We start from the raw sequence: 55506 nt of genomic DNA on the forward strand, positions 1-55506 counted from the left end.
CCTGCGGCCCCGGTTCTTGGGGGGGGGGGGGGGGGCCCCGGCCCCCCCCCCCCCCCCGCCGGGGGGGGGGGGGGGGCCCCGGGGCCCCCGCGCCTCCCGTTCGTCGTGCGGTCGCGCCCCGGGTCGCGACCGGGTGCGCGATCAGGGCTCGACGTCGCCGGCCCGTTGGTAGAGCGCCGTGGCCAGGTCGCTCAGCACCGCGAGTGCGGCGCCGCCGTGTGCCGCGTCGACCTCGCGGAGGACCTCGGCGTAGCGGCGTCGGTGGTCCTGGACGACGGCCTCGCCGTCGGGCAGCAGCCGCAGCAGCGAGCCACGGCGGTCGTCGGGGTTCGGCGCTCGCTCGAGCAGGCCGGCGTTCGTCATCCGGTCGATCATGTTCGTGACCGCGCCCGAGGTCAGGCCGAGGTAGCCGGCGACCTCGGTCGGCGTGGAGTACCCCGTGTCGCTCACGAGCACCAGGGCGCGGAGGGCGTTCTCGTGCACCCCGGCGCGGGCGCTCAGGCGGCCGACGAGGCTCGCATTCGCGCGGACGACGGCCTCGAACGCCGCGATGAGGTCGGTCGGGTCACTGTCGGGTGCCGTGGGCACGGCGGTCCTCGCCTTCGGGTCGTGAGGGAGCGTCCCTCGCACTGGGGCCAGTATACGAGTGGTCAATTTGATGAATGAGTGACTATCTTGATTATCGAAGCAAACGAACCCGAACGCGTTGCTCCACCCCCATCCCTGATCACCACTCCGAAGAGGTTCCCGTGTCCGACAAGCTCCGCACCCCCGCACTGAAGCGGGTCCGATTCGCCCCCGTCGCACTCCTCGCGGGCATCTTCGCCGCCGTGCTGCTCTCCCTCTCGCTCACCGGCACCCTCTCCGGGTTCGCCGCGAGCATCACCAACAGCAGCAACACCGCCGCGAGCGGCACGCTGACGATGCAGGAGCAGAACGCCGGCGGCACCGTCACGTGCACGAGCACCGACGGCGGCTCGGTCTCGACGAACGCCGCGACCTGCTCGACCATCAACAAGTTCGGCGGCAGCACCACCATGACGCCGGGCAACACCGTCACCACCGCGATCTCGATCAAGAACACCGGGACCGCGAACGCCTCGACCTTCACGCTGACCCCCGGTGCCACCTGCACGCAGTCGGCCAACGGCTCGGTCAACGGCACCGCGACCGACCTCTGCGCGAAGATGAACCTCGTCATCACGTCCGGCTCGACCACGGTCTTCTCCGGCACGCTCGCCAGCTTCAAGGGCGCCGCCGCCTCGGCGTTCACGATGCCCGCAGCCCCCGCCGCCGGTGCGTCCGTGCCGTTCACCTTCGCCGTGACGCTCGACTCCTCGGCCGGCAACACCTACCAGGGCCTCGCCGCCTCCGTGCCGATGACCTGGACCTTCACCGCCTAGCCACCCCGACCGGCGACGCTCGACCGATCCCCCCCCTCCGGTCGAGCGTCGCCACCCACACCCCGCTCCACCCATCACCCCAGCCCCACCCCGCACCACCCATCACCCCCAACCCCGCACCACCCATCACCCCCACCCCGCACCGCCCCGCCTCCCCGCGGGCGCCCCCTCCCCACACACGCCGCACACGAACGGAGCCGACGATGAGCCAGACCGCCGCCATCCCGCTCAGCGGCACGCTGGAGCGCCCGCTGCTCGGGGGCCACACCGCCACCCGCTTCGAGACGGTGCTCGCCTGGTCTGTGGCCGTCGTCGCCGCCGTGCTCCTCACCGCCGCCCTGCTGTTCCTGTCCGCCGGCGGCCGCTGGTTCGTCGTCGAGACGCCCTCGATGGGCGAGGCCGCCCCGGTCGGCACCCTCGTCCTCGACCTGCCGGTGGACGTCGCCACCCTCGGCGTCGGCGACGTCGTCTCCTTCGAGACCGCCGCGAACCCGGGCGTCGTCTACACGCACCGCATCGTCGACGTCGACGGCGCGGGCCTGCACACCCGTGGCGACATCAACGGCGCGACCGACCCGTGGACCCTCACGCAGGAGAACGTCATCGGTTCGCCGGTGCTCCTCGTGCCGCACCTCGGCTGGCTGTTCCGCGCCGCGCCGCTGCTGCTCATCGGCACGCTGGTGATCTGGACGCTCACGAGCGTGTTCACCGACCGGGTGACGCGTACGTGCCTCCGCATCGCCGGGGGAGCGCTCACCGCGTCGTACGCGGCCTTCGTCCTCAAGCCGTTCGTCAACGTGACGACGATCACGAACACCGCCACCCACGCCGGCGTCGAGGCGACGATCGTGTCCTCCGGCGTGTTCCCGGTCCGGGTCGAGTCGCCCGGTGCCGCGAGCGTGCACCTCGTCGACGGACAGGTCGGGCACATGGTCATCCGCGAACTCACGGCGAACGGGCACTACCAGCTCACGTCGAACATCGACCTCGGACCGATCGGGTGGGGGCTGCTCGTCGCCGCGTGCCTCGTCCCCCTGGTGCTGTGCCTGGCCGTCGGCCGCGTCGAGGCGGTGCGTCCCTCGTGAACCTCCGACGTCTCCGCGACGGCCGGGTCGTCGCCCTCGTCCTGGTCCTCGCCGTGGCCGTGGTCGGCCTCGCCAACGTGTTCGCCCCGACCCGGTCCGCGTTCAGCGCCGTGGTGGCGAACAGCGGCAACAGCGCCGCGACCGCGCCCTACTTCACCTGCAGCGCCGCGGTCGGCGCCGACACCGCGAACGCCCTCTTCGCCTACCGTCTCGGCGAGGCCAGCGGTGCGACCACCGCCGCGGACTGGTCGGGCAAGGGCCTGAACGGCACCTACCAGGGCGCGATGACGGCCTCCACCCCGAGCCCGAACGCGTGCCCGCGCGACACCGGCAGCTCCTACGTGCTGAACGGCTCGACGAGCTTCGTGTCGACGCCGCGCTCGTACGCCAACCCGACCACCTTCAGCGAGGAGGTCTGGTTCCGCACGACCGTCGCCGGCGGCATGCTCGTCGGGTTCGGCAGCAACCAGTCCGCCACCTCCGGGCAGCACGACCGTCAGATCTACATCAACACCACCGGGCAGCTCGTCTTCGGCACCTACAACGGGACGACCCAGGTCGTGACCTCACCGAAGGCGTACACCGACGGCGCGTGGCACCACGTCGTGGCGACGATGTCCGCGAGCACCGGGATGCGGCTCTACGCGGACGGCGCCCTCGTCGCCTCGAACACCGCGTTCACCGCGCCCGAGAACTACACCGGCTACTTCCGGATCGGCTACGACACCGTGTCGGGGTGGCCCGGGCAGCCGTCGAACTTCGCCTTCACCGGGTCGATGCGGTACGCGGCGGTGTACAGCACCGTCCTGTCGGCGACGCAGGTCGCGAACCACGCGGCCGCCGGTCGCTGAGACGCCGACGGACCGGGAGGCGCGGTGGCAGCCGGCACCGCGCCTCCCGTCCGCCCTGCACCGCGTCGGTGCGGACGCGTCGCTACGCGATCGCGATCTCGTTGGGCGTGCCGGGCAGCACCTCGCTCGAGGCGACGGTCTCGCCGGTCGTGAGGTCGACCGCGTGGACCTTCCGCTCGGCCGGGTCGGTGACGTAGGCGACGTCGCCGACGACCTTCAGCGCCGGGTGGGCGTCCTGCCACTCCTCGGGTCCCTCCCACGGGTCGATCACCGGGAAGGAGTCGAGCAGGTCACCGGACGTCGTGTCGAAGGTGTGCAGCGCGCCGTCGTCCCCGAGCACGACGGCCTCGTCCCCGGGACCACGAGCGAGGTCCCGGAACGTGTAGCCGACGCCGTCCGGCACGTCGGCAACCCGGTAGGAACCGGATGCCGCGTCGATCAGGGCGATCTGGTGGAGGAGGTACCCCTCGCTGTCCGGGTCGTCGTTGTAGTCGCCCAGTGCGATCGAGGACGTGCCGGTCGTGAACAGGTTGCCGGTGCGGCCGTACTCCGTCGGAGCGTCGATCTTCGTGAACGTCCCGTCGTCGTACACGAGGGCCCCGTCCGTGCACCCGAACACGGCGACGTCACCCTGGACCGCGCCTTCCCCGTGCACGTCCGGGCACTCCTCGGAGCGGGTGGTCTCCTTCCCGTCCGCGCCCAGCGCACGGACCCCGCTGCGGGACTCCTCGTCGCCGATGGTGGTGAGCAGCGTGCCGTCCTCCAGCACGATCGCGACGCCGTGGTGCGCGGCCGCGGACTCGGTCGTCTCGGTGTCGGGCAGGTCGGCACCGTCGAGCTCGGTGTTGTCGAACGTCGTCACCTGGCCGGTGCCGTCGGCGAAGAGCGCCGTCCGGTCGCCGTGGACGACCGCGTGCCCGCCGGTGTCGGCGGGGAAGACCGCGTCGGTGAGGGCCGGATCGGCCGCGGTGTCGAGTACCCGGAAGCCGCTCGGCACCGTGACGAGCACGTGCCGCCCGTCACCCGCCGGGTTGACGCGTGTGAACCCGTCGACGGCGTCGTCGGTCAGGACGCGCAGGTCGTCGTCGAGCACGAGGACTCCGCCGTCGTACGTGAGCGTGATCCGGGTGCCGTCGGCGCGCGCGGTCGCGGTGCGCGCGGACTCCGAGGGGGTGGTGTCGGCCGCGCATCCGGTGAGGGCAAGGGTGGCCGCGGTGAGCAGGGCGGCAGGCAGGGCCGCGGTGCGCAGGGTCTTGGTCGTCGTCATGGTCGTTACTGTACTGATTCTCATTCTCAATTACGAACCGAGAGGCCGTCGACGATCGCCTCGGTGTTCGACCGCATCATCCCCAGGTAGGTGGACGCGGGGCCGTCGGTGGTCAGCGACTCGGTGGCGAGCGGCTGGATGTCGACGTGCACGTCCACCTCCTCCGCCAGGACCTCGGCCAACCGGGCGGGCTGCGAGGCGTCGGCGAAGACCGTCCGGACGCCCGTCTCCTCGATCGCGTCGGCGAGGTCCCGCAGGTCCGCCGCGCTCGGCGAGGCGAGGGTCGTCCCGCTCGGGATGACGGCCCCGACGACCCGGAACCCGTACCGGTCGGCGAGGTAGCCGAAGACGTGGTGGTTCGTCACGAGGGCCCGCTGCCCGGGGCCGAGCGCGCCGAAGGCCCGCTCCATCTCCCCGTCGAGCGCGTGCAGGGCGTCGAGGTAGTCCGCGGTGCCCGTCGCCCGGATGCCCACGTCGCGGAGGTCGTCGTCGAGCGACTCGACGACGTCGACCATCCGTGCGGGGTCGGTCCAGAGGTGCGGGTCCGGCCCGCTGTCGTCCTCGGTCGTCCACTCCAGGGCCTCGACCGCGTCGCCGGCCGTGAAGACCGGGACTCCGTCGTCGGCCGCGGCCCGGACGTGCCGGGACACGCCCTCCTCGAGGCCCAGCCCGTTCTCCACCACGAGGTCGGCGGTGCGGAGTCGCGCGGCCTCCTGCGCCGAGACCTCGAACGAGTGCGGGTCCGCTCCGGCGGGCATGAGCACCATCACCTCGGCCGCGTCGCCGACGACCTCCGAGACGACGTCGCCGAGGATGTTCGTGGTGACGGCGACGAGTGGCCGGTCCTGCCCGGGAGCAGCGGTGCACCCGCCCGCGCCGAACGCGACACCCACCACGGCGAGGAGCGTGACGACGACGGTCCGTGTGCGTGCCCGCGTCACAGTCCGACCTCCGCGAACGCGGCCGGGGCCACGCCGAGGTCGATGGTCCGGGCGACCCGTGCGCCGTCGGCGAAGTCGATCTCGTGCACGGTCCCCGTCCCGCGGTCGGCCAGGTAAGCGCGGTTCGCGTCGAGCTGCAGCAGGGGCGGAGCGTCGCCGGCGACGAGCGGGTCGGTCGCGACGATCGCTCCGGTGGCGAGCGTGTGCACCACCACCCGCCCGGTCTCGTCGACGCCGACCACGTGCTCGTCGGCGTCGTCGACCGCGGCGACGGCGCGGAGTGGGCGCTCGGTCGGCACCAGGCGCCACGAGTGTTCGCGGCTGTCGAGCAGCCAGAAGCCGGCGTCACCGGCCAGGCCCGCGACCGTCGGTCGTCCGGCGCGGGCGGCGAACGAGGTCGGCCGTTCGGCGCCGTCGGGCAACGGCACCGCCGTCGCGCCGTCGTCGTCCACGACCACCGCGCCGTCGGAACAGCCGACGACCGAGCCGGCCCGGGTGACGATGCCTCCGGCCGGGTCGGTGCACGCCGCCTCGGTGCCGGTCGGCGAGCCGTCGGCGTCGAGCACCCGGACGACGTCGTCGGTGGCGGCGACGAGGCGGTCTCCGTCGGGGAGCAGGACCCGTGCGTCGATCCGGGTCCGTTCCTCGACGGTCCCCTGACCGAGCGCGGCTCGGTCGAGGACGACCGCCTCGTTCCGCTCCCGCCAGGTGATCGTCGTGGTCGTCTCGGAGGAGTGCACCTCGACCGGACCGCCCCCCGCCATCGTGCCGACGACCCGCGGCTCCGCCGCGTAGTAGTGGGTGTGGTCGCCGTGGTCGACCGTCCAGGCACCGCCGTCCACGATCGTGGTGCGGCGGTCGGAGCTCGTCACCAGGAACCGGCCGTCAGTGGCGGAGTGCGTGGGCACGTCGACGTCGTCGAGCGCGGTCGTCTCGCTGCTGAGCAGGTCGTGCAGGACGGTCTCGCCCGTCCCCGAGACGACCAGGAGGCGCAGCTGCGGTTCCCGGGATTCGCTCGCCCCCTCGACGAAGCCGTGTGGCCGGGCGGTCGCGCTGGCGTCGCCGGGGGCCGTCCCCGACGAGCAGCCCACCGTCGCGACGGTGAGTCCGACGACGAGGCTCGTGGTGAGCAGAGTGCGCGTGGGAGTGCGCCGGGTGGAGTGGGTCATGCTGCCTCTCGAGGTGCTGGTACTGCTGTCGGTGGTTCTGCCCCGGGGGTCCGGTCGCGGACCAGGGTGCTGAGCGACGCGGCCGTGCGCGAGAGGCCGACCCCGGCGACGGCGACGGCGGCGATGCTCGCTCCCGCGGCGGTGCCGAGGTGCCACGAGACGAGCAGCCCGACGAGCACGGCCGCGATGCCGATCGCGGCGGCGAGCGCCATCGTCGAGCCGACGTGCCGGGTCCATGCGCGGGCGGCGGCTGCCGGGGCGAGGAGCAGTCCGACGACGAGCAGCGTGCCCACCGCCCGGTACGAGGCGACGACCGCGAGCGTGACGAGCCCGACCAGCACGATCTCGGCGGCCCGTGGGCGGAGGCCGAGGGTCGCGGCCTTCCGGACGTCGAACGCCGCTGCCGTGAACGGACGGTGGAAGAACACCGCGGTCCCGAGCGCCACCGCGACGGCGATCGCCAGGCCGGTGAGGTCCGCACGGGTGACGGCGAGGACGTCACCGAACAGGATCGCGGTGACGTCGGTCGCGAAGGACCTCGAGGAGGAGACGATGATCACCCCGAGGGCGAGCATGCCGACGAACAGCAGCCCGATCGACGTGTCGTACGAGAGCCGGGCCCGTCGGCGGAGTGCACCGACCCCGAGCACCATCACCGCGGCACTGACGGCGGCGCCCAGCACGATGGGGAACCCGGTCAGCGAGGCGATCGCGACGCCGGGGAGCATGCCGTGCGACAGCGCTTCACCGAGGAAGGCCATGCCGCGGACGAGGACCCACGTGCCGACGACCGCGCAGAGCACCGCCGCCAGTCCGCCGCCCACGAGGGCACGGACCATGAAGTCGACGGAGAGGGGATCGGTCAGCCAGGTCACGGTCCGAGACGCTACATGAAAATGACTATCGATACTGATAGTGTCCTCAGGTGCCCACGACGACCGACGCCACCCCCCTCCACGTCGCCGGACTCGTCGTCCGGCGCGGCGACCGGACCGTCCTCGACGGGGTCGATGCGACCTTCCCCGTCGGTTCGGTCACCGCGCTGACGGGGCCGAACGGCTCCGGCAAGTCGACGCTGCTCGACGCGCTCGCCGGGGTGGTGACGCCGGATGCCGGGGCGGTGACGCGCCGAACCTCCGTCGGAGTCGCCTACGTGACCCAGTCGGTCCCGCCGAGTGCGCTCCCGCTCACCGTCCGTGCCACGGTCCGCATGGGCCGGTGGTCCGGCCGTCCGTGGTGGCGGCCGCTCGTGCGTTCCGACCGCGACGTGGTCGACGAGCAGCTCGACCGGATGGGGATCGCGTCCCTGTCGGACCGGCCGCTCGACGAGCTGTCCGGTGGGCAGCGTCAGCGGACCCTCGTCGCGCTCGGACTCGCGCAGCGGGCGGGGGTGCTCCTCGTCGACGAGCCCACGGCCGGGGTGGACGCCGAGTCGGGTCGGCTCGTGGTCCGCGCGCTCGCCGACGAGGCGGCGTCCGGCGTCGTGGTCGTGCATGCCACGCACGACCCGACGGTCATCGCCGGAGCGGACCGGGTCGTCCGGCTCGGCTGACGGTGGCGGCGCCGTCCGTCAGGGGCAGGCGACGGCGACGGAACCGGTCGCGGTGGTCTCCGCCGGAGCCGACGCCACCGCCACCGCCGGAGCCGGAGCCGGAGCCGGAGCCGACGCCACCGCCGGGGTGCCACTCGACCGACGGGTCCCCAGGACGACGAGCACGATCGCTCCGACGACCGCCACCCCACCGGCCAGCCAGAAGTCGACGGCCAGCCCGAACGACGACACCGCGGCACCGCCGAGCACCGACCCGGCGGCGATGGCGAGCTGGATCGTCGTGACGAACAGCGCGAGCCCGGTCTCGGAGCCCGCGGGCGACGACGTGGACATCCAGGTCTGCATCCCGAGCGGCAGGGCGCCCCAGACGAGGCCCCACACGACGAGCAGGACGAACACCCCCACGACCGAGTGCGCGAGCAGCGGGAGCAGGACGACCGCGCCGGCGAGGACGAACTTCGCCGAGCCGATCGTGCCGAGGACGCTCCGACCGAGTGTGAACCCGGCGGCGAAGTTCCCGACGATGCCCGCGATCCCGAAGACCAGGAGTGCGACGGTCACGGTGTCGGCGTCGACCCCGACGAGGTCCTGCAGGTACGGGGCGATGTAGGTGTAGGCGGCGAACTGCGCGGTGAACAGGAAGGCCGCGGCGATCAGGCCGACCCGGGCGCGGGGGACGCCGAGGAGCGAGCCGAGCGTGCCGAACCGGACGCGCTGCTGCGCGGGGATCCGCGGCAGCATCGCCACCTGCAGCCCGAGCGCGACGAGCCCGAGCACCCCGCCGATCACGAACGCCAGCCGCCACGTGGCGAGGGCCGACACGAGTGCGCCGAGGGGCAGGCTGACGACGGTCGCGACCGAGACCCCGGCGGTGATCAGGGACGTCGCGCGGATCACGGACTCGGGGCGGACGAGCCGTCCGGCGATCCCGGCGCCGATCGCCCAGAACCCGCCGATGCCGACGCCGAGGAGCATCCGGGCCACGAGCAGCACCCAGAACGCCGGCGCCACCGCTGCGAGCGCGTCCGCGACGACGAGCAGCACCGTCAGGCCGACGAGGACGACCCGGCGGTCGAGCGCCGATGTCCACACCGTGACGACCGGTGCGGCGACCGCTCCGACGAGGCCGGTCGCGACGACCATGAGCCCCGCGGTGCCGATGCCGACGTCGAGGTCGGCGGCGATGGCGGGGAGCAGGCCGATCGGCAGGAACTCGGACAGGACGAGGACGAACGATCCGAGTGCGACCGACGTGACGCTGAGCCACCCGCGACGCGGTGCTGACGATGTCATGCGGGCGTCAAGCACGCGCCCGCGCGGTCCATTCCCGCGTGACGCGGCGGTTCAGGCGTCGAGCGCGCGGCGGGCGGCAGCCACCACCTCGGCGTCGGTGACGAAGTGCGCCGAACCGTCGTCCGCACCGCCCATCGGGACGCCCGCGTGGGCGCTGCCGGCGGCGGGTCGCTTCGCCGACAGGTGCACCGCAGCCGCCCCGGTCGCCACGAGCGCGGGCACGTCGGCGGGGGTCACGCCGGCACCGGCCATGACCTGCACGGGCCCGGCGGCGTCGACCATGCGTGCGATGGTCGCGGCCCCGGCCGCCGCGGTGGGCGCTGCACCCGAGGTCAGAACCCGGGTGAACCCGAGGTCGGCGAGGGTGGCCGCGGCGGCGACGGGGTCGGCCGCGTGGTCGATCGCCCGGTGCAGGGTGACCTCGGCCGTGGCGCTGACCGAGCGGGCGGCGTCCACGAAACGCCGGAGGGCGTCCTCGTCGAGCGTGCCGTCCGGACGCAGGGCACCGACCACGACGCCCGCCGCGCCGGAGCGCAGGACCGTGCGGACCTCGCGCACCATCAGTTCGACCTCGTCGGGGGTGTGTACGAAGCCGCCGGGACGGCAGCGGACGAGGGCGTGGGCGGGGATGCCGGTCTCGTGGGTCGTCTCCACGAGCGCCTGGGACGGCGTGAGACCACCGAGCTCGAGCCCGACGCAGAGCTCGACACGGTCGGCGCCGCCGTCCCGTGCGACGATCGCGCCGGCGGGTGCGGTGACGGCGATCTCGAGGGCGACGGGGGCGGCGGTGGTCACGCGATGGCTCCGAGCGGTTCGTTCGACGGCGGGATGATCCGGGCGCCGAGGTCCGGCGCCGACGGGAACACTCGATCGTAGGGGAACATCGGCCGGACGATCCTGTGGTGTCCGAGCCGCTCGAGGTCCTGGTCGACCCCGCCCGGCGTCAGCGCGAGCATCCAGTCGGCGGCCATGTCGAAGAGCTCCGGCTCGAGGTACCCGATCTTCACGATCACCACGTCGGCGTCCCGCGGGGCGAGGTCGAGGTCGGTGAAGTCGTGTTCGTGGTGGTACGGCTTGCGGAGCGTCGTCAGGATCGCGAACACACTGCCGACCTGCAGCACCACCTCGGTCTCGGCGTCGCGGTCGCCGTGCTTGACCGCGTGCACGCGCCCGGTCATCGTGATCGGCCCGGCGTGGACGTCGTCGACCTCGGCGCCGGCGGTCACGGTCACGGTGGCGCCGACGCCCGCCTCGACCGCGGTGGCGACGGCTGCCGGCCCGGGGACGCTCGCGTAGATCAGGACGGGGCCGTCCGGGTCGGCGAACGCCGGGTGCGCGAGCACCTGCGTCAGCCCCCACGTCATGTCGCCCGAGCCGCCCGCCGTCGGGTTGTCGCCGGAGTCTGACACGAAGAACGGCCTCGCGGCGCCCGGTGCGAGCGCGGCGGCGAGGCACTCGTCGAACGTGCCGGTCGGTGCGACGAACACGAAGTCCTCGCGGACGTCCCAGAAGGCCCGCGCGAGGCGCTCCGCACCGGCGGCGACGGAGGCCTCGTCCCACCCGGTGACGACGGTGACCGCTCGGTCGCGCGGCTGGTCCGCCCAGGCGTAGCCGACCCAGATCGCGGCGTCGAGCACGCCCTCGGTCCGCTCGACGACCGGCACCTCGGCGTACAGCGAGGCCGCCGGTTCGATGCGCGTCGAGGTCTGCTCGCCGGGCAGGAGGACCGGGATCGGCACCCAGGCCTTGACCGGACGCTGCTGCCCCACGGGCCTGGTGGTGAGCACGTCGACCAGGTTCGAGACGGCGCGCTCCTTCGTCTCGAGGGCGTCCTCGTGCGGGGCCATCCGGTAGCACGTGACGAGGTCCACCTGGTGGGCGAGCTCCGCCGTGACGTTGCCGTGCAGGTCCATCGACGCCGACACGATGACGTCCGGGCCGATCACCGCGCGGATGCGGCCGAGCAGGTCCGACTCGGCGTCGTCGAGGCCCTCGACCACCATCGCGCCGTGGATGTCGTACCAGAGCCCGTCGACGTGCTCGGCCGCGACGATCGCCGCCAACCGCGCGACGATCTCCGCCGCGAGCGACTCGTACGAGTCCCGGTCCACGATCCCGCCGGGCAGCGCGTGACCGATGAGCGCCCCGCGGAAGTCGGCCCGCGCCGACAGCGGCCCGAGGAAGTCGTAGCGCGCCACGACCTCGTCCCCGCGGTCCGGGTGGAACGCCGGCGCGTGGGTTCGGGTCGGCGTGAACGTCGAGGTCTCGATGGCGAGCCCGGCGATCGCGATGACCGGGCGACGGGTGGCGGGTGCGGTGGACACGGGGTCAGACACGGACGTTCCTGTTCCTGGTGGTGGACTGGGGGATGGGCGCGGACAGTTCCTCGAGCGACGCGGCGAGCCCGCGCTGCAGCGCGAACTGGCCCGCACCGACGAGGCCGGCGTCGGCGCCGAGCGAGACGGGCTCGATGGCGAGGTGCTGCGTCATGAGCGGGTGGCAGCTCTCGTACAGCTGGCTCCGCACGGCGGCGATGAACGGGTCGAGCGTGGAGAGGATCCCGCCGAGGTAGACCGCGTCCGGGTTGAAGAAGTTGACGTTCGCGGCGAGCACCTCGCCGAGGTACCGGCCCGCGAGCCGGACGGCGCGCGTCGCCTCGGGGTGGGCGTCCGAGGCGAGCCGGACGACGTCGGCGGTCGAGGAGACGTCGACCCCGGCGTCCGACAGGATCCGCACCAGCGCGGCTCCGGACGCGACGGTCTCGAGGCAGCCCGTGTTCCCGCACGAGCACGGGGTGTCGCCCGCGGCGTCGATCCGGACGTGCGTGATGTCGCCGGCCGATCCGGTCGCGCCGCGGTACAGCCGTCCGTCGATGACGATCCCGGCACCGATCGCCGAGCCGGCCTTGATCGTGATGGTCTGCCGCCGGGCGGGGTCCTGCACGGTCTGCTCGCCCGCGGCCATGCAGTTCGCGTCGTTGTCGACGACCGAGGGCAACCCGAAGCGCTCGGTGAGCCACGATCCCACCGGGAACCCGTTCCACCCGGGCATCCGGCTCGGCAGGTCGACCACGCCGGCTTCGACGTCGACCGGTCCGGGCAGGCTGAGCCCGACGCCCCGCAGCCCGGCGCGACCGCGCTCGTCCGCGAGCCGCTCGAGCAGGGCGGCCAGCCGCTGCAGCCCCGCGGTCGGACCGTCGGAGAGTGCGAACGGGACGTTCGCGACCGACTCGAGCGCGCCTCCCGGCAGCACGATGCCGATGCGGGCGTGCCCACCGCCGACGTCCGCGGCGACCGCGTACTCGTCCGCACCGCCGATGCGGAGCACCTTGCGGGGGCGGCCGCCCGTCGAGACGTCGGTGCCCTCCTCCGCGAGCAGACCGTGCGACACCAGCTGCGCGACCACGTGGGAGACGGTCGAGGGGGCGGCGCCGAGCAGTGCGGCGATCTCGGTCCGACTGGACGCCTGTCCGGACGCGACGAGCTCCAGGACGCGGGCACTGAGGTCCGGCACGACTTTCTCCAATCCGGCGGAAACGCGGTCGACGAGTGACCGCGAGACCGAGCCTAGGCGGCAGATCGACCGGTCCACCCTTTCGCCCGAACGGCAGAAACGAACTATTTACACGGAGATGTTTGTTTTTCCAACGGCTTTGGCCATTGACTGTCCCCGTGCCGCTCGGCACGCGTGCTCCACACCCCGAACCTCCCACGCACCAGGAGACACACATGACCAAGCCCCGTCGCTGGGCGCTCCTCACCGGAGCCGCGATCGCCGTGAGCGCGCTGCTCGCCGGCTGCTCCGGAGGCGGCAACGCCTCGTCGAGCAACACGACCGACGAGATCAACTACGCGCTGCCCGCCAACTTCACGCCGAACTGGATCCTCCCGATCGGCACCGCCGCGCACCTCAACACGAACAACGGGTCGATCGCGCAGTCGCTGTACGAGCCGCTCGTCGCCTACGACGGGTCCACCGGCAAGATCGCGTGGAACAAGGCCGGCTCCGTCGCGACCGACGCGACGTTCGCGAGCGACTCGAAGAGCGTCACCGTCACGCTCGGCGACCGGCACTGGTCGGACGGCAAGCCGATCACGAGCCGCGACGTCGAGTTCTGGTTCAACCTGATCAAGGCGAACAAGGACGAGTGGGGCTCCTACTCGAAGGGCAAGGCGCCGGACAACTGGACCTCCTTCAAAGCCGACGACGACACGCACTTCACGATCACGTTCGACAAGGCGTACAACCCGGACTGGATGCTCGCCAACCAGCTGAGCCACATCATCCCGCTGCCGCAGCACGCCTGGGACAAGACGAGCGCGAGCGGCTCGGTGGGCAACGCCGACGAGACCACCTCCGGCGCGAAGCAGGTCTGGAAGTACCTCAACACCGCCGCCGGCAAGATCTCCGACTACGCGAGCGACGACCTGTGGAAGACCATCTCCGGCCCCTACGGCGTGAAGACGTTCACCACCGCGGGCAAGGTCACCCTGACCGCGAACACGAAGTACGACGGCGGTGAGAAGCCCTCGATCGCGACCGTGAACCTGCTGCCGTTCACGACGACGGACGCCGAGGTGAACGCCGTCCGCTCGGGCGAGGTCGACTACGGCTACATCAACGCCACCGACATGGACCAGAAGTCGTCCTTCACGTCGAAGGGCTACGAGGTGCAGCCCTGGACCGGCTGGGCGATCACGTACATGCCGTACAACTTCAACAACCCCACGATGGGCGCCGTCTTCAAGCAGCTGTACGCCCGTCAGGCCGTCCAGATGTCGATCGACCAGACCTCGCTGTCCAAGGTCGTGTTCAACGGCACCGCCACCTCGACCTACGGGCCGATCCCCCAGGCGCAGGAGTCCGACTACGTGTCGAGCACGCAGAAGGACAACCCGTACCCGTTCAGCACGAAGAAGGCCAAGGCGCTCCTCGAGTCCCACGGCTGGTCGGAGCAGGGCGGCACGATGGTCTGCACCGACCCCGGGACGTCCGACAGCCAGTGCGGCGAGGGCGTCACGAAGGGCACGAAGTTCACCATGAACGTGCTCTCGCAGTCCGGGTCGACCGTCACCGACAACATGATGAGCGCCATCCAGTCGTCGCTCGCGAAGACCGGCATCGGCTTCACGATCAAGACCGCGCCGGTGTCGAGCGTCCTGTCGCAGACCCCGACCTGCACGAGCGACGAGGCCAGCTGCGACTGGGACCTCTCGTTCTTCGGTACCGCGGGCAGCTGGTACTTCCCGGCCTACCCGACCGGTGAGTCGCTCTTCCAGACCGGTGGTTCGGCGAACTTCGGGTCGTACTCCAACGCCGACGTGGACGAGCTCATCGACGCCACGACCACCTCGCCCGACCCGACCGCCGTGCAGGACTACAGCGCGGCGCTCGCGAAGGACCTGCCGGTGATCTGGCTGCCGGAGCCCGACTACCAGATCTCGGTCGTGAAGAAGGGTCTGACCGGGTTCGACCAGGACTCGCTCGCGAACTTCCACCCCGCCCAGTGGAAGTGGTCGAAGTGAGACCGTGACCCCGGACAGGAGGCGCGGCGCGCGTCCGACGCGCACCGCGCCTCCCGTCCGTCCCCCAGTCCGGAACCAGACGACGGAAGCCGCATGACCACAGCTCTCTACCTCACCAGGCGCGTCCTGCAGGCGCTCGCGGTGATCCTCATCGTCACGATCGTCGTGTTCTGCCTGCTGCACGCCCTGCCGGGCGGCCCGGCCCGCGGCGTCCTCGGCGTCTCAGCGACGCCCGCGCAGATCGCCGCGTTCAACCAGGCGCAGGGGCTCGACCAGCCGCTGCCCGTGCAGTACCTCCGGTTCCTCGGCCGCCTGCTCACCGGCGACCTCGGTACGTCGTACACGCTCAACGAGGCGGTGTCGCAGCTCATCGCCGAGCGGTTGCCCAAGACCCTCGTCCTCACCGGGATGTCCGCGGTGCTCGGCATCGTGCTCGCGATCCCGGTCGGCATGTGGCAGGCGGTCCGGCGCAACGGCGCGGTCGACTACGCGGCCACGGCCCTGGCGTTCGTGTTCTACTCGACGCCCGCGTTCTTCCTCGGGCTCGTCCTCATCATCGTCTTCAGCCAGCAGCTGCCGTGGCTGCCGTCCCAGGCGCCGAGCGGCAACACCCTCGCCGAGGTCTTCCAGGACCCGGCGGGGCTCGTGCTCCCCGTCGTCACCGGGGCCCTCGCGATGATCGCCGTGTTCAGCCGGTACATGCGGGCCTCGACGCTCGAGAACCTGCAGGAGGACTACGTCCGCACCGCCCGCGCCGGCGGTGCCTCGACTGCGGCGATCCTGCGCCGGCACGTGTTCCGGAACTCGCTCACCCCGGTGGTCGCGATGCTCGGCTACTACCTGCCGGTGCTGTTCGGCGGGGCGCTCGTCACCGAGCAGCTGTTCAACTACCCCGGCATGGGGCTGCTGTTCTGGAACGCCGCGCAGACGTCGGACTACCCGACGCTCCTCGGCTGCGTCCTCGTCATCTCGATCGCGACGGTGGTGGGCACCCTGCTCGCCGACGTCGCGCAGTCCCTCATCGACCCCCGAGTGAAGGCGAGCCGCGCATGAGCGCCGTCACGTCCCCCATCGACGATGCGTCCCCCATCGACGCTGCGTCCACCCACGACGTGAAGGCGAGCCGCGCATGAGCGCCGTCCAGCTGGCACCCGAAGCCCCGGGCGCCCCCGTCACCGTCGCCGCGACCGGGTGGCGCCTCGCCGTCCGCCGCTTCCGCCACAACACCCTCGCCGTCATCGGCCTCGTGGTCATCGTCGTCATCGTGCTGTTCTGCTTCGTCGGCCCGTTCCTGTACCCGACCGACCAGGTCCACACCCAGCTCGACCAGGTGAACCTCGCCCCGAGCGCCGGGCACCTGCTCGGCACCGACGCCGTCGGGCACGACGTCCTCGGCCGCCTGATGTTCGGCGGCAAGGTGTCGCTGATGGTCGGGATCGCCGCCGGGGTCCTCGCCACCGTGGTCGGCACGCTCTGGGGCTCGGTCGCCGGCTACGTCGGCGGCTGGGTCGACGCCGTGATGATGCGTGTCGTGGACGCCGGCATCGCGATCCCCGCCCTCTTCATCCTGCTCGTCATCTCGGCGATCACGACCCCGGGCGTCTGGGGGCTCATCGTGATCCTCGGACTCGTGTCCTGGCTCGTGCCGTCCCGCCTCATCCGGGCCGAGACGCTCACCCTGAAGAACCGTGACTACGTCCTCACCCTCCGGGCGATCGGCGGTTCGCACGCCCGCGCCATCGGCCGCCACCTGCTGCCGAACTCCGTGTCGACGATCGTCGTCGCCGCGACGTTCCAGGTCGCCGACGCGATCCTGCTCGTCGCCTACGTCTCGTACCTCGGGCTCGGCGTGCAGGCACCGGCGACGGACTGGGGTGGCATGCTGTCGGCGGGACTCACCGCCGCGTACTCGGGACGCTGGTGGCTCATCGTGCCGCCGGGTCTCGCCGTGATCCTGGTCGTTTGCGCGTTCAACGCCGTGGGCGACGGGCTCCGGGACGCCTTCGACGTGAGGGGCCGCTGATGTCCATCCTGACCACCACCGACCTCGGGGTCACCTTCCGCACGGAGTCCGGCACGGTCGACGCCGTCCGCGGGGTCTCGCTGCACGTCGAGCCCGGGGAGACCCTCGCGCTCGTCGGCGAGTCCGGTTCGGGCAAGTCCACCGTGGCGCTCGCCGCGATGGGGCTGCTGTCCGGCAACGCCACCGCCACCGGGAGCGCCGTCGTCGACGGTCACGAGATCGTCGGTGCCCCGGAGCCCTCCCTGCGGTCCCTGCGCGGGAACACCGTCTCGATGGTCTTCCAGGAGCCGGCGACCGCCCTCGACCCGCTCACCCGGGTCGGCGCGCAGATCGCCGAGGTCGTCCGGAACCACGGTGACGTCTCCGCCGCCGACGCCGCGGCCAGGGCCGTCGAGCTCCTCGGCCGTGTCGGCATCCCGTCGCCGGAGCAGCGGGCGCGCGCGTTCCCCTTCCAGCTGTCCGGCGGGCAGCGGCAGCGCGTGGTGATCGCGATGGCGATCGCCAACTCGCCGAAGCTCCTCATCGCGGACGAGCCGACGACGGCGCTCGACGTCACGGTGCAGGCGGAGATCCTCGAGCTGCTCCGTCGCCTGGCGGCGGACACCGGCACGGGCGTCCTGCTCGTCACCCACAACATGGGCGTCGTCGCGGACTTCGCGGACCGGGTCGCGGTGATGCTCCAGGGCGAGATCGTCGAGACCGGGAGCGTCGAGGACGTCCTGCTCCGGCCGCAGCACGACTACACGAAGGGGCTGCTCGCCGCGGTGCCGCGGCTCGCCGTCGCGGCGGTCGACGGGCCGGTCCCGACGGCCGCGGCGGCCACGCCCGACGCGGCGGACGGGAGGCACGGTGCGGCCCCGGTGGTCGACCTGCGGGACGTCTCGGTGACCTTCGGGCGCGGGGCGCGCGCCGTCCACGCGTTGCAGGGCATCGACATCGCGGTGCACGCCGGCGAGACCGTCGGCCTGGTCGGCGAGTCCGGCTCGGGCAAGTCCACGGCGGCCCGGGTCGCGCTCGGTCTCGTCGCGCCGACGTCCGGCAGCGTGCACCTGTTCGGCTCCGACCTGCGCACGGCCCGCGGCCGCGACCGCCGGGCGCTGCGGTCCGGCATCGGCGTCGTGCTGCAGGACCCGGTGGCGTCGCTCGACGCGCGGATGTCCGTCGCGGAGTGCATCGCCGAGCCGCTCGCGGTGCACCGGCGGGGCATGTCCGGGGCCGACCGGCGGAAGCGTATCGACGAGGTACTCGACGCCGTCCGGCTGCCCCGCACCCTGGCGTCGCGGGCACCCCGAGAGCTCTCCGGCGGCCAGCGGCAGCGCGTGTCGCTCGCCCGGGCGCTCGTGCTCTCGCCGCGGCTGCTCGTCGCCGACGAACCGACCAGCGCCCTCGACGTGAGCGTGCAGGAGACGGTGCTCGAGGTGCTGCGCGAGCTGCAGGCCGACCTCGGCTTCGCGTGCCTGTTCGTCTCGCACGACCTCGCCGTCGTGCAGCAGTTCGCCGAGCGGGTCGTCGTGATGCGCCAGGGGATCGTCGAGGAGCAGGGCCCGACCGGCGCCACGCTCGTGCACCCGACCACCGACTACACGCGGCGACTGCTCGCGGCGGTGCCCGTCCCCGATCCGGTGGTGCAGCGGCAACGGCGGGCCGAACGGCTCGCGACCCTCGGGGCGGTGACCGCGTGAACGAGGTCGTCGCCGGCGTCGACGTCGGCGGGACGAACACCAAGGTCGTCCTCGCGACCCCGGCGCTCGAGGTCATCGACCGCGTCGACCTGCCGACACCGGCACACGCTGGCGGCGCGGCGATCGTGACGGCCGCCCTCGGTGCCGTGACGGACCTGCTCGACCGGCACCGCGCCTCCGTGACGGGGGTCGGGGTGGGCGCCGCCGGCGTGGTCGACGCGACCACCGGCACCGTGCTCGTGACCGGCAACTCGTTCACCGGCTGGGCCGGGTACGGCGTGACCGACGCGGTGACCGCGGCCCTCGGCGTCCCCGCGACGCTCGACAACGACGTGAACGCGTTCCTCCTCGGCGAGGTCGCCGCCGGAGCCGTGGCCGGGGAGCCGGACGTCCTCGGCATGACGCTCGGCACCGGTGTCGGCGGCGCCCTCGTGCTCGGCGGCTCCCTGTTCGCCGGACCCCGCGGTGCAGCGGGGGAGATCGGCCACGTCCCCGGCTTCGGCGACGCGGTGTGCACGTGCGGACAGGTCGGCCACCTCGAGACGATCGCCGGTGCCCGCGGGATCGCCGACCGCTACGCCGAACGGACCGGACGACGCGTGACCGTGCGCGAGGTCGCCGACGCCGCTCGCACCGGGGACCCGGACGCCGCCGCGGTGTTCGAGACCGCCGGGTGGGGACTCGCGCGCGCCGCGCTGCTCACGGCGGGGATCCTCGACGTCACGACCATCGTCATCGGCGGCGGGATCGCTCGCTCCTGGGACCTGCTCGAGCCGGCCATCAGCCGGGCCATCGCGCTGGAACCCCCGGTCAGCGGTGCGCCGATCCGGCTGGCACTGTCGTCGCTCGGGTCCGACGCGGTGGCGCTCGGCGCCGCCGCACAGGTGCGGGACCTGGTGCTCGGGACCGCGCCCGCGCGCTGAGGCTGGGGCTGCCCCCGCACGACGAGGAGCCGGCCTGGACCACCTGATCGCGTGGCCCAGACCGGCTCCGGTCGTGGGTGCTGTCGGCGGCTGGACCGCCGACGGACGGGTCAGACCCGACGGGTCCCGACGCGCGGGAGCAGCAGCCCGAGCACGATCATCGCGACGGCGAGGATCAGGTGCAGCACGTTGTCGGCGCTGTTCAGCGGCACGAAGTTCGCCGGGTCGGCCATGCCGGCGGTGAACAGGCCGTAGACGAACAGGACGGCGTAGACGATGCCGCCGACGAGCAGGTACAGGCGCGCGTTGCGCGGCGAACGGGCAGTGACGAGCCCGACGATGCCGAAGAGCAGGTGGACGATGTTGTGCAGCACGGACACCTGGAAGGTGCCGAGCAGGAGTGCCATCGAGCCGTGGCCCGCGACCGACATCGAGCCCATGTCCATCGTGAGACCCGGGATGAAGCCGGCCACACCGACGATGAGGAAGACGATCCCGAAGACGAGTGCGCCCTTCTGGGTCCAGGTGGAGCCGTTGGCGGTGCGGTTCGTTGCTGCGTTGCTGGTCATGGTGCGACCTCTCTCTCATGGGGACCGACACGACGATGCGTCGGCGGGGGCCTTGTTCATGCCCACAGCTCTTTCGTAGCCCTCGCCCGGCTGGTTTGCAGCGTCTTGGGCAACACAGGCCGATTCGCGCTTCACCCAGTTCGGGGGGGGATCCGACGCCTTCGCACTCGGACCGTCGCCGAGGCCAGAGGGTCAGAAGTCTGGGATGTAGCGCAGCATGAACTTGTCGAACTGCGGGACCGTGAACTCGGCGAAGCCGAACTTGGGTGTGTACAGGAGTCCCTTGGCGATGAGTCGAGCTCGGAGCGGTGCGACCTGCTCGGAGGTCTTCCCGAGCTGTTCCGCGACGTCCGACGCCTTCTGGGGCTCCGGGCCCAGGGCAGCCATCGCTCGGAGGTAACGGAGTTCCTCCTTCGTGCTCCGCTGCACTCTCGTCTTGAAGAAGCTCTCGTCGAGTTCTGCCTCCACGAGGTACCGCGCGTCAGCGACCTCCGCCGCGGTGATGACGGGTCCCTCCGCGAGATCCCACACCCACCGTCCGAACTCCTGCAGGAAGTAGGGGTAGCCGTCCGTGTACTCGATGATCGCGTCGACTGCCGCGTCCTCGAACCGGACGCCCTCCTCGGCAGCCGGTGCGACGATGGCCTGTCTCGCGTCGGCGGGTCCGAGCTCGATCACCTGGATGTAGTGGAACAGTCGCTCGGCGTAGGACTTCGCGTCTCCCGCGACGCCAGGGAGTTGCGGGAGGCCCGCACAGGCAACGGTGATCGGGAGCCGTCGTTGGATGCAGCGGTGAACGGCACCGATCAAGGCCTCGAGTTCGTCCTTCGAGAGGAACTGGATCTCGTCGAGCAGGAAGACCACTCCGCGCCTGACATCGCGAGCGGTCTCTCCGAGCGACTCGAGCACATCAGCGAGGTCTTCGTCGAACTGTCCAGAGTCGGCTGCTCCGTCGATCTCCTCGACGTCGAGGCCCGCCGTGAGCGCCCCATCGGGCTGCACGGTCATCGAGAACGACCGGATCACGCCGGCGGCCCGCTTCGCAACGTCGTTCCAGCGCGCTTTCGGCGACAATTGGAACAGCGCCTTGCGCACGAGGTTCGCGAGCTGCGGCCCGAAATCCTTCGTCTTCGAGATCTCGGCGGGTACCGCCACCCAGTTGTGCTCGCGTGCGATCCGCTCGAACTCGCCGAGCAGGACGGTCTTGCCGACTCCTCGGAGGCCGATCGCCGCGACCGCTTTGTCGGTCTTGCCGCTGGCGAGGCGCTCGAGCACGCTCTCGAAGTCCTTCAGTTCGGCATCGCGTCCGGCGAGGACCGGTGGCGCGGAACCGGCGTTCGGCGTGTAGGGGTTGCGTACTCAATCCACGGGGTCCTCCTTATCGACCTTTCCAACCTTATCGACGCTCGTTAATCCCGATAAGGCTGTCAAGGACCGTGTCGACGTCGAGTGCTCAGGTGGTGGATGCCGGGCTGAGCCACCGCGAAGGGGGCGCCGGGCATCGTGGGGGCATGAGCCAGGACGACAAGCGCGACCCGAACACCCTCTACCCGGCGCCGCCGTACCCGGAGCAGGAGCAGTCGCTCCCCGGGGCCGCGTGGAAGATGGACCCGAAGCCCGACCACGGCGAGGAGAGCTACGTCGGACACGGGCGCCTGCCGGGCTACCGGGGGATCGTCACCGGCGCCGACTCGGGCATCGGCCGCGCCGCCGCGATCGCGCTCTCCCGCGAGGGCGCCGACCTCGTCCTCTCCTACCTGCCCGACGAGCAGGAGGACGCCGAACAGGTGCGCGACCTGCTCGAGGGCGAGGGGCGTCGTGCGGTCCTGTTCCCGGGGGACATCTCCGACGAGCAGTACTGCACCGACCTCGTGCAGCGGGCCGTCGACGAGTTCGGTGGTCTCGACACGCTGGTCATGGTCGCGGGCCGGATGGACAGCAACGACGACATCCTCACCCTCACGACCGAGCACTTCGACTCGACCTTCAAGACGAACATCTACTCGCTCTTCTGGCTGACCAAGGCCGCCGTGCCGCACCTCGAACCGGGCTCCACGATCGTCACGACCGGGTCCATCCAGGCGAGCACACCGTCGCCGGACAAGATCGACTACGCCGTGTCGAAGGGTGCGATCAAGCTCTTCACCGAGGCCGTCGCCCAGCAGCTCGCGCCGAAGGGCATCCGCGTGAACTCGGTCGCTCCGGGCCCGGTGTGGACGCCGCTCCAGCCCGGCTCCGACGACGCCCAGACCGTGGCACACTTCGGTGAGCAGTCGCCGTTCGGGCGTCCCGGGCAGCCAGCCGAACTCGCCGCGGCGTACGTGCACCTCGTCAGCCCCGAGTCGAGCTACCAGTCCGGATCGACGATCACCGTCGCCGGCGGCACCCCGGCGTTCTAGGAGGACACGATGAGCGGGACGACACACGTGGTCCTCGTCGCGTGGGACCACGCGACGACCCATCCGTCGGCACGGGCCGACGAACTCGTGCGGGAGCACCTGCCCCGGATCGACGGGGTCGAGTCGGTCCGGTCCGGCGAGAGCATCAGCACCGAGGGGCTCGAGGGCGGCTTCGACTGGATGCTCGTCGTGCGCTTCCGGGACCGCGCGGCGCTCGCCGGGTACCTGCCGCACGAGGAGCACCAGCCGGTCGCGGCGTACATCCAGGGCGCGAGCGACCGCGTCGTGGTCTTCGACGTCGAGGACTGACCGCGCTCCGGGCGTCGGAGTCCGCGTCGATGCCGACCGTCCTGGAGGACGGGCTGCTGAGCGGCTGGTGACCATCCGACGAACGGGAGGCACGGTTCGGCCCCGCACCGCGCCTCCCGGCCCGCAGGTCCCTCTCGAGCAGATCGACTCGCGTGAGCTGCCGCTTACCCCAGAGCTCATCGACGACCTCCTCACGGACGACGTTGCCGACGCACTTGGAGCACTCGGGGACGGACCGCTCACGATCAGCGGCCTCCCGAGCTCTGACACGGCCGACAAGACCTCGAGCGAGTAGATCACAACTCCGCATCCGTACCGGATGTGACGGAGCGCTCAACGATCAGCGTGCTCCCTACCGGGGCTTTTGGTGCCTTCCTGCATCCGATCCTGCCAACGCTCCACCCTCCACGCCACGCGGGCGCTCCCGCGCCGGCCGCTGATGAACAATCTCGGACGCGGTCGCACGCTCCCTCACATCGCCCAAGATCATCGCCCAAGATTCTTCGCCCTCGACCGGTCCTCCGGTTAGGCCCTCCGGCCTCCGCGCCGGCCGTTCTCTCCTCGCAGGAAGCACCAAAAAGCGGTCAGCAGTGAAGGAGAGAGCACATGACGACCCTGACCATCACCCACCCGGACGAAGCCGGAACGCACGTCGAGGGCGCCGCCAAGGGCGACGGCACCGCCGACGTCCTCAAGCGCGTCGGATGGCGCTGAGGGTGCAGCATCGCCGCCTGGTACGTCCCGAACAGCCGCGACCACCTCCCCAACGGGTACAAGATCAACCGCACCGTGCAGGCCCTCAAGACCGCCGGGCTCGAGGCCACCACCGAACTCAGCACCGAGCACCGCCCGACCGCCGAGGTCGAAGCCGGGAAGATCGCCCGCCAGGCCGACCGCGTCGACGCGGTCAACGCCAAGGCCGACCGGAAGGCCGCCGCCGACACCGCAGCGTGGGAGCGCGTCGAGACCGCCACGTCCCGCCTGCCCGAGGGCGGCGAGCCGATCCACGTCGGACACCGCTTCGAGGGCCGACATCGGAACGCGATCGCCAAGGCCGACACCGCCATGCGCCGATCGATCGAGGCCACCGCCGACGCCGAGCGCGCCCGCGCCCGCTCCGACGCCAAGCGCGCCCGCGCCGACGCCGCAGCCATGACCACCGACAGCCGCTACCGGCCCGGCGTCGACGGCAACCGCATCGAGAAGCTCGGCGCCGAGATTCGGAAGCTGGAACGCCGCATCATCGAGCCCTGCTACGACGCCGAGCGCGGCTACGTCCCCGCGACCGCCGAGCAGATCGACGCCACCCACGCCCGCCTGACGCCGTACATCGACGAGAAGCGCGACCAGCTCGACTGGGAAGGCTTGCGCGCCGCGCAGGTCGATTCCGGCACCGCCACCGGCTACAGCCGCGAGACGGTCAAGAAGGGCGACCGAGTGAAGGTCCGCGGCCACTGGTACACCGTCGTCCGCGTCAACGCCAAGACCGTCAGCGTCCCGACCCCCTACTCCTGGACCGACACCACCCCCTACGCCGAGCTGCAGGACCTCCACCAGCCCGAGTGACAGCAGGAGGCCCGGCCCGCACCCGGACCGGGCCTCCGACACCACCGGCGCCGGTGAGGGGGCGTGCCCCCTCGCGCTCCCCCGCTACTTGGCGATGTGCTCCGCGACTCCCGGAATCACCAGGATGCCGGCAACCGCAGCCAGGAACGCAGCGACGAGGTTGATGAACTGCATGATGAACGCGCGCCAGGGGCGGTCCTCTCGGCCGTACAGAGACCACGTCGCGACGCCGAAGACCAGAACCCCGGCGATGCCAACGAGGTATAGCGACAAGCTCGAGAACACCGCACTAATCTCTCCACCTGGTTCCGACGCCTTCAGGAGCGGTGGGTCCGTTGCCTGGACCCCCAACACGATCATTGTGCTGGCGAACGCAGCGGCGAACGGGGCGATGATTCGGAAGAACAGATGCACCCGAGTCGGTGCGGGCGTGGTCGACGCCTGTGGTGCGGGCTGGGACTGTGGCGTGGTCGACGCCTGTGGCGTCGGCTGGCCGTGCTGATTCGCGCTCATGGGTTCCTCTCGGAGCTCACGCCGAGAGAACGACCCCGCTCCCCCAGCGGGCGTCACGGCCTGATGAGGGCGGCCCGTGACGCGATCACGCGGCCGTACGCCCCCGCGTACGCCCCGGTGCCGCCCTGTCGGCCGGCCGCGCTCAGTGCAACCGAGGCAGGTCGACGCTACCCGACTCCACGCTGCAGGATGACCCCATGAGCCTCGACGTCTGCCCGGTCTGTGGGAACCGTGCCGCCGCGCACTCGTCGGACACGTTCACCCTCGACGACGGCCAGCGCGGGCACGTCTCCTGCACTGCCCGCGCGATGGGGCTCCCGTTCCCCGAGATCATCTACGACCGGTAGCCATGACCGAGCACCACGTCATCCAGCTCGGCGACGTCATCACCGATCGGTGGGGCAACGTCGGCATCGTGCTCGAGCTCAAGCACGGCATCGGCGATCGCACCCCCGTGGCGCTGACCAACCTGACGAAGTCCCTCGCCCGCTAGCTCGACGTCGACGACGTCCGCGAAGATGACGGCACCGACCCGGCCCTCGCGATCGCGAATGCCTCCCACCACCTGCAGGGCGCCATCACCGCGCTCGAGGTCGTCTGGGACCGCCTCAAGGCTGCACAGGCCGCACTCCGCGGACAAAGTGCGCACCCGAAGGGAGAGACGCCGTGACCGACGTCGGCCCCATCGACATGAGCAGCCTGTACTACCGGGCCGCCGAGGTCGCCGAGGTCGCCGAGGTCGCCGAGGTCGCCGAGGTCGCCGAACGCGCCCTCGTGCTCAACCCGTCCTACGGGTTCGCCCTCGCCGACCTGATCGACGACGAACGCGACCTCGACGCAGCCCTCGAGAACCCCGTCACCGCGCACATGCTCATCACCGGCACCGTCGAGGGCATCGTCCGAGCACTCGCACACACGCCGGAGCCGCTCACCGTCATCCGCAAGCTCGACCCAATGGACCCGCCCGGGGGAGAGGTCACCGCCGACGACATGGAAACCGCTTACGCCCGCATCGAAACCGCGCTCCTCAACCAACAGCAGCAGACCGACCACAGGCCCCTCCCCGGCGACACCGTCAGCTTTGACCCGTTCGCGGAAGACCCCGTTCACGCATCCAGTCAGATCCTCGCCCTCATTGCCGCCGGCAACGACATAGCCACCGCTCGACGCGGGTAGGGGCATCCCCGTACCCTCGAGACTCTCGACGGGTCACTCTCGCCGACTCGCTCGAGCCCGCCAACACCCACTCTCTCCGGGTGTCGGCACAGCCCCCGGCCACTCTCTCCGGCCGGGGGCTTCACTCATCCCACCGCGTGCACCGGCCGCGTGGCACGATGCCCTCATGAGCGCCGAGGATCCCGCCGCCGAGGCTGACGCCCGGCAGCAGCTCCGCGACGCCGCTACGCGCCGCGTACAGCGGATCGAACGGGTCCTCGTCGGTGCGTCCGCGTGGGCCGTCGCGATGATCCTCACCGTGACACACGTGCACGGATGGTGGGCCGCCGGCGCCACAGCAACTGGCGTCGACGCCGCCACCGCCGAGCTGACATTCCGGACCCTGCTCACCGCGGCCCTGCTCCTCGCCGCCGTGATGCTCCTGCCGCAGATCCTCACTTGGACCACCACTCTCAGCGGCCGTATGAGCGATCCGTCGGCTCCTCGAGGCCGAGGCCGAGGCCGAGTCCCGTCGTGACGGGCCCGAGCGGCGGCACGACGGCCCGTAGTCGGCACCGCCACGCGGATCGGCAACGCCGTCTAGCCACTAGACGACCCCGTCCAGCGTTCTGGACACCGGTACGTCGTGTCGCCGTACTCGCCTCCACGCACGCAAAGAGCGCCCCCGGCCGAAGCCCGGGGCGCTCTCCGTTCAGTGCATCAACTCGACCACGAGCCTGACCACACCGACAACGAGGTTGCCGATCTGGAGCCAGAGCCCGGGCCTACCTGACGGGTCCTTCTGTGGGCTTGCGCTCACTAGGTCCCCCTTCCGATCGATCCGAAAGTGCCGGTACCGAGCGAAAGTGCGTGCAGGGGGTCCAAGTCGTGCCCTGTGTACTCGTCGAGTACACAAACACACAAACTTGGCGTAGGGTCGAATTTGTTCAACTCGGGGTCCCTAAGAGCCACCCCAACCGCACAACTCGCGAGACGAGTTCAGAGCCCAGGCCGGTTGCACCCGACCTGGGTTTTTCTGTTCCGTCTCAGCCGGTGAAGTCCTGCGGCCCACCGGATGAGTTGAGTCTACGTCGCGACCCCGACGTGCCCGGAGTCATGTCAAGAAACGAGGGCGCGCTCGTTCGCTCACCGCGGACCACCGCGGACCACAGCGGTCCGTGCAGGCACATACGGACATGCAGCCGGCAGGGGCCGCTACCCGTCCGCAGAGCAAAGTCTCGGGCGTGTCGGACACCCGTCAGGAGGCGGGATCCTCTTGGAAGTCGAAGATGCCGTGACAGCCAAGCACAGAGCATTGCGAACGTCAGGCCGCTACCGTCGACCTGTGCTCCCCGCGATCGACGACGACAGGCGGCGTGCAACGTGAGGTCGCAGCACAGCGACAGTTCCGACGCCGGGACCGCACGCGCCCCGACGTCGTCAGGAATCGAGAGCGCGTGCTCGAGGTCGCAGCCTCGCTGTTCGCCCGTGACGGCCTCGAAGTCAGCATGAAGGCGATCGTGCGCGCGACCGGCCTCGGGAACTCGACTCTGTACCGGCACTACCCGAACCGGGTCGCCCTCGCCGCCGACGTCCTCCGCGGCCCAGTGACCGCATGGGCGTCCGCGGTCCGCGCAGCCGCGGACTCCGGAGACGACGTTTTCGCATCGACGGTTCGCATCAGCGCACGGCACCAGGCCACCAGCCTCGCGATCGCAGAGCTCGTTGCCAGCGCCACGCAGCTCAGTGCCGACGTCGACGCCGCCCTCACAGGCGGCCGCGAGGCAATCTCCAGCGCCCTCCGTACAGCGGTCGACGCCGGTCGAGTCCGGTCGGACGCTTCCGCGTCCGACGTCGACCTGCTCGCCACCGCGATCGCCGGCGTCCTCCGCCGTGGGGACACTGACCCCGCCCCGCAGGTGGACCGCCTGGTCGACCTGTTCCTCCAAGGCATCGAATCTGGGCGGGAGCCGAACTCGGGGATCGTTCGGTGATGAGTCGAGGGTCTAGCCGCTAGACGGTCCACGCGAGGCTACGGCGAATCATCGTCGGGACGAACGTCGCTGCGCCTATTGCGACCATGACCGCGGCCGGCAGCACGAGCCCAACGGGGGCGCCGGCCACGACGACGTCGTACGCGAAGTGCCCGAGGATCAGCGGAACGACCGACCCGTACCGAGCGAAAACGATCACGGCGCCGACACCGGCGAGGACGACGAAGGCCGCAGCGACGGGACCCTGGTACAGGTGATCCGTGAAGCGCGTGATCAGGCCGAAGATCCCAGCGAGGTAACACCACCGCGGCACTTCGTTGTGAGCAGTCCCGCGGCCGCGCAGCGTCCGGTAGATGGTCACGAGCGCGAATGTGACACCGATCGGCAGCGCGACGTCGATCGTCTCCTCCCAGAGTCCCGCCCACACCGAGGACGCCAGCCGGGCGCCCCACCCGAACGATCCGTAGACCTCCCCGACGGAACGCACCTCAGTGCCGGTCTCCCGCGTCACCCACGCGGCGATCGTCCCCACGCCGGTGAAGATGAGCGCGTAGACGACGGAGCCGCGAACGGTGCGCGCGATGCGGTGCGGGCCCGGCCAGGCCAACCGGGCGCCGAAGCCGGCACGCCAGACCGTCAGCGACGGGAGAACCAGGACGACCAGTGCGATCGACGCCGACGGAAGGTACTGCCCCAGGCCGCCCAGAGCGGCATCATTCGACACGATCGCCGCACCGCCTCGAGCGGCCTCGCTCACCCCGTGGGCCCAATGCCCGGCCGCGAGGAAGACCAGGAGGGGCAGGCCGAGGAAGAGCGTCATCGTCATCGGCACCATCCGCCAAGTGGCGAATCCCAGGGCGCCGCTCTCGACCTGTGCGCGGGCGGTCACTGGGAGCGCCCCTCCCGGCTTCGAGCACGTCCCAGGACTTCGGCGACCTCCGGGGTCATCAAGTAGTGCTCGCCGTCCCAGTCCCAGACGTAGTGCCACTCGTCGCCCGAGGGCATCTTGTAGAGCGGGAGGTCTGTGCGACGGATGGCCTTGCCGATGCCACCGAGCACGCCCGCGACCTTCGACGCCGTGCCCTGGGGGTGGCCGAACGCGTAGGCGAGCTCCTGCGGAGTCATCCGGTGCCCGGCGTTGATGATCAGCTTGTGGAGCAGAATCTGTCCCTGGCCCGACAGCGCCGCCCAGAGCCGAGCAGCGATCGCGTCGGCGTCATCGGTGAGGACCCACGACGGCACCAGGCCCGAGTCGAGGAGGGTAGGGCTGTCACGCTCGCCGGTGTTCACCAGGAACTCCCCGAAGCGGATGTAGAAGTCCTCGACGCGATGGTCAGGGACGTGGACGGTGATCGGAATCATGAGGTCTCCAAAATAGGTTGCAAGCTCGCTTGTGTCTCCTCGTCATCATGCACCAAGTCAACCTCCCTTGCAAGGTAGGTTGAAACATCCCATCACAAACGATCGTTTCTGGACACGTAAGCCAATCGGCATCGTGCTCGACACGACGTCGACGCGCGTCGGGTACGCGCGGTACCCGGTGCCGTCGACCGACGCGGACGTTGTCCGCTACAACAACGCCCTGCGCAAGATCGTCGCGTCGTACCCGCAGGACGGCACCGTCGTCATCGCTGACGCGTTCACTGGGTGGGACAAGGCGACGATGATCAGCCCCGATGGGCAGCGCCCGAACGACGCTGGGTAAGCGCACATCGCCGCCGCGATCATCTCGACGCTGGCCGCCACACCGTTCCGTGAGGGGCATAACGTCGTCTCGCCTGCACCGTCGGTCAGCTACGACTCGTTCAACCGCCCAACCAGACCACCGGACTCGGCAGGGATCTGCACGGCCGATCCTACTCAACGGTCGGTGGCATCAAGTACGGCCTCTTGGGTGGCCCTGCATACCGAGCCAGCGGCGGGGATGTGCGCGAGTGTACAGCAACCGTAGAGACGAGGAAGGCATCGGTCGACGTGAGCGTCACCATGACCGCGCCGTCGTCGAAGGGCGCGGGCCCACAAGTCGGTGACGCTCGTGAGATCATCGCAGCATGTTCGAAAACGGTGCGGTCATTGCTCTGATGGTGTTGCTGATCGTGCTCGTATGCCTCTGGGTCGCCGCAGTGCGATCGATCGTTCAGGACAACCGCCTGTCTGCGGAGGCCAAGGTGGGTTGGATCATCGCGGTTCTCGTCGCTCCGTTCCTCGGAGTGATCGCCTGGTACGCAACTCGCAGCTGGAATCGGTCTGCTTAGAACTGGTTGACATCTCGAGGTCTCACGGCGACTTGTTGGCGAGCATGACTCCTGCGAATCACGCACCAGGTTGAAGCTGAGAAGGTATTAAGCCCGCCTCGAAACTAAAGGTTCTGACCAGGGATTTTCTGTCTTGCCCCCAAAGGGGTGTCATTGGGTGATTTGCAGGTTCTCCATATGCTGCGGAGGCTGACAGCAACCCGTGCTGTCGCTTGGCCTAGGGGGTCTTGTGCACACCTTGCTGCACGTTCCGCGCTCGAGGAGGCGCAGCATCGCTGCCGCCACACTCGGCGCGCTTGCACTGATCGGTTCACTGCTGGTGGCAACACCAGCTCACGCGTTGAACGACACCGGTACCGGTGGTGTGTTCGTCCCGACCACGGGCCGGATCATGGACACGAAGAACAACATCGGCGGCTACTCGACGCCGATGCCCGCGAAGACGTGGCGCACCGTCCAGGTCACCGGACTTGCTGGCGTCCCTGACGACGGCACAGTCGGCGCAGTGTCGGTCGTTGCCACGGTGGCGGACATCTCCGCGACAGGGCAGCTGTTCGGACGTCCGGATGCGGACACGAAGTACACGCTGATGGGGATCTACGGCGGGGAGCAGCAGCAGAACACGTCGTTCTCGTCTGTCCTCGCCGTCGGCGCCGATGGCACCATCCAGGTGTACGCGGAGACCAGCGCCCGGCTGATCTTGGACGTGCAGGGGTACTACACCGCGAACACGGACGGAACCGCCCCGGGCGGTTTCGTGCCGTTGAACGGCAAGCGCGTCGCGGACACCCGCTCCGGGACCGGCCTGCCGCAGGCGCAGCTGACCACTGGCAAGAGTGCCGTGCTGCAGGTCACCGGCACTGCCGGTGTCCCGGCGGGTGCGTCTGCGGTGATCGTGAACCTGGTTGCGATGAACGCGACGTCGAACGTGGGGTTCTTGACCCCGTATCCGACGGGTGCGGCGCGGCCGGCGAACTCGTTCAATTACGCCGGCGGCACCACCACGACGATGCAGGCGCAGGTGCAGCTCTCCGCTGACGGCAAGATCACGATCTACAACGCCAACAGCACCATGGACCTCGCCATCGACATCCAGGGGTACTTCACCGCCACCGGAAGCTCCGGCGCGATGTTCACGCCAGGATCGGGCCGGATCTTCGACACTCGCGCGGCCGGGAGCACGATCCTCGCCGGCAATGAGACCCGCGCGATCGCCGTCGCGGGCCAGCAGGGCGTCCCGGTGATGGGCTCTGGCATCAACTCGGTTGTCCTGACCCTCACCGCGAAGGCTGCGAATGGATCCGGTTGGGGCCGCGTCTGGGCCAACGGCACCAGCGAGCCCGACACTGCATCGCTGCGCTACGACAACGGCACGATCCGCTCCAACACCATCACCGTCCCCGTCGGCGCGAACGGGAAGGTCAGCCTCCACAACCTCGGTACTGGAGCAACAGACTTCATCATTGACGTTCAAGGCTGGTACACGAACCCAGTCGCGCCGGTCGTGACCTGTCCCTACGCAGAAGGGTCGACCACGCCGGCGCTCCCCTCAGCCGCCTTTGACTGCAATGTAGTGCTGCCGCCCGCGAGTGGACTCGCGGATTCTGCCGAAATCTTCGCCGACGGTGTCTCGCAGTGGTCCGGACAGCTGTCTGACGCTGATTTCCAAACCATCGCGGCCCATCTGTCGACGCAGGGCGGTCCTCGCTCCGTGACGGCTACGACTCGTACCGCAGACGGCTCTCCCGTTTCCACGGACGAGTTTGACTTTACTGTTGGTGGAAACTGGGATCAGGAATCGCTTACGGAATTTCCAGGCAACGGTGCCAACGCATCGATCACGACGAACCTCGGCGGGCGTATCGTGAACGACGAATGGCCTCAAGGTACACAGTTCAAGTACACGCTCTCAACCAATGCTGACCCCGCGGTCGATTCCCTGGTGGCTACTGACTGGCTGCCAGGCGACTACACTGTCCCCACTGGAATCCTCACTGCCGGAACCACCTATTTCTGGCGAGTGAGTGTAACCGGAACCCCGTCTGGCAGTAGCTCGATCACCACCCGTGATCTTCCCGTTCAAGCTTTCACTGCGTCCAACGATGCGATTGCACCGGAATGCACTGCCCCGTTCATGGCGCAGGCCGCTGCGGAGGACTACCAGATCCAGGCATCCGATTGGGTGAAGTACTGCCCCGGAACGGCGGAGCAGGAGAACAGCGACGATCCGGTTACGGAAAGCGCTTCGAGCGGTACGGTGTCAGCTCCCGGCTCTGTGGGGACTTCAGATAGCACGACTGCTAGCACGACGATCCACAGCCAGACATGGAATCAGACGTCGGCGTTCAACCCTGTGTGGGCAATCACCCACTCGGGCAAAGTGTTCTACGACGGCAAGCGCGCGTGGGTTAAGAAATACCGTGGCAAAACGGGATACCACACGTGTGACACTGACGGATACGCAAATGTTGTTGAGGTCAATCTCTTGGCGTGCGGTACCGTCGAAAAGAGCAACGGTAGCGTCGTCATGTATATGACTCACAATGTCATTACACCCGGCCCCTGGGGTACGCATTTCACCTCCACGTACACAGTCCACCGCACATACAACAAGGGCGGGGTCAGCTTCGCCGGGTCGGGGACGGGACTGTGACAGACACTCTAGATGACGTGCAAGTGGCCACCCAGCGCCACGAGCAGCTTATCGATGTGCTACTCATTGTGGGTGTTGTGCTCGCAAGCGGGTTAACCGTCATTGGTGGAATCGTGCTTGCGGTGGTCGCCTGGAAACATTTCCACAGGACTGGTCGCATGCTTTTCCTGATCGCCGCTCTGGCGTTTGGTATCCCGCTCCTGCAGTTCTCTGTCGCCTCGGGCTTTAGTGGACTGATGACCATTTTCCACACCATTTCCTGAATCAGGATGACATGGAGGAGTGCTGGTGCGACTCGATAGTCGCACCAGCACTCTTCTGTGTGGTATGTCAGACCTACCCCATGGGTGTCTTGCCTCCCTACGGTTGCGAGACGTCTCATTAACACCGCCTGCGCCGGTGCTTGCTCGGCGGATCTCAGGGGGCCGCGAGTCTTGCAACCATGTGTTGTAAGTGTCGGGCAGAATTGCTGTCATGAAGGTTGGTTGCGAGACAGAGGCATCATCGTAAAGCTCATCGGCTATGCACGAGTGTCGACCCGGCAACAGGACACTGACCGGCAAGAACAGGACCTCCTCGCAGCGGGGGTGCGCCGCGATGACCTGTACAACGATCATGGCGTATCCGGAGCTCGCGCTTCGCGGCCGGCGTTCGACCGCGCGCTTGACGCGCTGCACGGCGGCGACGGCTTGGTCGTCGCGACACTGGATCGGCTCGGGAGATCCACAATCGACATGTTGGGCTTCGCCGCCCAGCTGCGGGACCGTCAGGCGGGGCTTCGTGTCTTGAACCTCGGAGGTGGGGACGTGGATACGTCGACGCCGATGGGGTCGATGGTGTTCTCGGTCATGGCTGCGCTGGCACAGATGGAGCTCGAGATCAAACGTGAGCGGGTCCGTGACTCGGTCACGAAACGTCGTGCCGCGGGTCAGGATCTCGGTGGCCGAGGCGCAGTGTTCACCGGTAGTCAGGTCAGGGCTGCGATCCGGCTCCTGGATGCCGGCGAGTCAGCGTCTCAGGTCGCCCGCGACCTCGGCATGTCGCGCGCGACCCTTTATCGGCGCATCCGCCTGTTGCGATCCGGTGATGCCCAGTGAAGAAGCGGCCTGCCCTCAAGGATCGACCCGAGGTCGCCAAGCACCTCCACAATCACATCGAAGTCAGCCGCCGGGAGCTCGATGCGTTCGTCGAGGAGGACGACGCCGTGCGGCTGCTGGTTCTGGCGGAGCTGCGGTCCCAAGCCGCCGACCAGGAAACAACATTGGTGCTCACGCTCGAAGCGGCGACCGTCGCGATCCTTGCAGTGATGCTCTCGCGAATCCCAACAGCGTCCGAATCCGCACTTCCCGATCTCGGAGCGGGTTGGGTCGGCGCTGCAGCCTTCGCCATTTCGTGTGCCGTGCTCGGTGTAATCGCGGTCTTGCTTGCAACGCCATCGGTGTGGCACGCAGTGATCGGCAACCGCAACCACGCGCGAGCAGCGGTCTGGCTCGGCGCCTATGAGCAGGTACTTGCGGAGTCTAGATCGACGGACACCGTGACAGAGCCACAACGATTGCGGTTCGCGTTCTGGCGCCGACGAGGACGTGCGGCGAGCCGTTAGGCGCCGGCGGGTGGGTCGGAGGCGATGCCAGACGGTGTTCCGTAGGGCGGGCGCTAAGTACGTCGCCCTGTTCTGCTTTGCTCACTTAGGGCGTGGCCGCCGCCATGTCAACTGTCGCGCAAGCGCAAGCGCACGCTTAGCGCGTTCACCCGTCGATGTCAGGGCGACGATGCTAGCCGCGACGAAAACGAGGGTGCGAGCGCAAGCGCATGCGGCGACCGTCCAAAAGAGGACCGAAACCGACGCGGGGGCTGCCTGCAAGAGCGAGGTCACGAACAGAAGCCACGGGGACACCGGATCTCCACTACGGGTACCGGCTCCCGCGCGCGCGGCACCAGCAGAAGATGGGTCGGCGTTTGCTGCAACGAGACTCGAGCGGGCGCAATCTATTCGGCTCGAAACCGCGGGGTTTCAGAACATGTGATCGTCGCCAGCTTTGACCGGGTCTCGCACCTCGTCAGCAGGCTTGGGCCGTGACGAGGGTACGTATCGTGACTGGGACGGATCTTTGACCATAAGGTCGCCGAAAGGCACCATGTCGTGCAGGGGTACGCACACATTGTACACCGGGCCAGATGTGTCTGTCGAGGTCTGCGGAGGTGTTCTCCGAGACGTCGGCGAACGCGCTGATCTGCTCGGGGGGATCCCATCGGGCAGCCCTTGAGGGCGTGGTTCCTCATCCTCACATCGATCGTTTCTGCCTGGTCGACCGACGTCGTTGACGACCCCCGTACTTCCGTGAGCTCCTGACTGTCAAAACTCATCGTCAGAACCTCCAGTCGTCAAAACCCTGCCATACCGTTTTTGAAGCCGAAGGGATAGAATTGACAGACTGACCGGGGGAGGACTCGATGGCAACGCAGACCAAGACCACGCAGCTCACCAAAGCCGAGCGCGCGCAGCGTCAGCAGATCGTCGACGAGACTCGCACATCGACTGCCCTCGAGGGCGGCCGCGCCTCGGACCTCACGCACGCCGCGCAGGACCGGTGGGTCCGCGGCGAGCTCACGTTCGACGAGATGGCCGCCGAGGTTCGGCGCGCGCACCCGTTGACCGTTGACCGCTGACGAGGCATGGCCTCCGACGACCGCTCCTGGGAAGCTGAGCGGCCCTGGGCGACTGGCGCCACCCACGAGGACCGGTGGGCCGGGTACCTCGACTCGGAGACCGGGATGCTTCAACCCGGTCGGCCGAGCCGATCCGTACACAAGGAGAGCTCCGCGACTTCGAGGACTCCCGGGCCACGATCCGCGCGATGGAGCTGCGCCTGCAGCCCATTCGCGGTGACTTCGGCATCGAGCACTTGCAGGCGATCCACCGCCACGTCTTCCAGGACGTCTACCCGTGGGCCGGCGAGATTCGTACCGTCGGGATCCAGAAGGAAGGGCAGGGGTTCCTACCGCCGGAGCACGCCGGCATCGTCGTCGACGGTGCCGCCCGCATGATGCGCGAGGACGGCATGCTCTCCCCAGGTATGGACAACGCCCGGTGGTCGAGCCTGCTCGCTGAACGGTTCAACGACGCGCACCCGTTCCGCGAGGGCAACGGTCGCGCCCAGCGGCTCTACTTCGACCAAGTCGCCGAAGCCGGCGGAAAGACGATCCACTGGTCCGTCCTGACTAAGGAGCAGAACAACGCCGTCTCGCACGCCGCCCGAGCCGGGGATCTCGAGCCGCTGCGCTCCGCGTTGAGCGTCATAGTCACCGACCGCATGGACCCGCTTACGCTGCAGCGCGCCAAGCAGGCCGCTGAGGCCATGCGGGGGGTCCGCTCCGTCCCGCCCGGCTACGCCGCCGGACGGTGCCGGCGCGGGGGAGCGGTCCTACTACGGACCCTCCGGCCGATCGACCGGGCAGAACGTCACCGGGCCCCGACGCGACGGGTACGAGCGCTGATGGCGATCGTCGGCTACGCCCGCGTCTCGACGCTCGACCAGTCATTAGATTCGCAGACCGACGAGCTCCGCGCCTCGGGGACAACCCGGATCTTCGAGGACAAGGCATCCGGGAAGCTCGACACCCGCCCCGGCCTGGCGGCGGCGCTCGACTACCTCCGCGACCACGAGGGCGACGTGCTCATGGTCACCCGCATCGACCGGCTCGGTCGGTCCGTGCAACACCTGGTCCGCGTCGTCGACGACCTCAAGGCACGCGGCATCGATTTCCGATCCCTGCACGAGGGCATCGACACCACCACCGCTGGCGGTGAGATGTTCTTCGTCATCTTCGCCGCCATTGGACAGTTCTCCGGACGCATCATCAGCGAACGCACCCACGAGGGCCTAGCGGCCGCTCGAGCGCGTGGCCGCTGCGGCGGCCGTCCCCGGGCGATGACGCCGAACAAGCTCGCCACTGCCCTCCGCATGCGCGCGGAGGGGCACACCTACGACGAGATCGCCGGCACCATCGGCGTCAGCGCGTCCACCGTCTCCCGCGCTCTCGCGGACGCGCTGCAAGGCGTCTCGTGACGGACTGGGCCAACCTGCTCTCAGGGGTGGTCGGCGGTCTCGTCGGCGCCGGCGGTGCCGTCGGAACAACGCTCATCACCACTCGGAGCGATCGTGCCGCTCGCAAGGCCGACCGTGACGAGGACCGGGCGGATCGTGCCGCCGAACGCGCACAGGAGCGCGCAGCGAGACGCCTCGACCAGGGCCGCACGGCTGCTCGCGACGCCCTAGCGATCACATCCAAGTTCTTCACCACCACCGGCGACAGAGCAGGCCCAAACAACGGGGACAGCTTCATCGGCTACGCCGGCTGGGGAGACATGCGCATCATCGACGACCTCGCCGAGCTCATCGACAGCGAGAAGATCCGCGGAGCGGTCCGCTCTACCGTGAACGCCATCGGCACCGCCGGATACGTGACGATGTTGATCCGCGAGTACGACGACCCCGAGCAGTGGGATCTCACCCGACGTCGAGAGCGTGACCTGCTGCTCCTGATGCGCCGAACCCTCGGCTCGTATCTTCGCGACGAGGAGGACCAGTACGCCACGCTCCTCGCTGAAGCAACGAAGGAAGAAGAAGCTGGCCAACGTGCCGCCGACCAGATTCAAGGCGGCTGACGCATGACTGCCCCGACCGACTACCGAGCCATCATCCGGCGACTACTCGCGATCTGGGACACAGAGACGAACCGCACGACGGTCGAGCTCCGGACGGACATCGACTTCCAGGTCACAGTCCTTGTGCGCGGCCTCACCGCGCATGCTGCTGACTGCGCCCGCGGCGTGCTGACGCTCTACGATGCGAGCCAACCGGTCGCGGCCGTCCCGGTGATCAGGTCGCTGATGGAGGACGCGGTCACAGCGGGATGGGTCCTCGTCGTGCCGGATGGCTGGAAGGCCGTCGTCAGCGAGGGAAGTCGTACACGAGCTGCCGTGCTCCGAGACGCGATGGCGGCGAACGCCTCGTGGGCTGATGCAGCGTCGGAGGCCCGTCGCCAGGAGTACGCCGAGCAAGTCAAGGCCCTGGGCGCAGCGCCGCCCAGCTACAAGGTGTTCGAGCAACGCCTCCGCGCGCTCGAGGGGACCGACGACATGTACATGGTTTATCGATACCTCAGCGGTCTTAGCCACGCGAGCTCAGAAACGGTCGACCTCTACACGGCCCCCGACCCCGGGTCGCCGCTACAGGTCAGGTACCGGCGACAAGCCTCACACAGCATGGCTGCGAACCTGTTGGTGTCTGCCGCAAGCTCACTCCTCCACGCTCTGATCGCGTGGGATATGACCCAGGTGGGCCGCCCACACCAGGCCGAGCTCGATGCGATCGCGAGCGAGCTCGGCGTGACCAACGAGTGGCGCGCGAAGGCGTCGAGCTAAGACGTTTCGGCGTTGGCACACCTGCTCTGGTCATCACCAGTTCACGTTGTGTCGACGCTGCCGCCAGCTCACCCCGCACGCCCGCGGCGGCGCGTCGAGCGTCATGGAGGGCGATGTCGCCATGCTCCGCACCGGCTCCGTCACCGCCAGCGACCTGCTCCACGTCACCGCAGCACTCCGCGAGCTCCGCCCCGCCATCGGCCCCGCCGACGAGCAGCCCTCCGGCCCCTTCGACGCCAGCCAACAGGCACACCGCAGCCTCCCTGCCTGGGGAGCCCCCCAGAGGCAACCGCCGCCGGCGGCCGCGACCCGTCACACACCGGCTATCTCTGCCTCCTCGCCGCAGCCGTGTCTGGCTGGACCCTCGCCGACGTCGCCCATGCCGCACGAGCCGCGCCCGGCATGGGGCACTACCGCACCCGCAACTCCCCCGCAGGCGGCCGCGAACCCCGCACGCAGGCGAACACCGCTGCCCGCCTGGCGCGCCAGTTCGCCAAGGCGCAAGACCGCGCCACCCGGTACCGATACGCTCCGCAGGAACGAGCACAGCGCGACCTGACGGAGCTACGCAGCATCATCGCCTCCACCGAAGCGATGCTCACCGCGTTCCGCGTCTCTCCCGGCCGCTGGGCGCACGCCGAGGCCGACCTGCACGACAGCACCGTCCTCGCCGCGATCGCCTGGCTCTCGCTCCGCTCCGGCCAGCGCGATGTCGCCGCACCGCTGCGCTCTGTCGCCGCCATCACCGGCACGAACGCCATCAGCGTTATCCGCACCACCGAGGCGGCGCAGCCGCTCCTGCGGTCCTCGGCCGCGCCGATCGTCGTGAACATCTCGAGCGCGCTCGGTTCGTTCGCCGCCAACCACGACCCGGAGAAGCCGGCGTCGCAGTACCAGGCGATCGTCTACGGCGCGAGCAAGGCGGCAGTGTTCATGCTGACCGTGCAGTACGCCCGTGCCGTGCCGGAGGTCCACTTCGTCGCGGTCGAGCCCGGGTACACCGCGACCGAGTTCGGGGGTGTGCCGAACCCGCACGGCCGACCGGTCGAGGTCAGCGCGGCGACGGTCGCCGCGGCCGCATCCGCGGGCCCCGACGGTCCGACGGGTGTCTTCCTGGAGGACGGTGCGCCGCTCGGATGGTGACCATCCGACGAACGGGAGGCGCGGTTCGGCCCCGCACCGCGCCTCCCGGCCCGCAGGTCCCTACGATGAGGACGTGGCTGACGCGACCGAACCGACCGTCCTGCTGACCGCCTTCGAACCGTTCGGCGGCGACGCCGTGAACCCCTCGTGGGACGCCGCGCAGCGGCTGGCGGCCACCTGGGACGGACCGGCGACCCTCGTCGTCGAGCGGCTGCCGGTGGTCTTCGCCGAGGAACGGTCGCGGCTCGCGGCGGTGCTCGCGAAGCACCGGCCCGACGTCGTGATCGCGACGGGGCTCGCTGCCGGCCGGGCCGCGGTGACACCGGAGCGCGTCGCGATCAACGTCATGGACGCCCGGATCCCGGACAACGCGGGCGCGCAGCCGGTGGACGAACCGATCGACCCGGTCGGAGCGCCGGCGGCGTTCAGCGGGCTGCCCATTAAGCGGATCGTCCGCGACGTCCGGGCGGCCGGGGTCCCCGCTGCGGTGTCCAACACCGCGGGGACGTTCACCTGCAACCAGGTCTTCTACGAGCTCATGTCGTTCGCCGACCGCGACGGGTTCCGCGCCGGTTTCGTGCACGTCCCGGCGACCCCGGACATCGCCGGTGGCGGCCCCTCGCTCGGGCTCGACGAGATCGTCACCGCGCTCGACGCCGTCGTCCGCGCATCGCTGGACCCGGCGCCGGACATCGTCGCCGAGGGCGGCGCGGAGTCCTGAGCCGCGCCGCCCTCGCCCGTCAGACGAACTGGCGGAAGTTCGTCGACGCGAGGTCGAGCAGCTCGTCGCCGCGACCGGACAGCACGGTGCGGATCGCGTAGAGCGTGAAGCCCTTCGCCTGCTCGAGGGTCACCGCCGGCGGCATCGACAGCTCCTGGCGGTCGGCCTTGACGGACACGAGCGCGGGGCCGTCGTGCGCGAGGGCCGCCGCGAGTGCGTCCTCGAGCTGGTCGGACTCGTCGACGCGGAAGCCCCGGATGCCGATCGCCTCGGCGACCTTCGCGAAGTCCGGGTTCTGCAGCTCGGTGCCGTAGGTGACGAACCCGGCCGCCTTCATCTCGAGCTCGACGAAGTTCAGCGACGAGTTGTCGAACACGACGATCTTCACGGGCAGCTTGTTCTGCACGATCGTGATGAGCTCGCCGAGCAGCATCGCGAGGCCGCCGTCGCCGGCCATCGCGACGACCTGCCGGTCCGGGAACGCGGCCTGCGCACCGATCGCCTGCGGGACGGCGTTCGCCATCGTGCCGTGCACGAACGAGCCGATCAGGCGGCGGCGGCCGTTCAGCGTGAGGTACCGCGACGCCCACACGACGGGGGAGCCGACGTCGGGGATGAACACGGCGTCGTCCGACGCGAGCCGGTCGAGCACCCGCGTGACGTACTGCGGGTGGAGCGGCTTGTGCTTGCCGGCGGGCACGGCCAGGTCGTCGAGCTTGGCGCGGGTCTTGGCGTAGTGCTTGCGGGCGTCCTCGAGGTGCTTGGCGGGTTTCGAGCCGTCGAGCATCGGGATGAGGGCGAGGGCGGTGTCCTTGACGGTGCCGACCAGGCCGATGTCGACCGGGTGCCGCTTGCCGAGCTGTTCGCCGCGGACGTCGACCTGCACGTGCTTCGCCTTCGCGGGGAAGAACTGCTGGTACGGGAAGTCGGTGCCGAGCATCAGGACGACGTCGGCGTCCTCCATCGCGCGGTAGCCGGAGGCGAAGCCGAGCAGTCCGGTCATGCCGACGTCGTAGGGGTTGTCCCACTCGATGTGCTCCTTGCCGCGCAGGGCGTGCACGATCGGCGCCTGCAGGCGTTCGGCGAGTGCGAGGACCTCGTCGTGGGCGCCCGCGACACCGGCGCCGGCGAGGATGGTGACCCGGTCGGCGCCGTTGAGCAGCTGCGCGGTGCGCTCGAGCTCGGCCTGCGCGGGGATGATCCGCGGCGTGGCGCGCTCGATGGTGGTGACCCGGGGTGCGACGGCCTCGGCGAGGAGCACGTCACCGGGGATGACGAGCACGGCGACACCGCGCTGCTCGACGGCGGCGCGCATCGCGATCTCGAGCAGGCGCGGCATCTGGGACGGGTCGGCGACGTACTCGACGTAGACCGAGCACTCGCGGAACAGCTCCTGTGGGTGGGTCTCCTGGAAGTAGCCGGACCCGATCTCCGCCGTGGGGATGTGCGCAGCGATCGCGAGGACGGGGACGCGGGAGCGGTTCGCGTCGTAGAGGCCGTTGATGAGGTGCAGGTTGCCGGGGCCGCAGCTGCCGGCGCAGACGGCGAGTTCCCCGGTGAGCTCGGCCTCGGCGGAGGCGGCGAACGCGGCCGCTTCCTCGTGGCGGACGTGCTCCCACCGGATCGTCCCGTCCTTCCGGAGCGCGTCCGTGAAGCCGTTGAGGGAGTCCCCGGGGAGACCGTAGACCCGCTGGACGTCGTTCTGACGGAGGGTGGCGACGATGTTCTCGGCAACGGTTGTCATGCCCTCGTGTCTAGTCCCGGCGGCTGATCCCTTGCCGTTCGCTGAGCGATCTCTGATCGTCCTGCACCGGACTCCGGGGCCGACGGGGCGCCGCACCTGCGACGATGGGCGGATGTCCGACCACGACCTCCGCCCCCGCCGACGAGTGTCCGACGCGTCCGGGATCCTCGACCGGAGCCGCTACCCGCTCGCGTCGGTGGCGATCGCCGTCGTCGCGGTCGTCCTGATCACGATCGTCGGGTTCACGCTCGGCACGGTCGACCTCGGGCTCTCGAAGGCGCTGAACGGCCTGCACACCGGGGCCCTCGGGGCGTTCGCGACCGCGGTCTACCACGTCATCAGCCCCGGCCCGGCGATCGGGATCACCGTCGTGGTGGTCGCGGTGATCTGGTGGCGGACCCGCGACCTGCGTCCGGCACTGGCGTTCGGCGGCACGATCGCGATCACGTGGGTGCCGTCCGCCGTCGTGAAGGAGATCGTGCACCGGGCCCGGCCGGACGTCGCCGTGCTGCCGCACCCGTTCCCCGTGCAGCCGGACCCGGGCTACCCGAGCGGGCACACGGTCTACATCACCGCGTTCGTGATCGCCCTCGTCTGGCTCCTCCGCGACACCCGGTGGCACCGCCTCGTGCTGGGCCTCGGGACCGTGGCGATCGTCGTCGTGTTCTTCGCGGTGTCGATCGACGCCGTGCACTACCCGACGGACGCGGCGGCGTCGATCCTCTGGGCGCTCGCCGTCGCTCCGGGCGTGCGGGTGGTGTGGGTCGACTGGCTGATGCCGAAGATCCCGTTCCTGCGGTCGCGGGGTCCTGCGGCGCAGCGCGAGGTCACGCGCTGAGCGACACCTCACGGGCCGACTGCCGCGTGAACTGTCGCTGAGCGCGAAACCCCGCGCCGGGCCCGCGCCGAGCCCGCGCGCGCCGAGCCCCGCGCGCGCCCGACCCCGCGCGCGACCCTAGGCGCCGACGCCGCGCCGACCGCGCGCCGCCACGAGCGCCACCACGGCGACCACCGCGGCCGCGAGCATCACGACCGCGAGCGGCGCCGCCGTCCCCTCGCCGCCGATGCTCACGAGCGGCGACACGAGCGCGGCGAGCCCGAACTGCAGGGCACCGAGCACGGCCGAGGCGCTCCCGGCAGCCTGCGGCACCGCCCCGAGCGCGAGTGCGGTCGCGTTGCCGAGCACGAGCCCGAGCGACCCCACGGCGGTGAAGAGCGGTACGGCGAGCCAGAACACCGGTGCCGCCGTGACGACCAGCAGGGCGAACCCGACGGTCGAGGCCAGCACGAGTGCGATCCCGAGCGTGAGCACCCCGGTGACCGACCGGGTCGCCGTGAGCTTCGCGGACAGGATGCTGACGCCCATCAGCGCGAGGGCGTTGCAGCCGAAGGCGATCCCGTAGCCCACCGTGCCGAGCCCGAGCATGTCCTGGTACAGGAACGGCGACGCCGAGATGTACGCCATCATCACCGCGAACGCGAAGCCGAACACCGCGGTGTACCCGACGAACGTCCGGGAGCGGAGCGCCCGGACCGGCGAACCCGTCGCGCCGGAGGCCCGTCGTTCGGCGCGCAGGGCGTCACGGCGCGACCGCAGGTGGGTCTCGCGGACCACGGCGAGCACCGCCACGAGCATGAGCACCGACAGCCCGAGCACGATGCCGAGCAGTCCGCGCCAGCCGATCGGCCCGGTCAGCAGTCCGCCGAGCAGCGGTGCGACGACCGGGGCGACCCCGCCGACGATCATGATGAGGGAGAACGCCCGCGCCGCCGGCTTGCCCGTCGCGAGGTCGGAGATCACCGCGCGCCCGATCACCATGCCGGCCGCGCCGCCGAGGCCCTGCAGCAGCCGGGCGACGACGAGCACGCCGACGGTCGGCGCGAGGACGGCCGCGGCGCTCGCGGCGACGCACAGCGCGGCGCCGGCGAGGAGCGGCGGCACGCGGCCGAACCGGTCGGACAGCGGCCCGAAGACGAGCTGTCCTGCGGTCACACCGACGAGGAACGCGGTCAACGTGAGCTGCACGGTCGTCGCCGATGCCTGCAGGTCGGTGGTCATCTGCGGGAAGGCCGGCAGGTAGAGGTCGGTCGCGAAGGGAGCAACCGCGCTCAGCAGGCCGAGCACGAGCAGCAGGCCGGTGGTGATGCCCTGCTGTCGGGTCGTGGGCGTCGCGGCGTGCGCGCGGATGGAGCCGGTGTCCGTCGTCATGATTATGAAATCATAACTCATTGTCGACGTCGGTAGGGTGACGCCATGGGATCCGCGCCGTCCGACGACCTCCTCGCCGAGCTCGCCGACGTCGTGCTCCGCATCTCGCGCGAGATCGACCCGAACGGCGCCCGGTCGCTCGACATCGTGCCGCTGACCGGCACCGAGGCGCTCGTGATGCGGTGGATCGACCGGAACCCCGGCTCGACCCCGAGTGCGGTGGCCGAGGCGACGGCCCTCAAGCGCAGCAACCTCAGCGTGGCGGTCGGGTCGCTCGTCGCGAAGGGGATGGTCGAGCGTCGGCCCGACCCGGACGACGCCCGGACCGTGCAGCTGTACTCGACCGAGCTCGCCGCGGGCAGCATCGAACGGCTGCACGCGCACTGGGCCGGCATGCTCCGGCAGGCGCTCGGGGGCGACGACGAGGGTGTGGCGACGACGTTCGCCACGCTCACGCGCATCGACGGCCACCTGCGCGACGCGACGCGCTGACCGCGACGCGACCGGCTGTCGGACGGGAGGCGCGGGTCGGCCCCGCCCCGCGCCTCCCGTCCGTCAGGCGGTGCGGTCCGGCACCTCGTCCGCGATCGGCAGCAGTCGCCGGGCGCCGTGCCCCTCGGCACCGAGCTGGTCGCCCGGGTTCATCACGAGGCAGGCGTTCAGCGACACGCAGCCGCAGCCGATGCACTGCGTCATCTCCTCCTGCAGCCGCTCCAGCTCGAGCTGCCGGGCGCGGAGTCGTGCGCGCCACCGCTCGTTCAACCGGTTCCAGTCGCGCAGTGACGGCATCCGGTCGGACGGCAGCGTCTCGAACTGCTCGGCGACCTCGCTGAGCGGGATCCCGAGCCGTTTCGCGACCTGGATGATCGCGATGCGCCGCTCGACGTGCCGGGGGTAGAGGCGGGTGCCGCCGGCCGTGCGCTCCGGGTGGATGAGGCCCTTGCGCTCGTAGAAGTGCAGGGCCGACGCCGCGACCCCGGTCCTCGCGACGACCTCGCCGATCGTGAGGAGGTCGGTCGGGCTCGGGCGCGGGATCTCCACCATGGTCGAGATCCTAGGTCGGCACCGGAGCCCCCATCGACATAGCGGTTGACATGCAATCTGATGTGCAATATGTTGAACACCACGAGCCGCGAGGGGCGGCTCCCGACCCGGAAAGGTCCACCATGACCACGATCCTGCAGCCCCGCACCGCCCGCACCACGACCGCCCGAGCGGCCCGTCCCGACGCCGCGAGCACGACGCTCGCCCTCGACGGCGTCCTCGGTCGGCTCGAGCGCACCGCCGCCCGCCTCCCGTACGCACTGGCGGTGCCGGTGATCCTCGTGCACGCGGCACTCAGCACGCTCGCCTACCGCTGAGCGGAGCCGTCAGGGGGTGAGGACGCGCCCGCGCAGGCGCTCCCGGCTGAGCCCCGGCAGCGCGATGCCCGTGTCCTGTTCCAGCACGTGCGTCCCCGGCGGCACGATCCGGTCGATCGCGTCGAGGACATCGTCGTCGAGCACCACCTCGGCCGCCTGCGCGTAGGCGTCGACGTGCGAGATCGTGCGCGGCCCGACGACCACCGACGACACGTCCGGATGGGTCAGCGCGAACCCCACCGCGAGCTCGAGCAGCGTCAGACCGGACTCGTCGGCGAGGCGCCCGAGCCGATCGGCGACCTCGAGCTTCCGACGGTTCGCCGGGGCGCCGACGTCGTACGCGTGCGGTTGCTCGAGCGCGCGTGGCGACCGGGGCTGCGCGGTGCCGTCCCGGTACGCGCCGGCGAGCCAGCCGCCGGCGAGGGGTGCTGCCGCGAGCACACCGAGGCCGAACCGACGGGCCACCGGGAAGGCCGTGCGCTCCGCGGTGCGCGTGGTGATCGAGTACGGGGCGTGGGTCGCGCTCGCGCTCTTCCCGCCGGACCGGAGCCACTGTGCCTCGACGAGCTCCTCGGCGGGGAAGCCCGGGATCCCGAAGGCGCGGATCTTGCCCTGGGTGACGAGGTCCGCGAGCGCGTCGAGCGTCTCGTCGAGCGAGGTCGCCGGGTCCGGGTGCGCGGGCTGATACAGGTCGATGACGTCGGTGCCGAGGCGCTCGAGGCTGCGCTCGACCGCACGGAACATCCAGCGCCGGCCGTTGCCGTGGTGCGACGGGTCGTGGTCGACCGGGTCGCCGAACCGGACCGCCAGGAACACGTCGTCCCGTCGGTCCCCGAGCGCCGCGCCGAGGACGGTCTCGGCGAGCCCCGCGCCGTCCGCGTCGGACACGTCCACCGCGGTGACCCCGCGCCCGAGCGCCTCGTGGACGAGCCGGACGGCGTCGTCGACGTCACGCTCGGCGACGGACGACACGGCACGCGTCCCGAGGGTCAGCGCGCTGACCGGGGCTCCGGTCCGCCCCATGCGTCGCTGTTCCATGGCCGCCACGATAGGAGGACGCACCCCGCGACGGGCCCGGGTGACGAACCGTTACCGCTGGTACCCTGGGTCCGCTCCACCAACACGCAGTGTGTATCTACCGGCCGTCGGCTCCCCGGCGGACAACGGCGGCACCCGATGGGTCCGCCCCCGAAGCTCCCGGGCCGGGCCGAGAAGGCACACCTCCATGCTCCAGACCAGCTCCACCCCGTCCGCCCCCGCGACCACCGACGACCGGTCCCTCGTCGCACACGCCGGACGCTGGTACTTCCCCGTAGCGTTCGTCGCCCGGCTCCCGTTCGCGATGATGGTCGTCGGCGTGCTGACGCTCGTCGTCTCCGCCCGTGACTCGGTCGCCCTCGGCGGCGTGAACTCCGCCTCGGTCGGCATCGGCGCCGCGGTCTTCGGCCCGCTCGTCGGTGCCGCCGCGGACCGCTTCGGGCAGCGGAACGTGCTCGTCCCCGTCGGGCTCGTGAACGCCGTGCTGCTCGGGGTGTTCCCGTTCCTGGTGGACGGCACGGCGCCGGACGTCGCGGTGCTCGCGCTCGCGTTCTGCATCGGCGCCTCGGCACCGCAGGTCGCCCCGATGTCCCGGACCCGGCTCGTCGCGATCATCGGGCAGCGGATGGCGCCCGCACGTCGGAGCAAGGTCCTGAGCGGCACGATGGCCTACGAGTCCGCCGCCGACGAGACGGTGTTCATCATCGGGCCGTTCCTCGTCGGGATCCTCGCGAGCGCGATCGCCCCGTGGGTCGCCGTCGCCGGTGCCTCAGCGCTGACGTTCGTGTTCGTCACGGCGTTCGCGCTGCACCCGACCGGCAAGCTCGTGCTCGGCCGCCACGAGGAGCTCGAGCAGGCCCCGGCGCGCCAGCTCCTCCGCCCCCGACTCGTCGTCGTCGTGGTGGGGATCCTCGGTGTCGGCCTGTTCTTCGGCGCGACCCTCACCTCGCTCACCGCGTTCATGGAGACGCACGGCGAGCCGTCGCAGGCTGGGCTGCTCTACGGCCTGATGGGCATCGGCTCCGCGGGGCTCGCGCTCGGCTCGGCGGCGTTCCCGCGCGGCTTCGCCCTCGGGTGGCGCTGGCTCGTGTTCGGCGTCGTGCTGCTCGGCGGCGCGGTCTGGTTCTCGCAGGCCGGTTCCGTCGTCGCCGTGGGCGTCGTGCTCGCGGTGATGGGCATCGGCATCGGCCCGACCCTGGTCGCGCAGTACAGCCTCGGCTCCGACCGGTCGCCCGTCGGCCGCTCGGCGACCACCATGACGATCCTCGGCTCCGCGGTCATCGTGGGCCAGTCGGTCGCGTCGGCGATCACGGGCGACGTCGCCGAACAGCACGGAGCCGGTGCCGCGATGCTGTTCCCTGCCGCGTCCGCGGCGATCGTCGTGCTCGCCGCGGTGGCGAACCTCGTGCTGTCGCGTCGCGCACACGCGTGACCGCCTGACGGTCCGGAGGGACGGTGCGGGCCCGCACCGCGCCTCCAGGCCGTCAGCTCGTCACGACTCGGTGTCGTCGACGAGCAGGTCCTCGTGGCGGTAGTCGTCCGCCCGCAGGCCGGCCCGCGCGATCATGTGCGTCGACACCGGCACGAGGAACAGCTGGAACACCATGATCGGCAGGACGACCCACAGCGCGGTCCACGTCCACACGGCGACCACGACCGCGGCGAGGGTGAACGCGAGCCCGAGCACCTGCGGCTTCGCCATGGCGTGCAGCCGGACGAGCGGGTCGGGGAACCGGACGATCCCGACCCCGGCGCCGAGCGAGAGCACCGACCCGACGAGGAGCAGGGCGAGCGCGATCCACGCGCGCACCCCGGCGCCGTCGATGAAGCCCTGGATGATGTCGATCACTGGGGACGCTCCTGGTCGTCGGCGTGCTCGGGCGTGGTCACGGTCAGGCCCTCGTCGGACGGGTCCGAGGACGGTGTGACCGCACGCGCGACGGCGATCGTGGCGAAGACGCTCGTCGCCGCGATGACGACGAGGACGGGGACGGCGGTCAGGTCCCGCCGGACCACCATCGCGGCGCCGATCACGACGAGGGCGGTCGTCAGCACCATGTCGGAGCCGATCATCCGGTCGAGGATCGTCGGACCCCGCACGATGCGGAGGACCGCGAGCACGAGGGTGGCACCGAGGAGCGCGAGCACCAGGGCGATCCCGATCCCCATGACGACGACTGCGGCGCTCATCGCGTGACCTCCGGCAGGGGTTCGGACAGTTCGGAGAGGTCCTGCTTCGACCCGAGGGCGCGGATGACGAGCGTCTCGATGCCGAGCGCCTCGCGGCGGGCCGCCTCGACCTGCTCGACGCGCTCGGTGTCCAGCACGTGCAGCAGCAGCCGCCGTCGGCGCAGGTCGACGTCGGCGACGTAGGAGCCGGGCACGAGCGAGATCGCGAGCGTCGCCAGGGTGAAGGTCATCTCGGACGTCGTGTGGAGCTGCACGAGCGTGATCGAGCTCCGGCGGACCCCGCGCGGGCGCAGCGCGACCCAGGCGACCCGGAACGAGGCGAGCACGACGAGGCCGGACCAGACGACGAGGAACCACGCCGCGTGCGGGATCGAGAACCGGGCGGACAGCGGCACCGGGGGCAGCGGGAGCAACTGCGTGACGAGGAGCGCGACGACGATCCCGCACAGCAGGGTGAGCGGCGTCCACGAGCCCCAGAGGAGCGCCCACAGCACGGTGAGCCCGGCGACGAGGGGGACGTCGTAGCGCCACGCGACGGCGATGCGCCGCGCGTTCGTGATGCGCCGGGTGCTGTTCGCGGTCACCGGTCACCCCCGAGCACGGCCTGCACGTAGCGGTCCGGGGACTCGAGCGACTCCGCCGCGCGGGTCGCGTAGCCGTACAGCGGACCGGCGACGACGGTGAGGGCGACGGAGCCGAGCACGGCCACGGTCGTGACCCCGACGAGCATGCGCGGCAACCGGACGTGGGTGGGCGCCTCGCCGACGCCGGCCTGCGTGGCCGTCGGTGCGGTCTCCGGACGGGAGGCGCGGCTCGCGTGCGGTGCGTCGGTGACCGTCACCGAGCCTCCCGGGTGGAAGGCCTTGCCCGTCTCCTCGGAGACGGTCAGGGGTGCCGGTTCCGGCGACCGCAGGTGGGCGTGCGGCTCCGCGACGCTCGCGTGCGGGGCCGCTGCCTCGGCCGCGGGCTTCGGCCGCCAGAAGGCGGCGTCCCAGACGCGCATGAGCGCGTACAGGGTCAGGAGGCTCGTCACGACACCGGCGGCGATGGTCGCGTACGCCAGCGGTGAGCCGTCGATCGCCGCGGCGCGGAAGAGTCCGAGCTTGCCGATGAAGCCGGAGAACGGCGGGATGCCACCGAGGTTGAACGCCGGCACGAGGTAGAGCGCGGCGAGCAGCGGCGCGGCCTTGAGCAGTCCGCCGAGCGATCTCGTCGAGGTCGTGCCGCCCACGCGCTCCATCAGGCCGGAGACCAGGAAGAGCGTCGTCTGCACCACGATGTGGTGGACCGTGTAGAAGACCGCGGCGGCCGTCCCCGCGACCGAGCCGAGGCCGACGCCCATGACCATGAACCCGATGTGGCTGATGAGCGTGAAGGACAGCAGTCGTTTCACGTCCGTCTGCGACACCGCACCGAGCACGCCGACCACCATCGTGAGGATCGCCACGATGAGCAGCACCGTGTTCAGCTGCGGTCTCGGGAAGATGATCGTCTCGAGCCGGATGATCGCGTAGATGCCGACCTTGGTCAGCAGGCCCGCGAACACCGCCGTCACCGGGGCCGGGGCGGTCGGGTAGGAGTCCGGCAGCCAGAACGCCAGCGGGAACACGGCCGCCTTGATGCCGAACCCGATGAGCAGCATCGTGTGGAGGAGCAGCTGCACGTGCTCCGGCAGCCCCGCCACCCGCTCGCTGATCTGGGCGATGTTGACGGTGCCCGTGGCGCCGTACACGAGCCCGATCGCCGCGAGGAAGATCGCCGACGCGATGAGGCTCGTCACGATGTACGTGGTGCCTGCTCGCACGCGCTGCTCGCTGCCGCCGAGGGTGATGAGCACGTAGCTCGCCACGAGCAGCATCTCGAACGCCACGTAGAGGTTGAAGAGGTCCCCGGCGATGAAGGAGTCGAGGACCCCGGCCGCGAGCACGAGGTAGGTCGGGTAGAAGATCGTGACCGGTGCCTCGCCGTCGTCGGCCGCGAGCCCCTGGCCGATCGAGAAGAGCAGGACGATCAGGAGCACGCTCGCGCTCACCGTGAGGAGCAGGGCGCTCAGCCGGTCGACGACGAGCGAGATGCCGTACGGCGCGTCCCAGCCGCCGACCTGCACCACGAACGTGCCGTGCTGGTCGACGAGCACCATGAGCGTCGCGGCGACGGCCAGGGCGACGACGAGCACCACGACGGTGATCGCGCGCTGGAGCTTCTGGTGGTTGAGGAGTCCGAGCGCGACCGCGGCACCGAGCAGCGGGACGAGGACGAGGAGCGGGACGAGCCAGGTCATCGGGTCGCCTCCTGTTCTGCGTCGGTGGTGGTCTCGGGGTCTTCGTCTGCCGGTTCGTCGCGTTCCCGGCCGATCGCGACGTCGGCCTCGTCGACCTCGACCTCGTCGGCGCGGGAGAGCTTCCACGAGCGGTGGATGAGCGCCAGCAGGAAGGCGCTCACCGCGAACGTGATGACGATGGCGGTCAGGGCGAACGCCTGGGGGAGCGGGTCGGTGATGCCCTCGGACGACTTGCCGATCGGCGGGTTCCCGGCGGCGCCGGACATCACGAGCAGCAGCAGGTTCAGGGCGTTGCCGAGCAGGAGGAACCCGAGCAGCATCCGGGTCAGCGAGCGCTCGAGGAGCAGGTACACCCCGCAGGAGAACAGCACCGCCATCGCGATGACGAGCACGAGGGTGACGGTCATGTGGCGCTCCCTTCCGGGGTGGGGGCTTCGGTGGCGTCCCGCACGGGCGTCGCGGACTCCTCGAGGCGCTGCCGGTCGACCTCGGCGCCGAGGCTGCGGAGGACGTCGAGCACGAGGCCGACGACGACGAGGTAGACGCCGATGTCGAAGAACGTCGCGGTGACGAACTCGACGTGGCCGAGCACGGGGACGGTGGCCTCGAAGAACTCGGAGTACAGGGCCTCCTTGCCGAAGAACATCGGTACGAGGGCGGTGATCGCGGCGGTCGCGACGCCGAGGCCGAGCAGGCGACCCGCGCGCACCGGGGCCGCGGCGCCGAGCTCGGCCGGGCCGCCGGCCAGGTACCGCGCCGCGAGGGCGATGCCCGCGACGAGCCCGCCGGCGAACCCGCCACCCGCCGCGTTGTGTCCGGCGAAGAGCAGGTAGACCGACAGCACGATCAGGCCGTGGAACAGCAGCCGCACCACGACGTCGAGCAGGGCCGAACGGCCGGTCGGGATGGCAGCGCTCGTCGGCAGCCAGGCGCGGGGTTCGCCGTCCGTGCGCTCCTCGCGGCCCGGGGCGAGCCGGGCCGGCAGGTCGCGGAGGCGGGGGAGGGTGTCCTCGCGGGAGTTCACGAAGATGAGGCTCGCGACACCCGTCGCGGCGGCGACCACGACCGTCAGCTCGCCGAGGGTGTCCCAGCCGCGCAGGTCGACCAGGGCGACGTTCACCACGTTCAGACCGTGCCCGAACGAGCTCGTCAGCGCCGGCAGGTCCGGCCAGAGCGGTCGGGCGGTGCGGGCCGACGCCGAGACGACCACGACGACCGCCAGCGTCAGGCCGGCCAGCCCGGCGAACAGCGCCCGCGCGATCCGGAACCGCGACGGGTTCGCCGTGTTGATCCGCGGGGGCAGCCGACGCAGGACGAGCACGAAGGCGATGAGGGTCACGGTCTCGACCACGAGCTGGGTCAGGGCGAGGTCGACGGCGCCGTGCAGGACGAACAGCACGGACATGCCGTAGCCGGTCACGCCGACGAGCACGGCGGCGGCGAAGCGGGTCTTGGCGGTCAGGACGGCGATCGCGGCGATCGACATGACGATCACGACCGGGATCTGGCCCCACGAGTCGGCGAACCGGACGTGGAACGCCCACGGGCCGCCGACCACCAGGTTGACGAGCGCCCCGGCGACGAACACCGACAGGATGACGGTCAGGTAGTAGGGGAGCGAACCGCGCTGGAGGCCGGCGGTGAGGCCGGTCGCCACGCGGTCGAGGCCGCGCATGAGGTGGCGGTAGGTGCCCGACGCGCTCGGCGACCCGGCGAGGCGGTGCTGCAGCGCCTCGACCGGTCGGCGCAGGGCGAACAGTGCGATGCCGCCGAGGAGCGTCACGCCGGACAGGCCGAGGGCCGGCTCGAGTCCGTGCCAGAGGGCGAGGTGCGGGACCTCGCCGTCGAGGGCCGCGGCGTGTGCGGCGGGCTCGATGCCGAGCGCGACGAGGGGCGTCGCCACCCCGAGCGCGAGGCCCGTGACGGCGAGCACCGACGGCACGACGCCGAGGCCGTGCAGCCCGTGCGGTTCGGTGTCGGGGACTCCAGGCTTCCGCCCGAAGGCGCCCCACAGGAACCGCAGCGAGTACGCCACGGTGAGCACCGAGCCGATCGTGACGCCGACGAGCGCGATCCACGCCCAGGCGGCGTCGGGGCCGTGCAGCGAGTCGATGAAGCCGGTGAGCACGGCCTCCTTCGCGACGAACCCGATCGTCGGCGGGATGCCGGCCATCGACAGCAGGGCGAGGACGGCGACGACGGTGGTCCAGGGCATCCGCCGGCCGAGCCCGCTCAGCTTCGCGAGGTCGCGGGTGCCCGTGACGTGGTCCACCGCGCCGACGACGAGGAACAGGGTGGACTTGAACGCGGCGTGCGCGACCAGCAGCGCCACGCCGCCGAGGGCGACCTCGGGAGCACCCCACCCGGCGGCGAGCACGAGGAACCCCAGCTGGGCGACCGTGCCGTAGGCGAGCAGGAGCTTGATGTCGGTCTGGCGGAGCGCCCGGTACCCGCCGATGAGCATCCCGAGCACGCCGAGCACCGTGATCGTCTCGCGCCAGCCGCCGAGCAGCGCGAAGGCGGGGGCGAGCCGGGCGACGAGGTAGATGCCGGCCTTGACCATCGCCGCGGCGTGCAGGTACGCGCTCACCGGGGTCGGTGCCGCCATCGCCGCCGGGAGCCAGAAGTGGAACGGCACGATGGCGGACTTCGTCAGCGCACCGAGCAGGACGAGCACGACGGACACCGAGACGATCGTCCCCGACGGCGGGTCGGCGACGATCCCGGAGAGCGACGTCGTGCCGGCGGTGACCGACAGCACCACCAGACCGGCGAGCATCGCCAGGCCCCCGGCGGTGGTGACGACGAGCGCCTGCATCGCCGCCGCGCGACTGGCGCGCTTCACCGAGTCGTGCCCGATCAGCAGGTAGGAGAAGACCGTCGTCGCCTCCCACAGGACGAACAGCACGATGACGTCGTCGGCGACCACGAGCCCGTACATCGACCCGGCGAAGGCGGTGAGGACCCCGGCGAACCGGCCGAGCCCCGGTTCGTCCGGGCTGAAGTACGAGGCGCAGTACACGAGGACGAGCGCTCCGACCACGCTCACCACGAGGGCGAGGACCCACGACAGGGCGTCCATCCGCAGGGCGATCGCGAGGTCGAGCTGCGGCACCCACCGGAACCGCTCGGTGACCCCGCCGTCGAGCGCCGGACCGGTCTGCGCCACGGTGAGGACCGCGGCCGCTGCCGGTGCGAGGGCCGCGACGTGGAACACACGGCGGCCGAGGACGGGGGTCAGGGCGGGGACGATCAGGGCGACGATCGCGAACGCGACGAGGACGATGACCATCGGGCACCTCCTCGGGGTCGGGCTGCAGTCCGGCTCACTGGGCCCTCACAGCCTACGGAGAGGGGGATGTGGAGTTCCTGAGTGGGCGGACAGGGAGGCCGATCGAGGATCAGGCTTCCAGCACCACTCTGCCCGTCTGCCCGCCGCCCTGTCCGGTCCGGTCTCCTCGGATCAGCGGCCGTATGCCCGCGCGGGCATCTGGGTCGCGAGCTTGCCGCCGGACACGTCCAGCAGCGTGCCCGTGACGTACCCGGCGGCGTCGCTCGCCACGAACACGAGCAGGTCGGCCACGTCGTCGGCGGTCTCCCACCGGCGCAGCGAGAGCGTGTCGAGGAGCCGGTCCTGCGCCGCGGTCGGCATCGTCTCGAAGCCGTTCATCGCCGTCGGCACCATGCCGGGCGCGTAGGCGTTCACGGTGATGCCCCACGGCCCGAGCTCCGACGCGAGCACCCGGGTGAACGCCACGACGGCCGACTTCGACGCCGCGTAGGCAGCGCTGCCGACGCTCGGCACGATCGCCGCGAAGGACGCCGCGTTGATGATCCGTCCGCGGCCGGCTCGCTGCATCACGGGCGCGACGGCCTGGCTCACCAGGAAGGTCCCGCCCACGTTCACGTCCATGCAGCGCCGCCAGTCGTCCCACCCGAGGTCCGCCACGGCGCCCTCGACGTTGATGCCGGCGTTGTTGACGAGGACGTCGATCGTCCCGTGGCGTCGGACGACCTCGTCCACCGCGCGGCGGACCGAGTCGGGGTCGGCGACGTTGCACACGATCCGGTCGACCGGCGGCGCACCGGCGGACCGGTCGGCCGCGGACACCCCGGCCCCGGCCGCGGACACCCCGGCCCCGGCACCCGCCCCGGCCGATGTCCCGGCGCCGGTCCCGCTCGCCTCCGGCCCGTCGAAGGCCAGGTCGAACGCGACGACCCGGCACCCCTCGGCGTGGAACCGGGCGGCGAGCACGGCACCGAT

General features: G+C 70.6%; 57 protein-coding genes and 1 pseudogene (1 of these 58 running past the window's edge). 33 read left to right on the top strand and 25 right to left on the bottom strand.

The window, feature by feature from the left end; genetic code table 11:
* Positions 1-141: 141 nt before the first annotated feature.
* The gene (locus tag ACIQUC_RS15575) at positions 142-588 is read right to left on the bottom strand and encodes a MarR family winged helix-turn-helix transcriptional regulator (protein WP_022906105.1); all 447 of its coding nucleotides are present in this window, start codon (positions 586-588) and stop codon (positions 142-144) included.
* A 161-nt stretch (positions 589-749) separates the two neighbouring features.
* On the opposite strand from ACIQUC_RS15575, the gene ACIQUC_RS15580 reads away from it, so the two are divergent.
* The 3 genes from ACIQUC_RS15580 to ACIQUC_RS15590 all read left to right on the top strand — a co-directional run bounded on the left by ACIQUC_RS15580 (position 750) and on the right by ACIQUC_RS15590 (position 3339).
* Positions 750-1403: a hypothetical protein gene (locus ACIQUC_RS15580; RefSeq protein ID WP_022906106.1), complete on the top strand. Its 654-nt coding sequence runs from the start codon at positions 750-752 to the stop codon at positions 1401-1403.
* Positions 1404-1606: 203 nt separating this feature from the next.
* Positions 1607-2488, top strand: coding sequence for a S26 family signal peptidase (locus ACIQUC_RS15585; protein ID WP_402268711.1), 882 nt, complete (start codon positions 1607-1609; stop codon positions 2486-2488).
* Positions 2485-3339 (top strand): LamG domain-containing protein, encoded by an 855-nt coding sequence (locus ACIQUC_RS15590; protein ID WP_402268714.1) that lies wholly within the window; start codon positions 2485-2487, stop codon positions 3337-3339. Before ACIQUC_RS15585 ends, ACIQUC_RS15590 begins: the two co-directional genes overlap by 4 nt.
* Before the next feature lie 82 nt (positions 3340-3421).
* On the opposite strand, the gene ACIQUC_RS15595 is transcribed toward ACIQUC_RS15590, so the two are convergent.
* From ACIQUC_RS15595 to aztB, 4 genes are read right to left on the bottom strand one after another with little or no spacing between them, the layout of a single operon-like run.
* On the bottom strand, positions 3422-4606 hold the full coding sequence (locus ACIQUC_RS15595) for a hypothetical protein (RefSeq protein ID WP_402268717.1): 1185 nt from the start codon (positions 4604-4606) through the stop codon (positions 3422-3424).
* A 26-nt stretch (positions 4607-4632) separates the two neighbouring features.
* Positions 4633-5547, bottom strand: a complete 915-nt coding sequence (locus ACIQUC_RS15600) for a metal ABC transporter solute-binding protein, Zn/Mn family (protein ID WP_402268720.1) — start codon at positions 5545-5547, stop codon at positions 4633-4635.
* A complete protein-coding gene (locus ACIQUC_RS15605) occupies positions 5544-6716 on the bottom strand; it encodes an ABC transporter (protein WP_402268723.1) in 1173 nt (390 codons plus the stop codon). Before ACIQUC_RS15605 ends, ACIQUC_RS15600 begins: the two co-directional genes overlap by 4 nt.
* A complete protein-coding gene (gene aztB, locus ACIQUC_RS15610) occupies positions 6713-7591 on the bottom strand; it encodes a zinc ABC transporter permease AztB (protein ID WP_402268726.1) in 879 nt (292 codons plus the stop codon). The genes ACIQUC_RS15605 and aztB overlap by 4 nt, the downstream gene beginning before the upstream one ends.
* A gap of 50 nt (positions 7592-7641) precedes the next feature.
* On the opposite strand from aztB, the gene aztA reads away from it, so the two are divergent.
* Complete coding sequence (gene aztA / locus ACIQUC_RS15615; RefSeq protein WP_402268729.1) at positions 7642-8268, top strand: zinc ABC transporter ATP-binding protein AztA; 627 nt, start codon at positions 7642-7644, stop codon at positions 8266-8268.
* Positions 8269-8286: 18 nt separating this feature from the next.
* On the opposite strand, the gene ACIQUC_RS15620 is transcribed toward aztA, so the two are convergent.
* Genes ACIQUC_RS15620 through ACIQUC_RS15635 form a run of 4 tightly spaced genes read right to left on the bottom strand, consistent with a single transcriptional unit; the run spans position 8287 to position 13074 of the window.
* Positions 8287-9561 carry an MFS transporter gene (locus ACIQUC_RS15620; RefSeq protein ID WP_402268732.1) on the bottom strand — a complete coding sequence of 425 codons (1275 nt, stop codon included), beginning with the start codon at positions 9559-9561 and terminating at the stop codon, positions 8287-8289.
* A gap of 51 nt (positions 9562-9612) precedes the next feature.
* Positions 9613-10356, bottom strand: coding sequence for a copper homeostasis protein CutC (locus ACIQUC_RS15625; protein ID WP_402268735.1), 744 nt, complete (start codon positions 10354-10356; stop codon positions 9613-9615).
* The gene (locus ACIQUC_RS15630; RefSeq protein ID WP_402268738.1) at positions 10353-11897 is read right to left on the bottom strand and encodes a M81 family metallopeptidase; all 1545 of its coding nucleotides are present in this window, start codon (positions 11895-11897) and stop codon (positions 10353-10355) included. The genes ACIQUC_RS15625 and ACIQUC_RS15630 overlap by 4 nt, the downstream gene beginning before the upstream one ends.
* Positions 11890-13074, bottom strand: a complete 1185-nt coding sequence (locus ACIQUC_RS15635; RefSeq protein ID WP_402268741.1) for an ROK family protein — start codon at positions 13072-13074, stop codon at positions 11890-11892. The genes ACIQUC_RS15630 and ACIQUC_RS15635 overlap by 8 nt, the downstream gene beginning before the upstream one ends.
* Positions 13075-13289: 215 nt before the next feature.
* Between ACIQUC_RS15635 and ACIQUC_RS15640 the strand changes: the two genes are divergently transcribed.
* The 5 genes from ACIQUC_RS15640 to ACIQUC_RS15660 all read left to right on the top strand — a co-directional run bounded on the left by ACIQUC_RS15640 (position 13290) and on the right by ACIQUC_RS15660 (position 19714).
* Positions 13290-15086: a peptide ABC transporter substrate-binding protein gene (locus ACIQUC_RS15640; protein ID WP_402268744.1), complete on the top strand. Its 1797-nt coding sequence runs from the start codon at positions 13290-13292 to the stop codon at positions 15084-15086.
* Positions 15087-15179: 93 nt separating this feature from the next.
* A complete protein-coding gene (locus ACIQUC_RS15645) occupies positions 15180-16139 on the top strand; it encodes an ABC transporter permease (RefSeq protein WP_402268747.1) in 960 nt (319 codons plus the stop codon).
* Between the two features lie 76 nt (positions 16140-16215).
* Positions 16216-17109, top strand: coding sequence for an ABC transporter permease (locus ACIQUC_RS15650; protein WP_402268750.1), 894 nt, complete (start codon positions 16216-16218; stop codon positions 17107-17109).
* Positions 17109-18791 (top strand): dipeptide ABC transporter ATP-binding protein, encoded by a 1683-nt coding sequence (locus ACIQUC_RS15655; protein ID WP_402268753.1) that lies wholly within the window; start codon positions 17109-17111, stop codon positions 18789-18791. The genes ACIQUC_RS15650 and ACIQUC_RS15655 overlap by 1 nt, the downstream gene beginning before the upstream one ends.
* Positions 18788-19714 carry an ROK family protein gene (locus ACIQUC_RS15660; protein WP_402268756.1) on the top strand — a complete coding sequence of 309 codons (927 nt, stop codon included), beginning with the start codon at positions 18788-18790 and terminating at the stop codon, positions 19712-19714. The genes ACIQUC_RS15655 and ACIQUC_RS15660 overlap by 4 nt, the downstream gene beginning before the upstream one ends.
* Before the next feature lie 110 nt (positions 19715-19824).
* Here ACIQUC_RS15660 and ACIQUC_RS15665 read toward each other — a convergent pair whose 3' ends face one another.
* Positions 19825-20283, bottom strand: a complete 459-nt coding sequence (locus ACIQUC_RS15665) for a DUF4383 domain-containing protein (protein WP_402268759.1) — start codon at positions 20281-20283, stop codon at positions 19825-19827.
* A gap of 192 nt (positions 20284-20475) precedes the next feature.
* Positions 20476-21585, bottom strand: a pseudogene (locus ACIQUC_RS15670) (AAA family ATPase); the annotation flags it as partial.
* 209 nt (positions 21586-21794) lie between these two features.
* Between ACIQUC_RS15670 and ACIQUC_RS15675 the strand changes: the two are divergent.
* From ACIQUC_RS15675 to ACIQUC_RS15685, 3 genes are all read left to right on the top strand, one after another.
* On the top strand, positions 21795-22682 hold the full coding sequence (locus ACIQUC_RS15675) for an SDR family oxidoreductase (protein ID WP_402268762.1): 888 nt from the start codon (positions 21795-21797) through the stop codon (positions 22680-22682).
* Positions 22683-22691: 9 nt separating this feature from the next.
* Complete coding sequence (locus ACIQUC_RS15680; RefSeq protein ID WP_083858006.1) at positions 22692-22991, top strand: Dabb family protein; 300 nt, start codon at positions 22692-22694, stop codon at positions 22989-22991.
* Positions 22992-23780: 789 nt separating this feature from the next.
* Positions 23781-24557: a DUF3560 domain-containing protein gene (locus ACIQUC_RS15685; RefSeq protein ID WP_402268766.1), complete on the top strand. Its 777-nt coding sequence runs from the start codon at positions 23781-23783 to the stop codon at positions 24555-24557.
* Positions 24558-24641: 84 nt separating this feature from the next.
* Here the strand turns inward: ACIQUC_RS15685 and ACIQUC_RS15690 are convergent, their stop codons facing one another.
* On the bottom strand, positions 24642-25070 hold the full coding sequence (locus tag ACIQUC_RS15690) for a hypothetical protein (RefSeq protein WP_402268769.1): 429 nt from the start codon (positions 25068-25070) through the stop codon (positions 24642-24644).
* 197 nt (positions 25071-25267) lie between these two features.
* On the opposite strand from ACIQUC_RS15690, the gene ACIQUC_RS15695 reads away from it, so the two are divergent.
* The 5 genes from ACIQUC_RS15695 to ACIQUC_RS15715 all read left to right on the top strand — a co-directional run bounded on the left by ACIQUC_RS15695 (position 25268) and on the right by ACIQUC_RS15715 (position 28219).
* Positions 25268-25417 carry a hypothetical protein gene (locus ACIQUC_RS15695; RefSeq protein ID WP_402268772.1) on the top strand — a complete coding sequence of 50 codons (150 nt, stop codon included), beginning with the start codon at positions 25268-25270 and terminating at the stop codon, positions 25415-25417.
* A 2-nt stretch (positions 25418-25419) separates the two neighbouring features.
* A complete protein-coding gene (locus ACIQUC_RS15700; protein ID WP_402268775.1) occupies positions 25420-25563 on the top strand; it encodes a hypothetical protein in 144 nt (47 codons plus the stop codon).
* A gap of 173 nt (positions 25564-25736) precedes the next feature.
* Entirely contained in the window at positions 25737-26246 is a 510-nt protein-coding gene (locus tag ACIQUC_RS15705) for a hypothetical protein (RefSeq protein ID WP_402268778.1), read from the top strand.
* Positions 26247-26412: 166 nt separating this feature from the next.
* Entirely contained in the window at positions 26413-26763 is a 351-nt protein-coding gene (locus ACIQUC_RS15710) for a hypothetical protein (RefSeq protein WP_402268780.1), read from the top strand.
* Between the two features lie 919 nt (positions 26764-27682).
* Positions 27683-28219 carry a TetR/AcrR family transcriptional regulator gene (locus ACIQUC_RS15715; protein ID WP_402268783.1) on the top strand — a complete coding sequence of 179 codons (537 nt, stop codon included), beginning with the start codon at positions 27683-27685 and terminating at the stop codon, positions 28217-28219.
* 19 nt (positions 28220-28238) lie between these two features.
* On the opposite strand, the gene ACIQUC_RS15720 is transcribed toward ACIQUC_RS15715, so the two are convergent.
* Both ACIQUC_RS15720 and ACIQUC_RS15725 read right to left on the bottom strand, forming a co-directional pair.
* Positions 28239-29045, bottom strand: coding sequence for a hypothetical protein (locus tag ACIQUC_RS15720; RefSeq protein ID WP_402268785.1), 807 nt, complete (start codon positions 29043-29045; stop codon positions 28239-28241).
* A gap of 59 nt (positions 29046-29104) precedes the next feature.
* Positions 29105-29581, bottom strand: a complete 477-nt coding sequence (locus ACIQUC_RS15725; protein WP_402268788.1) for a DUF6416 domain-containing protein — start codon at positions 29579-29581, stop codon at positions 29105-29107.
* A gap of 133 nt (positions 29582-29714) precedes the next feature.
* Between ACIQUC_RS15725 and ACIQUC_RS15730 the strand changes: the two genes are divergently transcribed.
* From ACIQUC_RS15730 to pcp, 12 genes are all read left to right on the top strand, one after another.
* Positions 29715-29924 carry a hypothetical protein gene (locus tag ACIQUC_RS15730; protein ID WP_402268791.1) on the top strand — a complete coding sequence of 70 codons (210 nt, stop codon included), beginning with the start codon at positions 29715-29717 and terminating at the stop codon, positions 29922-29924.
* A gap of 346 nt (positions 29925-30270) precedes the next feature.
* On the top strand, positions 30271-30474 hold the full coding sequence (locus ACIQUC_RS15735; protein WP_402268794.1) for a PLDc N-terminal domain-containing protein: 204 nt from the start codon (positions 30271-30273) through the stop codon (positions 30472-30474).
* A gap of 229 nt (positions 30475-30703) precedes the next feature.
* The gene (locus ACIQUC_RS15740; RefSeq protein WP_402268797.1) at positions 30704-33127 is read left to right on the top strand and encodes a hypothetical protein; all 2424 of its coding nucleotides are present in this window, start codon (positions 30704-30706) and stop codon (positions 33125-33127) included.
* A 23-nt stretch (positions 33128-33150) separates the two neighbouring features.
* Positions 33151-33390 (top strand): hypothetical protein, encoded by a 240-nt coding sequence (locus ACIQUC_RS15745; protein WP_402268800.1) that lies wholly within the window; start codon positions 33151-33153, stop codon positions 33388-33390.
* Between the two features lie 240 nt (positions 33391-33630).
* On the top strand, positions 33631-34224 hold the full coding sequence (locus ACIQUC_RS15750) for a recombinase family protein (RefSeq protein ID WP_402269010.1): 594 nt from the start codon (positions 33631-33633) through the stop codon (positions 34222-34224).
* A complete protein-coding gene (locus tag ACIQUC_RS15755; RefSeq protein ID WP_402268803.1) occupies positions 34221-34730 on the top strand; it encodes a hypothetical protein in 510 nt (169 codons plus the stop codon). Before ACIQUC_RS15750 ends, ACIQUC_RS15755 begins: the two co-directional genes overlap by 4 nt.
* Positions 34731-35581: 851 nt before the next feature.
* Positions 35582-35797, top strand: coding sequence for an antitoxin VbhA family protein (locus ACIQUC_RS15760; RefSeq protein WP_402268806.1), 216 nt, complete (start codon positions 35582-35584; stop codon positions 35795-35797).
* A gap of 188 nt (positions 35798-35985) precedes the next feature.
* The gene (locus ACIQUC_RS15765) at positions 35986-37197 is read left to right on the top strand and encodes a recombinase family protein (RefSeq protein WP_402268809.1); all 1212 of its coding nucleotides are present in this window, start codon (positions 35986-35988) and stop codon (positions 37195-37197) included.
* Complete coding sequence (locus tag ACIQUC_RS15770) at positions 37194-37796, top strand: hypothetical protein (protein ID WP_402268812.1); 603 nt, start codon at positions 37194-37196, stop codon at positions 37794-37796. The genes ACIQUC_RS15765 and ACIQUC_RS15770 overlap by 4 nt, the downstream gene beginning before the upstream one ends.
* Positions 37797-37799: 3 nt before the next feature.
* Positions 37800-38555, top strand: coding sequence for a DUF5677 domain-containing protein (locus tag ACIQUC_RS15775; RefSeq protein ID WP_402268815.1), 756 nt, complete (start codon positions 37800-37802; stop codon positions 38553-38555).
* A 348-nt stretch (positions 38556-38903) separates the two neighbouring features.
* The gene (locus tag ACIQUC_RS15780) at positions 38904-39698 is read left to right on the top strand and encodes an SDR family NAD(P)-dependent oxidoreductase (RefSeq protein ID WP_402268818.1); all 795 of its coding nucleotides are present in this window, start codon (positions 38904-38906) and stop codon (positions 39696-39698) included.
* Positions 39699-39771: 73 nt separating this feature from the next.
* On the top strand, positions 39772-40419 hold the full coding sequence (gene pcp / locus ACIQUC_RS15785) for a pyroglutamyl-peptidase I (protein ID WP_402268821.1): 648 nt from the start codon (positions 39772-39774) through the stop codon (positions 40417-40419).
* A gap of 19 nt (positions 40420-40438) precedes the next feature.
* On the opposite strand, the gene poxB is transcribed toward pcp, so the two are convergent.
* Positions 40439-42163, bottom strand: coding sequence for a ubiquinone-dependent pyruvate dehydrogenase (poxB, locus tag ACIQUC_RS15790; protein ID WP_402268824.1), 1725 nt, complete (start codon positions 42161-42163; stop codon positions 40439-40441).
* A gap of 112 nt (positions 42164-42275) precedes the next feature.
* Between poxB and ACIQUC_RS15795 the strand changes: the two genes are divergently transcribed.
* Positions 42276-43001, top strand: a complete 726-nt coding sequence (locus ACIQUC_RS15795; RefSeq protein ID WP_402268827.1) for a phosphatase PAP2 family protein — start codon at positions 42276-42278, stop codon at positions 42999-43001.
* 117 nt (positions 43002-43118) lie between these two features.
* Here the strand turns inward: ACIQUC_RS15795 and ACIQUC_RS15800 are convergent, their stop codons facing one another.
* Complete coding sequence (locus ACIQUC_RS15800; protein ID WP_402268830.1) at positions 43119-44372, bottom strand: multidrug effflux MFS transporter; 1254 nt, start codon at positions 44370-44372, stop codon at positions 43119-43121.
* Between the two features lie 45 nt (positions 44373-44417).
* Here ACIQUC_RS15800 and ACIQUC_RS15805 point away from each other — a divergent pair, with 45 nt between their 5' ends.
* Positions 44418-44864, top strand: coding sequence for a MarR family winged helix-turn-helix transcriptional regulator (locus tag ACIQUC_RS15805; RefSeq protein ID WP_402268833.1), 447 nt, complete (start codon positions 44418-44420; stop codon positions 44862-44864).
* A gap of 63 nt (positions 44865-44927) precedes the next feature.
* On the opposite strand, the gene soxR is transcribed toward ACIQUC_RS15805, so the two are convergent.
* Positions 44928-45416, bottom strand: a complete 489-nt coding sequence (soxR, locus tag ACIQUC_RS15810) for a redox-sensitive transcriptional activator SoxR (RefSeq protein WP_022907799.1) — start codon at positions 45414-45416, stop codon at positions 44928-44930.
* 122 nt (positions 45417-45538) lie between these two features.
* On the opposite strand from soxR, the gene ACIQUC_RS15815 reads away from it, so the two are divergent.
* Positions 45539-45733, top strand: a complete 195-nt coding sequence (locus tag ACIQUC_RS15815) for a hypothetical protein (protein ID WP_402268837.1) — start codon at positions 45539-45541, stop codon at positions 45731-45733.
* A gap of 9 nt (positions 45734-45742) precedes the next feature.
* Here the strand turns inward: ACIQUC_RS15815 and ACIQUC_RS15820 are convergent, their stop codons facing one another.
* Positions 45743-46771 carry an aldo/keto reductase gene (locus ACIQUC_RS15820; protein WP_402268840.1) on the bottom strand — a complete coding sequence of 343 codons (1029 nt, stop codon included), beginning with the start codon at positions 46769-46771 and terminating at the stop codon, positions 45743-45745.
* 187 nt (positions 46772-46958) lie between these two features.
* Here ACIQUC_RS15820 and ACIQUC_RS15825 point away from each other — a divergent pair, with 187 nt between their 5' ends.
* A complete protein-coding gene (locus tag ACIQUC_RS15825; protein ID WP_402268843.1) occupies positions 46959-48203 on the top strand; it encodes an MFS transporter in 1245 nt (414 codons plus the stop codon).
* A 60-nt stretch (positions 48204-48263) separates the two neighbouring features.
* On the opposite strand, the gene mnhG is transcribed toward ACIQUC_RS15825, so the two are convergent.
* From mnhG to ACIQUC_RS15860, 7 genes are all read right to left on the bottom strand, one after another.
* Positions 48264-48620, bottom strand: a complete 357-nt coding sequence (mnhG, locus tag ACIQUC_RS15830) for a monovalent cation/H(+) antiporter subunit G (RefSeq protein ID WP_022907803.1) — start codon at positions 48618-48620, stop codon at positions 48264-48266.
* The gene (locus ACIQUC_RS15835) at positions 48617-48961 is read right to left on the bottom strand and encodes a sodium:proton antiporter (RefSeq protein ID WP_402268846.1); all 345 of its coding nucleotides are present in this window, start codon (positions 48959-48961) and stop codon (positions 48617-48619) included. Before ACIQUC_RS15835 ends, mnhG begins: the two co-directional genes overlap by 4 nt.
* A complete protein-coding gene (locus tag ACIQUC_RS15840) occupies positions 48958-49545 on the bottom strand; it encodes a Na+/H+ antiporter subunit E (RefSeq protein WP_022907805.1) in 588 nt (195 codons plus the stop codon). Before ACIQUC_RS15840 ends, ACIQUC_RS15835 begins: the two co-directional genes overlap by 4 nt.
* Complete coding sequence (locus tag ACIQUC_RS15845; RefSeq protein ID WP_402268850.1) at positions 49542-51242, bottom strand: Na+/H+ antiporter subunit D; 1701 nt, start codon at positions 51240-51242, stop codon at positions 49542-49544. Before ACIQUC_RS15845 ends, ACIQUC_RS15840 begins: the two co-directional genes overlap by 4 nt.
* Entirely contained in the window at positions 51239-51649 is a 411-nt protein-coding gene (locus tag ACIQUC_RS15850; RefSeq protein WP_022907807.1) for a Na(+)/H(+) antiporter subunit C, read from the bottom strand. The genes ACIQUC_RS15845 and ACIQUC_RS15850 overlap by 4 nt, the downstream gene beginning before the upstream one ends.
* Positions 51646-54534 (bottom strand): Na+/H+ antiporter subunit A, encoded by a 2889-nt coding sequence (locus ACIQUC_RS15855; protein WP_402268854.1) that lies wholly within the window; start codon positions 54532-54534, stop codon positions 51646-51648. Before ACIQUC_RS15855 ends, ACIQUC_RS15850 begins: the two co-directional genes overlap by 4 nt.
* A 171-nt stretch (positions 54535-54705) precedes the next feature.
* On the bottom strand, positions 54706-55506 hold the 3' portion of the coding sequence (locus tag ACIQUC_RS15860) for an SDR family NAD(P)-dependent oxidoreductase (protein ID WP_402268857.1). 54 nt of this gene lie beyond the right edge of the window; 801 of the gene's 855 nt are visible here — the last part of the coding sequence; its start codon lies beyond the right edge, outside the window; it ends in the stop codon at positions 54706-54708.

The sequence above is a fragment of the Curtobacterium sp. NPDC098951 genome, assembly GCF_044759965.1.
Classification (GTDB): Bacteria; Actinomycetota; Actinomycetes; order Actinomycetales; family Microbacteriaceae; genus Curtobacterium.

Coding starts and splice junctions, on each gene's coding strand:
- ACIQUC_RS15585 (WP_402268711.1), top strand. CDS start 1,607: ATGAGCCAGACCGCCGCCATCCCGCTCAGCGGCACGCTGGAGCGCCCG.
- ACIQUC_RS15595 (WP_402268717.1), bottom strand. CDS start 4,606: ATGACGACGACCAAGACCCTGCGCACCGCGGCCCTGCCTGCCGCCCTG.
- ACIQUC_RS15605 (WP_402268723.1), bottom strand. CDS start 6,716: ATGACCCACTCCACCCGGCGCACTCCCACGCGCACTCTGCTCACCACG.
- ACIQUC_RS15620 (WP_402268732.1), bottom strand. CDS start 9,561: ATGACATCGTCAGCACCGCGTCGCGGGTGGCTCAGCGTCACGTCGGTC.
- ACIQUC_RS15640 (WP_402268744.1), top strand. CDS start 13,290: ATGACCAAGCCCCGTCGCTGGGCGCTCCTCACCGGAGCCGCGATCGCC.
- ACIQUC_RS15645 (WP_402268747.1), top strand. CDS start 15,180: ATGACCACAGCTCTCTACCTCACCAGGCGCGTCCTGCAGGCGCTCGCG.
- ACIQUC_RS15650 (WP_402268750.1), top strand. CDS start 16,216: ATGAGCGCCGTCCAGCTGGCACCCGAAGCCCCGGGCGCCCCCGTCACC.
- ACIQUC_RS15655 (WP_402268753.1), top strand. CDS start 17,109: ATGTCCATCCTGACCACCACCGACCTCGGGGTCACCTTCCGCACGGAG.
- ACIQUC_RS15665 (WP_402268759.1), bottom strand. CDS start 20,283: ATGACCAGCAACGCAGCAACGAACCGCACCGCCAACGGCTCCACCTGG.
- ACIQUC_RS15675 (WP_402268762.1), top strand. CDS start 21,795: ATGAGCCAGGACGACAAGCGCGACCCGAACACCCTCTACCCGGCGCCG.
- ACIQUC_RS15680 (WP_083858006.1), top strand. CDS start 22,692: ATGAGCGGGACGACACACGTGGTCCTCGTCGCGTGGGACCACGCGACG.
- ACIQUC_RS15690 (WP_402268769.1), bottom strand. CDS start 25,070: ATGAGCGCGAATCAGCACGGCCAGCCGACGCCACAGGCGTCGACCACG.
- ACIQUC_RS15695 (WP_402268772.1), top strand. CDS start 25,268: ATGAGCCTCGACGTCTGCCCGGTCTGTGGGAACCGTGCCGCCGCGCAC.
- ACIQUC_RS15700 (WP_402268775.1), top strand. CDS start 25,420: ATGACCGAGCACCACGTCATCCAGCTCGGCGACGTCATCACCGATCGG.
- ACIQUC_RS15710 (WP_402268780.1), top strand. CDS start 26,413: ATGAGCGCCGAGGATCCCGCCGCCGAGGCTGACGCCCGGCAGCAGCTC.
- ACIQUC_RS15720 (WP_402268785.1), bottom strand. CDS start 29,045: ATGACGATGACGCTCTTCCTCGGCCTGCCCCTCCTGGTCTTCCTCGCG.
- ACIQUC_RS15725 (WP_402268788.1), bottom strand. CDS start 29,581: ATGATTCCGATCACCGTCCACGTCCCTGACCATCGCGTCGAGGACTTC.
- ACIQUC_RS15735 (WP_402268794.1), top strand. CDS start 30,271: ATGTTCGAAAACGGTGCGGTCATTGCTCTGATGGTGTTGCTGATCGTG.
- ACIQUC_RS15760 (WP_402268806.1), top strand. CDS start 35,582: ATGGCAACGCAGACCAAGACCACGCAGCTCACCAAAGCCGAGCGCGCG.
- ACIQUC_RS15765 (WP_402268809.1), top strand. CDS start 35,986: ATGGAGCTGCGCCTGCAGCCCATTCGCGGTGACTTCGGCATCGAGCAC.
- ACIQUC_RS15775 (WP_402268815.1), top strand. CDS start 37,800: ATGACTGCCCCGACCGACTACCGAGCCATCATCCGGCGACTACTCGCG.
- poxB (WP_402268824.1), bottom strand. CDS start 42,163: ATGACAACCGTTGCCGAGAACATCGTCGCCACCCTCCGTCAGAACGAC.
- ACIQUC_RS15795 (WP_402268827.1), top strand. CDS start 42,276: ATGTCCGACCACGACCTCCGCCCCCGCCGACGAGTGTCCGACGCGTCC.
- ACIQUC_RS15800 (WP_402268830.1), bottom strand. CDS start 44,372: ATGACGACGGACACCGGCTCCATCCGCGCGCACGCCGCGACGCCCACG.
- ACIQUC_RS15805 (WP_402268833.1), top strand. CDS start 44,418: ATGGGATCCGCGCCGTCCGACGACCTCCTCGCCGAGCTCGCCGACGTC.
- soxR (WP_022907799.1), bottom strand. CDS start 45,416: ATGGTGGAGATCCCGCGCCCGAGCCCGACCGACCTCCTCACGATCGGC.
- ACIQUC_RS15815 (WP_402268837.1), top strand. CDS start 45,539: ATGACCACGATCCTGCAGCCCCGCACCGCCCGCACCACGACCGCCCGA.
- ACIQUC_RS15820 (WP_402268840.1), bottom strand. CDS start 46,771: ATGGAACAGCGACGCATGGGGCGGACCGGAGCCCCGGTCAGCGCGCTG.
- ACIQUC_RS15825 (WP_402268843.1), top strand. CDS start 46,959: ATGCTCCAGACCAGCTCCACCCCGTCCGCCCCCGCGACCACCGACGAC.
- ACIQUC_RS15835 (WP_402268846.1), bottom strand. CDS start 48,961: ATGAGCGCCGCAGTCGTCGTCATGGGGATCGGGATCGCCCTGGTGCTC.
- ACIQUC_RS15845 (WP_402268850.1), bottom strand. CDS start 51,242: ATGACCTGGCTCGTCCCGCTCCTCGTCCTCGTCCCGCTGCTCGGTGCC.
- ACIQUC_RS15850 (WP_022907807.1), bottom strand. CDS start 51,649: ATGACCGTCACCCTCGTGCTCGTCATCGCGATGGCGGTGCTGTTCTCC.
- ACIQUC_RS15855 (WP_402268854.1), bottom strand. CDS start 54,534: ATGGTCATCGTCCTCGTCGCGTTCGCGATCGTCGCCCTGATCGTCCCC.